This window comes from Stenotrophomonas sp. BIGb0135, assembly GCF_024810105.1.
In the GTDB taxonomy this organism is placed as follows: Bacteria; Pseudomonadota; Gammaproteobacteria; order Xanthomonadales; family Xanthomonadaceae; genus Stenotrophomonas; species Stenotrophomonas maltophilia_AB.
Map to the genome: position 1 here is coordinate 55533 of NZ_JANUDX010000009.1, position 56465 is coordinate 111997.

The 56465-nt window shown below is 67.6% G+C and carries 50 protein-coding genes, 1 tRNA gene and 2 pseudogenes (2 of these 53 cut by a window edge); 29 read left to right on the forward strand and 24 right to left on the reverse strand.

What is annotated here, in order from left to right:
* On the forward strand, positions 1-144 hold the 3' portion of the coding sequence (locus M2421_RS16415) for a hypothetical protein (RefSeq protein WP_259208726.1). The gene continues 297 nt to the left of window position 1, outside the view; the window shows 144 of its 441 coding nt (coding positions 298-441); its start codon lies beyond the left edge, outside the window; the stop codon is at positions 142-144.
* 48 nt (positions 145-192) lie between these two features.
* On the forward strand, positions 193-978 hold the full coding sequence (locus M2421_RS16420; RefSeq protein WP_259208727.1) for a hypothetical protein: 786 nt from the start codon (positions 193-195) through the stop codon (positions 976-978).
* 18 nt (positions 979-996) lie between these two features.
* Here M2421_RS16420 and M2421_RS16425 read toward each other — a convergent pair whose 3' ends face one another.
* Genes M2421_RS16425 through M2421_RS16450 form a run of 6 tightly spaced genes read right to left on the reverse strand, consistent with a single transcriptional unit; the run spans position 997 to position 8230 of the window.
* Positions 997-2802: a sugar porter family MFS transporter gene (locus tag M2421_RS16425; protein ID WP_259208728.1), complete on the reverse strand. Its 1806-nt coding sequence runs from the start codon at positions 2800-2802 to the stop codon at positions 997-999.
* A 53-nt stretch (positions 2803-2855) separates the two neighbouring features.
* Positions 2856-3971: an N-acetylglucosamine-6-phosphate deacetylase gene (locus M2421_RS16430; protein ID WP_259208731.1), complete on the reverse strand. Its 1116-nt coding sequence runs from the start codon at positions 3969-3971 to the stop codon at positions 2856-2858.
* Complete coding sequence (locus M2421_RS16435; RefSeq protein ID WP_259208732.1) at positions 3968-4744, reverse strand: DeoR family transcriptional regulator; 777 nt, start codon at positions 4742-4744, stop codon at positions 3968-3970. The genes M2421_RS16430 and M2421_RS16435 overlap by 4 nt, the downstream gene beginning before the upstream one ends.
* 33 nt (positions 4745-4777) lie before the next feature.
* A complete protein-coding gene (locus M2421_RS16440; protein WP_259208735.1) occupies positions 4778-6106 on the reverse strand; it encodes a D-tagatose-bisphosphate aldolase, class II, non-catalytic subunit in 1329 nt (442 codons plus the stop codon).
* 26 nt (positions 6107-6132) lie between these two features.
* The gene (locus M2421_RS16445) at positions 6133-7059 is read right to left on the reverse strand and encodes an ROK family protein (RefSeq protein WP_259208974.1); all 927 of its coding nucleotides are present in this window, start codon (positions 7057-7059) and stop codon (positions 6133-6135) included.
* 13 nt (positions 7060-7072) lie between these two features.
* The gene (locus M2421_RS16450; protein WP_259208738.1) at positions 7073-8230 is read right to left on the reverse strand and encodes an SIS domain-containing protein; all 1158 of its coding nucleotides are present in this window, start codon (positions 8228-8230) and stop codon (positions 7073-7075) included.
* 323 nt (positions 8231-8553) lie between these two features.
* On the opposite strand from M2421_RS16450, the gene M2421_RS16455 reads away from it, so the two are divergent.
* From M2421_RS16455 to M2421_RS16475, 5 genes and pseudogenes are all read left to right on the forward strand, one after another.
* Entirely contained in the window at positions 8554-11913 is a 3360-nt protein-coding gene (locus M2421_RS16455; protein WP_259208742.1) for a TIM-barrel domain-containing protein, read from the forward strand.
* A 133-nt stretch (positions 11914-12046) separates the two neighbouring features.
* Positions 12047-15019 (forward strand): TonB-dependent receptor, encoded by a 2973-nt coding sequence (locus M2421_RS16460; RefSeq protein WP_259208753.1) that lies wholly within the window; start codon positions 12047-12049, stop codon positions 15017-15019.
* 53 nt (positions 15020-15072) lie between these two features.
* A complete protein-coding gene (locus M2421_RS16465) occupies positions 15073-16428 on the forward strand; it encodes a Gfo/Idh/MocA family oxidoreductase (RefSeq protein WP_259208755.1) in 1356 nt (451 codons plus the stop codon).
* Positions 16429-16625: 197 nt separating this feature from the next.
* A pseudogene (locus M2421_RS16470) lies at positions 16626-16772 on the forward strand (gfo/Idh/MocA family oxidoreductase); the annotation flags it as partial.
* Positions 16773-17001: 229 nt separating this feature from the next.
* Positions 17002-17148 (forward strand): annotated as a pseudogene (locus M2421_RS16475) (gfo/Idh/MocA family oxidoreductase); the annotation flags it as partial.
* 291 nt (positions 17149-17439) lie between these two features.
* Here M2421_RS16475 and M2421_RS16480 read toward each other — a convergent pair.
* A complete protein-coding gene (locus tag M2421_RS16480) occupies positions 17440-17886 on the reverse strand; it encodes a hypothetical protein (RefSeq protein WP_259208757.1) in 447 nt (148 codons plus the stop codon).
* A 73-nt stretch (positions 17887-17959) separates the two neighbouring features.
* On the opposite strand from M2421_RS16480, the gene M2421_RS16485 reads away from it, so the two are divergent.
* Positions 17960-18499, forward strand: a complete 540-nt coding sequence (locus tag M2421_RS16485; RefSeq protein WP_259208758.1) for a hypothetical protein — start codon at positions 17960-17962, stop codon at positions 18497-18499.
* Between the two features lie 378 nt (positions 18500-18877).
* Here M2421_RS16485 and M2421_RS16490 read toward each other — a convergent pair.
* Positions 18878-18954 (reverse strand) — tRNA-Arg (locus M2421_RS16490).
* Positions 18955-19109: 155 nt separating this feature from the next.
* On the opposite strand from M2421_RS16490, the gene ubiA reads away from it, so the two are divergent.
* From ubiA to M2421_RS16525, 7 genes are all read left to right on the forward strand, one after another.
* Complete coding sequence (gene ubiA / locus M2421_RS16495; RefSeq protein ID WP_259208760.1) at positions 19110-20003, forward strand: 4-hydroxybenzoate octaprenyltransferase; 894 nt, start codon at positions 19110-19112, stop codon at positions 20001-20003.
* A 316-nt stretch (positions 20004-20319) separates the two neighbouring features.
* The gene (locus M2421_RS16500) at positions 20320-21744 is read left to right on the forward strand and encodes a TIGR00366 family protein (RefSeq protein ID WP_259208762.1); all 1425 of its coding nucleotides are present in this window, start codon (positions 20320-20322) and stop codon (positions 21742-21744) included.
* Positions 21745-21884: 140 nt separating this feature from the next.
* Complete coding sequence (locus tag M2421_RS16505) at positions 21885-22535, forward strand: hypothetical protein (protein ID WP_259208763.1); 651 nt, start codon at positions 21885-21887, stop codon at positions 22533-22535.
* Entirely contained in the window at positions 22532-23284 is a 753-nt protein-coding gene (locus tag M2421_RS16510; RefSeq protein WP_259208766.1) for a ubiquinol-cytochrome C chaperone family protein, read from the forward strand. The genes M2421_RS16505 and M2421_RS16510 overlap by 4 nt, the downstream gene beginning before the upstream one ends.
* A 39-nt stretch (positions 23285-23323) precedes the next feature.
* A complete protein-coding gene (locus M2421_RS16515; protein ID WP_259208768.1) occupies positions 23324-24562 on the forward strand; it encodes a hypothetical protein in 1239 nt (412 codons plus the stop codon).
* Positions 24552-26150: a hypothetical protein gene (locus M2421_RS16520; protein ID WP_259208769.1), complete on the forward strand. Its 1599-nt coding sequence runs from the start codon at positions 24552-24554 to the stop codon at positions 26148-26150. The genes M2421_RS16515 and M2421_RS16520 overlap by 11 nt, the downstream gene beginning before the upstream one ends.
* Complete coding sequence (locus tag M2421_RS16525) at positions 26147-26755, forward strand: hypothetical protein (protein ID WP_259208772.1); 609 nt, start codon at positions 26147-26149, stop codon at positions 26753-26755. Before M2421_RS16520 ends, M2421_RS16525 begins: the two co-directional genes overlap by 4 nt.
* 3 nt (positions 26756-26758) lie before the next feature.
* On the opposite strand, the gene M2421_RS16530 is transcribed toward M2421_RS16525, so the two are convergent.
* The 3 genes from M2421_RS16530 to M2421_RS16540 form a co-directional block, all read right to left on the reverse strand.
* Positions 26759-29788 carry a type I restriction endonuclease gene (locus M2421_RS16530; protein WP_310440191.1) on the reverse strand — a complete coding sequence of 1010 codons (3030 nt, stop codon included), beginning with the start codon at positions 29786-29788 and terminating at the stop codon, positions 26759-26761.
* A 68-nt stretch (positions 29789-29856) separates the two neighbouring features.
* Positions 29857-31380 carry an SAM-dependent methyltransferase gene (locus tag M2421_RS16535; RefSeq protein ID WP_259208775.1) on the reverse strand — a complete coding sequence of 508 codons (1524 nt, stop codon included), beginning with the start codon at positions 31378-31380 and terminating at the stop codon, positions 29857-29859.
* Positions 31377-31973 (reverse strand): restriction endonuclease subunit S, encoded by a 597-nt coding sequence (locus M2421_RS16540; RefSeq protein WP_259208778.1) that lies wholly within the window; start codon positions 31971-31973, stop codon positions 31377-31379. The genes M2421_RS16535 and M2421_RS16540 overlap by 4 nt, the downstream gene beginning before the upstream one ends.
* A gap of 631 nt (positions 31974-32604) precedes the next feature.
* Between M2421_RS16540 and M2421_RS16545 the strand changes: the two genes are divergently transcribed.
* Entirely contained in the window at positions 32605-33411 is an 807-nt protein-coding gene (locus M2421_RS16545; protein ID WP_259208779.1) for a type I restriction enzyme HsdR N-terminal domain-containing protein, read from the forward strand.
* Between the two features lie 452 nt (positions 33412-33863).
* On the opposite strand, the gene M2421_RS16550 is transcribed toward M2421_RS16545, so the two are convergent.
* The gene (locus tag M2421_RS16550; protein ID WP_259208782.1) at positions 33864-34325 is read right to left on the reverse strand and encodes a hypothetical protein; all 462 of its coding nucleotides are present in this window, start codon (positions 34323-34325) and stop codon (positions 33864-33866) included.
* A 277-nt stretch (positions 34326-34602) separates the two neighbouring features.
* Here M2421_RS16550 and M2421_RS16555 point away from each other — a divergent pair, with 277 nt between their 5' ends.
* Positions 34603-35541, forward strand: coding sequence for an alpha/beta hydrolase (locus tag M2421_RS16555; RefSeq protein WP_259208784.1), 939 nt, complete (start codon positions 34603-34605; stop codon positions 35539-35541).
* Between the two features lie 120 nt (positions 35542-35661).
* The gene (locus M2421_RS16560) at positions 35662-36267 is read left to right on the forward strand and encodes a DUF4304 domain-containing protein (RefSeq protein ID WP_259208786.1); all 606 of its coding nucleotides are present in this window, start codon (positions 35662-35664) and stop codon (positions 36265-36267) included.
* Positions 36268-36371: 104 nt separating this feature from the next.
* Here the strand turns inward: M2421_RS16560 and M2421_RS16565 are convergent, their stop codons facing one another.
* The gene (locus M2421_RS16565; protein WP_259208788.1) at positions 36372-36824 is read right to left on the reverse strand and encodes a multidrug/biocide efflux PACE transporter; all 453 of its coding nucleotides are present in this window, start codon (positions 36822-36824) and stop codon (positions 36372-36374) included.
* Positions 36825-36991: 167 nt separating this feature from the next.
* Between M2421_RS16565 and M2421_RS16570 the strand changes: the two genes are divergently transcribed.
* Complete coding sequence (locus tag M2421_RS16570; protein ID WP_259208792.1) at positions 36992-37876, forward strand: LysR family transcriptional regulator; 885 nt, start codon at positions 36992-36994, stop codon at positions 37874-37876.
* A 29-nt stretch (positions 37877-37905) separates the two neighbouring features.
* On the opposite strand, the gene M2421_RS16575 is transcribed toward M2421_RS16570, so the two are convergent.
* Positions 37906-38397 (reverse strand): GNAT family N-acetyltransferase, encoded by a 492-nt coding sequence (locus tag M2421_RS16575; protein WP_259208793.1) that lies wholly within the window; start codon positions 38395-38397, stop codon positions 37906-37908.
* Between the two features lie 301 nt (positions 38398-38698).
* On the opposite strand from M2421_RS16575, the gene M2421_RS16580 reads away from it, so the two are divergent.
* A complete protein-coding gene (locus M2421_RS16580; protein WP_259208795.1) occupies positions 38699-38842 on the forward strand; it encodes a hypothetical protein in 144 nt (47 codons plus the stop codon).
* 151 nt (positions 38843-38993) lie between these two features.
* A complete protein-coding gene (locus tag M2421_RS16585; protein ID WP_259208798.1) occupies positions 38994-40262 on the forward strand; it encodes a TPM domain-containing protein in 1269 nt (422 codons plus the stop codon).
* Positions 40263-40269: 7 nt separating this feature from the next.
* Here M2421_RS16585 and M2421_RS16590 read toward each other — a convergent pair whose 3' ends face one another.
* Positions 40270-40941 (reverse strand): VOC family protein, encoded by a 672-nt coding sequence (locus M2421_RS16590; protein WP_259208799.1) that lies wholly within the window; start codon positions 40939-40941, stop codon positions 40270-40272.
* A 167-nt stretch (positions 40942-41108) separates the two neighbouring features.
* Between M2421_RS16590 and M2421_RS16595 the strand changes: the two genes are divergently transcribed.
* On the forward strand, positions 41109-41624 hold the full coding sequence (locus M2421_RS16595) for a hypothetical protein (protein WP_259208802.1): 516 nt from the start codon (positions 41109-41111) through the stop codon (positions 41622-41624).
* A gap of 297 nt (positions 41625-41921) precedes the next feature.
* Positions 41922-42851, forward strand: coding sequence for a hypothetical protein (locus M2421_RS16600; protein ID WP_259208804.1), 930 nt, complete (start codon positions 41922-41924; stop codon positions 42849-42851).
* A 59-nt stretch (positions 42852-42910) separates the two neighbouring features.
* Here the strand turns inward: M2421_RS16600 and M2421_RS16605 are convergent, their stop codons facing one another.
* Complete coding sequence (locus tag M2421_RS16605) at positions 42911-44413, reverse strand: YifB family Mg chelatase-like AAA ATPase (protein ID WP_259208805.1); 1503 nt, start codon at positions 44411-44413, stop codon at positions 42911-42913.
* A gap of 149 nt (positions 44414-44562) precedes the next feature.
* Here M2421_RS16605 and yidA point away from each other — a divergent pair, with 149 nt between their 5' ends.
* Entirely contained in the window at positions 44563-45405 is an 843-nt protein-coding gene (gene yidA, locus M2421_RS16610) for a sugar-phosphatase (protein ID WP_259208806.1), read from the forward strand.
* Here the strand turns inward: yidA and M2421_RS16615 are convergent.
* Positions 45388-45804 carry a hypothetical protein gene (locus M2421_RS16615; protein WP_259208808.1) on the reverse strand — a complete coding sequence of 139 codons (417 nt, stop codon included), beginning with the start codon at positions 45802-45804 and terminating at the stop codon, positions 45388-45390. The genes yidA and M2421_RS16615 overlap by 18 nt on opposite strands.
* A 50-nt stretch (positions 45805-45854) precedes the next feature.
* Complete coding sequence (locus M2421_RS16620) at positions 45855-46115, reverse strand: accessory factor UbiK family protein (RefSeq protein ID WP_259208810.1); 261 nt, start codon at positions 46113-46115, stop codon at positions 45855-45857.
* 125 nt (positions 46116-46240) lie between these two features.
* On the opposite strand from M2421_RS16620, the gene M2421_RS16625 reads away from it, so the two are divergent.
* The gene (locus M2421_RS16625) at positions 46241-46579 is read left to right on the forward strand and encodes a P-II family nitrogen regulator (protein ID WP_259208813.1); all 339 of its coding nucleotides are present in this window, start codon (positions 46241-46243) and stop codon (positions 46577-46579) included.
* Between the two features lie 19 nt (positions 46580-46598).
* On the opposite strand, the gene M2421_RS16630 is transcribed toward M2421_RS16625, so the two are convergent.
* Positions 46599-47252 carry an RIO1 family regulatory kinase/ATPase gene (locus M2421_RS16630; protein WP_259208815.1) on the reverse strand — a complete coding sequence of 218 codons (654 nt, stop codon included), beginning with the start codon at positions 47250-47252 and terminating at the stop codon, positions 46599-46601.
* 509 nt (positions 47253-47761) lie between these two features.
* Between M2421_RS16630 and M2421_RS16635 the strand changes: the two genes are divergently transcribed.
* Positions 47762-48667, forward strand: a complete 906-nt coding sequence (locus M2421_RS16635; RefSeq protein ID WP_259208817.1) for an aspartyl/asparaginyl beta-hydroxylase domain-containing protein — start codon at positions 47762-47764, stop codon at positions 48665-48667.
* 681 nt (positions 48668-49348) lie between these two features.
* Here M2421_RS16635 and speE read toward each other — a convergent pair.
* Complete coding sequence (gene speE / locus M2421_RS16640) at positions 49349-50203, reverse strand: polyamine aminopropyltransferase (RefSeq protein ID WP_259208819.1); 855 nt, start codon at positions 50201-50203, stop codon at positions 49349-49351.
* 190 nt (positions 50204-50393) lie between these two features.
* Between speE and speA the strand changes: the two genes are divergently transcribed.
* Together speA and M2421_RS16650 are read left to right on the forward strand one after the other, a co-directional pair.
* Positions 50394-52283 (forward strand): arginine decarboxylase, encoded by a 1890-nt coding sequence (gene speA, locus M2421_RS16645; protein WP_259208821.1) that lies wholly within the window; start codon positions 50394-50396, stop codon positions 52281-52283.
* 184 nt (positions 52284-52467) lie between these two features.
* Positions 52468-52791: a DUF6122 family protein gene (locus tag M2421_RS16650; RefSeq protein ID WP_259208822.1), complete on the forward strand. Its 324-nt coding sequence runs from the start codon at positions 52468-52470 to the stop codon at positions 52789-52791.
* Positions 52792-53286: 495 nt separating this feature from the next.
* On the opposite strand, the gene M2421_RS16655 is transcribed toward M2421_RS16650, so the two are convergent.
* From M2421_RS16655 to M2421_RS16665, 3 genes are read right to left on the reverse strand one after another with little or no spacing between them, the layout of a single operon-like run.
* Entirely contained in the window at positions 53287-54612 is a 1326-nt protein-coding gene (locus tag M2421_RS16655) for a HAMP domain-containing sensor histidine kinase (protein WP_259208824.1), read from the reverse strand.
* Positions 54609-55271, reverse strand: a complete 663-nt coding sequence (locus tag M2421_RS16660) for a response regulator transcription factor (protein WP_259208826.1) — start codon at positions 55269-55271, stop codon at positions 54609-54611. Before M2421_RS16660 ends, M2421_RS16655 begins: the two co-directional genes overlap by 4 nt.
* Complete coding sequence (locus M2421_RS16665; protein ID WP_259208828.1) at positions 55271-55573, reverse strand: PepSY domain-containing protein; 303 nt, start codon at positions 55571-55573, stop codon at positions 55271-55273. The genes M2421_RS16660 and M2421_RS16665 overlap by 1 nt, the downstream gene beginning before the upstream one ends.
* A gap of 139 nt (positions 55574-55712) precedes the next feature.
* Here M2421_RS16665 and M2421_RS16670 point away from each other — a divergent pair, with 139 nt between their 5' ends.
* The gene (locus M2421_RS16670; protein WP_259208831.1) at positions 55713-56147 is read left to right on the forward strand and encodes a PepSY domain-containing protein; all 435 of its coding nucleotides are present in this window, start codon (positions 55713-55715) and stop codon (positions 56145-56147) included.
* Positions 56148-56221: 74 nt separating this feature from the next.
* Here M2421_RS16670 and M2421_RS16675 read toward each other — a convergent pair whose 3' ends face one another.
* Positions 56222-56465 carry the 3' end of a hypothetical protein gene (locus tag M2421_RS16675; RefSeq protein WP_259208833.1) on the reverse strand. It continues 263 nt past the right edge of the window, so only the last 244 of its 507 coding nucleotides appear in the window; the start codon falls outside the window, past its right edge; its stop codon occupies positions 56222-56224.

Sequence of the window (56465 nt, forward strand, 5' to 3'; positions counted from 1 at the left end):
CGCGTGGCCTTCAGCATCGGTGACAAGGTGCTCTCGGTGGCCACCATCAGCGGGCCGTTCGGCAAGGCGATGCAGGTGGCAGGAGTGGGTGACCAGGCCGAGGCTGCGCGCATCTTCACCGAAATCACCGGCAAGCAACCCTGAGCCCTTCCGGCATGCGGGGCCAACCACGAGGACAGGAGTCTGTGCGGCATGACCCAGGGATGGATGACGGGGTTGATGATGCTGGGCCTGGCGCTGGCAGGCACCAGCGGTGCACGCGAACGCTGCACCTGGCCGGAGGCGATGCCGATACGCCCACTGGTATTGGTGGGCGAACTGCACGGCACCGTGGAAACGCCGGCACTGGTCGGCGAGCTGGCCTGCGCCGCGGACGCCACGCCGGTGACGGTGGCGCTGGAGATGGACCCGACCGAGCAGGCGCGGATCGATGCGTACCTGGCGTCGGCGGGTACGGCGACGGACCGCAGCGCATTGCTGGCAGGACGGTTCTGGACCCGCGCGATGCAGGACGGGCGCTCCAGCGTGGCGATGGCGGCGCTGATCGAGCGCCTGCGCAGTCTGCGTAGCGAGGGCCGTGCCATCCAGGTGGTGGCGGTGGACACCCTGCGCCATGCGGATCGCGATGCGGAGATGGCCGCCAACATCCGGCGCGAGACACGGCGTGAGGGCGCGCGCGTGATTGCCCTGTTGGGCAACCGCCATGCGAGCGGGCACAAGGGCGTCCAGGATGATCCCGGGTACGTGCCGGCCGGCTACCTGCTGGCGGACCTGCAACCGCTCAGCGTGCGGGTGGACGCACCGCGTGGCAGCGCGTGGGTGTGTGCACCGACCTGTGGCGTGCTGGCGTTCGGCGCGCGTTCCAGCGCCGCGGCACCGGTGGCCGCGGGCTACGCACCCATCGCCACGCGCCCCGGTTACGACGGCGTCTACATGCTCCCGGCCTTGACCGCCTCGCCACCGGTGCAGACGCCCTGAGCGCCACGTGCCGCCGGCTCAGCGGAAGTTGGCCTCGATCTGCTCCAGCGACTTGCCCTTGGTCTCCGGCAGCCAGAACGCGGCGATCAGGAAGTACAGCAAGGTGCAGCCGGCCCAGAAGAAGAACATGCTGGCATAGCCGTGGTGGCCGACGGTGGGCAGGAAGATCGCCGCGATCACGGTGGAGACGAACTGGTTGATCAGCAGTGCGATGCTCATCCCGTTGGAGCGGATCCGGGTGGGCATCAGTTCGGACAGCGCCAGCCACACGCACACGCCCGGGCCCACGGCGAAGAACGCCACGAACAGCAGGATGCAGCCGGCCACCAGCCAGCCATGGGTGGGCGAGGGCACCGGGCCGATCATCGCGCGTTCGATCACCAGCGGCGCCTGCGCGGCGTGGGCGGGATCGGGGAAGGGGTTGAGGTGCAATCGGCGGAAGAACGCGCCGATCACGCTGTCGGCCGACACCGCGTCCTCGCGGCGGATCTCCAGCGTCGCGTCGATGGGGTTGTCGCTGCGCAGCGCGCGCACGTTGCTGAAGCCGCCATACGCGTAGGATACCGTGAGCTGCTGCGCGGCCTCGCCGGCGTTGCGGTCCAGCCGCTGCCACTGCGCCGCATCCAGCGGCAACGACAGCGTGCTGCCGGCCACCTGCTGCTGCAGCTGCGCGTGCACGTCCAGGCGGCCGTGCTCGCTTTTGACGAACAGCAGCGCGGCCGCCAGAAGCGCCACGGTAATGCCGCCGCTGCCCAGCATCAGCAGGAACTTGCGGCCCTTGCGGTCCACCAGCACCAGTGCCACCACCGTCATCACCGCGTTGAGCAGCTTGATCGCCACGTCCGCGCCATTGGCGACCGAGCCGGGCAGCCCGGCCTGGTTGAGGATGTTGACCGCATAGGCCAGCACCGAGTTGATGCCGGTGGCCTGGGTGAAGGCCAGCACCAGGCAGGCCAGGACGAACGGCCACACGTAGCGGCGGCTCAACAGCGGGTCGCGCTTGCCGCCGGCATGGGACGGCACGTCATCGGGCGCCTGCATGCGCTGCAGGGTCGGCTCCACCTCGCTGGCGGCGACGGTGCGCTGCAGGGCGGCGCGGGCGGTGTCGATGCGACCACGCCGTACCAGCCAGCGTGGCGATTCACTGATCAACATCACCCCGGCGGTGAACACCAGGCCGGGAAGCAGGCAGCTCCAGAAGATCGTGCGCCACGCATGGTCCTTGACCGCGAACAACAGGCGCTGCTGGTCGGCGGCCGGCAGGTGGCGCACCGCCTCGGTGGCGGCATCCACCGCATGCGCGTGGTACAGCCCGATCAGCGCGGCCAGCACCAGGCCGATGGTGAGCAGCAGCTGGAACATCGCCGCGCCCCGGCCCCGGCGCTCGGGGCTGAGCACTTCGGCCAGGTACAGCGGCACCACCACGCCGATCAGGCCGCCGCTGATGCCCTGCAGCAGCCGCCCCATCAGCAGCGCGGCGTAGCCGTTGGACAGCGCCATCACCGGGATGCTGGCGGTGAACAGCACCCCGGCCAGCAGCATCGCGCCCCGCCGACCGATCAGGTCGGCGACCATGCCGGCGAACAACGAGGACAGCACGCTGCCCAGCAGCACTGCCGCCACCACGAAGCCGAGCTGCTGGCTGGTGAGGTGCCAGCTGGCGGTGGCCGTGGCCTCCAGGTAGGGCAGGGCGCCGGCGATGATGCCGATGTCGATGCCGTAGAGCAGGCCGCCCATGCCGCCGATGAACAACAGATAGCGCACCGGCCAGCGCGGGGCGTCGGCGTGGGCATGCATGGGCGTAGCGGCGGAAACCTGATTCATCGAGCCGGTCCTGTCTGCAACTGCATGCGCCGCATCGGCGCGGGATTCAACGCTTAATCGAGCGCGATGTCGTCGCCTTCCACCACCACGCCGCGCACGCGCAGCTCGGCATCCAGCACCACCAGGTCGGCCCAGGCATCCACGGCGATGCGGCCGCGGTCGTCGATGCCGAGGTAGTCGGCGGGGTAGCGCGACAACCGGTTGGAGGCATCGGCCACGTCCAGGCCCAGCGACACCAGGTTGCGCAGCGCCTGGTCCATGGTCAGCGCGCTGCCGGCCAGCGAGCCGGTGGCCAGGCGCACGCAGCCCAGGCACTTGTGCACGCGCTGCACGCCGAGCGCGTACTCGCCATCGGGCATGCCGGTGGCGGCGGTGGCATCGGTGACGCAGTAGAGCTTCGGAATCGCACGCAGCGCGGTGCGGATCGCACCGGCATGCACGTGCTGCAGGTCGGGAATCAGCTCGGCGTACTCGGCGTGGGCCAGGGCAGCGGTGGCGATGCCGGGGTGGTAGTGGTCCACGCCGGTCATGCCGTTGAACAGGTGGGTGAAGCCAGCCGCACCGGCCTGCAGCGCAGCCACGCCGTCCGCGTAGCTGCCGGCGCTGTGGCCGAGCTGTACGCGGATGCCGAGGGCACTCAGCGCGGGAATCAGCGCCTGGTGCTGGCCGATTTCCGGGGCGAGGGTCAGCACCTTGATCGGGGCGATGGCATGCAGTCGACGCACGTCCTCCATGGTGGCTTCCACCACCAGCGGCGGTTGCGCGCCCAGCCGCTCGATGCTGATGAACGGTCCTTCCAGGTGCACGCCCAGCACCCGCGCCATGCCGGGGCCGCGCGTGCCGATCGCGCCGGCCAGGCCCTGCAGCGCGCGCACGATGTCGTCCTCGTGCGCGGTCATCGTGGTGCCCAGCAGCGCGGTGGTGCCATGCCGGGCATGGGTGCGCGCCACGGTCGCGGCCGCATCGCCGCCCTGCATGATGTCCACTCCGGCGCCGCCATGCACGTGCAGGTCGATGAAGCCCGGCAGGATCAGCGGGACCTCATGGTCCTCGCGCGGGTCATCGTGCGCGGTGTCGATGGCGGTGATGCGCCGGTCGAAGTGGATGTCGCCGCGCACCCAACCGGTAGCGGTGAGAAGGCGGCCATGCAGGGAGCGGGTCCGGGTCATGGTGGGGTCTCGGCGATGATCACTTCGATGCCCAGCCGCTGCAGCCCTTCCAGGTACTCGGCATCGATGCTGGCGTCGGTGATGACCGTATGCACCTGCTCCAGCCGGGCGATGCGGTGCAGGCTGACCCGGCCGAACTTGGAGGCATCGGTCAGTACCACGATCCGGCGCGCGCGCTCGACCATGCGGTGGTTGAGGCTGGCTTCGGCCTCGTGGTGGGTGGTCAGGCCGAACTGCAGGTCCAGGCCGTCCACGCCCAGGAACAGGGTGTCGAAGCTGTAGGTGTTGAGGCTGGCCTCGGCCTGGCTGCCCTGCAACGACAGCGACTGCTTGCGCAGCAGCCCGCCGGTGAGCAGGAGCTCCACGCCGGGCGCGTTGGCCAGCTCCCAGGCGATGTTCAGGCCGTTGGTCATCACCGTCACCTCGCGATGCCGGCGCAGGTGGCGCGCCAGGGTCATCGTGGTCGAGCCGGAGTCGATGATGATGTTGTCGCCGGGCTTGACCAGGCTGGCCGCATACGCGCCGATGCTGTCCTTGATCGGCAGGTTCAGCGCGTCTTTCTCGTGGATGTCCTGTTCCTGCGGCGGGGTGCGCACCAGCGTGGCGCCGCCATGGGTCCGCGTGGCCATGCCCTGCGACTCGATGTGGGTCAGGTCGGCACGGATGGTCACCGCCGAGACGCCAAAGCGTTCGACCAGTTCGCTGACCTGCACGTTGCCGTGGTCCACCAGTAGTTGCAGGATCTGCTGGCGGCGCTGCCGTGTATTGCGCATAGGAGCGATTCCGTTCGGAAGGAAAGTCAAAGCTTACCGTTCCGAAAGCTCCGTGGGCCGGTAAGTTTCGATATCGGCACGTGCACGGTTGAGATTGCAGGCACGGGCGTACTCGCCCAGGCGCTCGGCCACCTTGTGCTGGATAAGCGCCAGCGGCTCTGCGGCGAGTTGGCCGGCCTCGATTGCCCGCTGCTGGTGGGGCAGGAACTGGCTGAGCAGGATCTGCGGCGGCACGTGCGTGCGCAGGTTGGCCACCAGGGTGTCCAGCGCGGCCTGCACCGCCGGTTCGCCCCAGTAGTAGCGGCTGCGGTCGCTCAGCGAATACGCGCGCAGCAGGCGCAGTTCGTGGGCGTCGCCGTGGTAGTAGCTTTGCCAGTTGGCCGGTTTTTGCACCATGCAGCGGTCCAGCACCTCGATCACGTTCGAGCATTGCGCGGCCGGCAGCAGCGCGGCTTCGATCATGGCCAGGGCGAACACGGCTTCGCGGAAGGCGTAGGTCGCCGCAGGGCCGACCTTGAGGATGGCGAAGTGGTCGCGGACCAGCGCGTGCAGGCCGGCTTCGGTCTGGTAATCGGTGGAGTGTGCTTCGAACACGATGCGCGGCTGCTGCTCGACGAAGGCCGAGAGGTCCGCGGCGGCGGCGGGGTCGTAGTAATGCACGCTGCTGTGGTCGAAATCCACGCCGGGCTGCACCACCATCGCGATCACGCGTTCCCAGGCCGGCAGCAGGTCCGGCGCGGAGAAGGCCTCGCGGTGGATCGCCAGCGTGGTGGCTGCGGCCGCCGGGGTGGTCACCTGCAGGCCACCGGCCAGCGAGGCCTCGCCACCGGGAATCGGCACTTCGGTGCCGATCACGTACACCGGCGGCGGCAGCCCGTTGGCAGCGGCGGTACGCTCGGCGATACGGGCCAGTTCGGCCGAGCGCGCGGCCACGACGGCATCGGGAAGCGGGGTGGGATCGTCGGCGCAGGACATGCTGCAATCCAGGTGGATCTTGTGGAAGCCGGCGGCCACGTAGGCCTCGATCAGCACGCGCGCATTGGCCATCGCCACCTCGGCCGGGCCCTTCTGCCACGCGTTGGGGCCCAGGTGGTCGCCCCCCAGCACCAGCCGCTCGACCGGGAAACCGGCATCGCGCGCCAGTTGCAGCACGTAGTCGCGGTACTGCGGCGGGGTCATGCCGGTGTAGCCGCCAAACTGGTCCACCTGGTTGGAGGTGGCCTCGATCAGCAGCAGCGTGTCGTAGCGCAGGGCCACCTGCATCGCCGCCAGCAGCACCTGTTCGTTGCTGCAGCACACGCTGTACAGGCCGACGGGCTGGCCTTGGCGATGGGCGGCGATCAGCGATTGGATGGCGGACATGGATGGCACTCCGTAACAGCGGGGAATCAGCGGGAAGGGTGGTGCTGGCGGGCCAGCAGCGCCGCGCCGCGTGCGCCGCCGGCGTCGCCGAAGGCAGGCGGCAGGATCGGCGGCACGCGCACGCCCTGGAACAGGTAGGGGGCGATCGCGGCGGGCAGGTCGCGGTAGAGCTGTTCCAGCTTGGACAGTCCGCCGCCCAGCACGATCACGTGCGGGTCCACGGCCAGGATCAGGTTGGCGAAGCTGTAGCCCAGCAAGTCGCGATGGATGGCCAGCGCCTGCTCGGCGAGCGCATCGCCGGCCTGGGCCAGGGCCACCACCGCGCCAGCATCGAGCGCATCGCCGCCGCGGCCTTCGTGGATCAGCGCCAGGCCGTTGCCGGAGACGTAGCGCTCCAGGCAACCGCGCAGGCCGCATGCGCAGCCCAGCACCGGCAGCGCGTGGCGCTGCAGCAGCGTGGCCGGGATGCTCCAGTGGCCCCACTCGCCGGCAATGCCGTTGGCACCGGCCACCAGCTGCCCGTCCACGCAGAAGCCGCCGCCGGCACCGGTGCCGAGGATGGCGCCGAACATGCTCGGGTAGCCCGCGCCGGCACCGCCCTGGGCTTCGCTCAGGGCGAAACACTGCAGGTCGTTGCCGAACGCCAGCGGGCGTTGCAACCGGGCCTGCAGGTCCTCCCCGACCAGACGGCCGGTCAGGCTGGGCACGTTCGCGCTGAGCTGGCGGCCGCTGCGGCGGTCACGCACCCCGGGCAGGCCGATGCCGATCGCATGGCCGCTCGAACCGAGCGCGGCATCGGCATCGCGCACCAGTCCGTCGATCGCCTCCAGGAACGCATCGTAGTCCTGGGTGGGCGTGGTCACCCGCTGGCGATGCTGCTCGACCAGGGTGGCGTCGTAGGCCACCAGCTCGATCTTGGTCCCACCGATATCGATGCCGTACCAGCACTGCATGGGAAGGCCCTGCTCAGCCATGGGGATGGATGGTGACGCCCTGCACGACCCGGTTGACGGTGCCGTCGGGGAAGGGGTTGTCCGGGGTCATGCCGAGCGCGGCCGAGCGTTGCAGCGCGTAGCACTGCGGCATCAGCAGCCACAGCGGCGCCAGCCACGGATCGGCCAGGTCAGGGGCCGCGCTGACGAAGTCGCCGTCGCCGCGGTCATCACCGTCCGGGCCGACCGAAATCACCCGGGCGGCGATCCCGTCCCCGCGCAGTTCGTCCAGCAGGTCCTGCTCGTAACGGCGCGACAGCGGCTGTGCGCTGCGCAGCATCACCACCAGCGTATCGTTGTCGAGCGTGGACTTGGGCCCGTGGCGGAAGCCAAGCGGCGTGTTGGCCAGCGCCAGCACGCGCCCGCCGGTGAGCTCGAGCACCTTCAGCGCGGCCTCGCGGGCCAGCGCCTCCAGCGGGCCGCTGCCCAGGTAGATCACCCGCGAATAGGCGGCCTGGGCCAACGCCCCCACTGCCGCGTCCCATGCCTGCAGGGCACGGTCGGCATGCGCGGCCAGGTCGTGCAGGCGCTGCACGCGCTGCGGCCACGGCGCGGTGTCGAACACGCTCAACGCCGCCAGCAGCATGCTGCTCAGGCTGCTGGTCATGGCGAAGGCACGGTCGCAGCTGGCCGGCGGCATCAGCAGCGACAGGGTGTCGCTGCGGCCCTGGCCACGCCGGGCCAGTTCGCCGTCGGCGTTGCAGGTGATGTCCAGGAAGCGCGCGTGGTCCACCTGCGCACGCACCAGGTCCACCGCGGCCACGCTTTCCGGACTGGAGCCGCTGCGGCCGAACGACACCAGCAGGGTCGGGCGGTCGCGCTGCAGGTACAGCGCGGGGTGGGTCAGCAGGCTGGTGGTGTGGATGGCGCGCACCTCGGCCGGCCACTGCGCATTGATCTGGTCGGCCACCATCTCGGCGATGAACCCCGAGCTGCCGGCACCGGTGAAGATCACCCGCTGGCCGGGCTGGCGCAGCGCCTCGCCGAGGAAGGCGTCGATGCGCGCCTGGGCAGCGTCCAGCCCCTGCGCCAGCGCGGTCCACATGCGCGGCTGCTGGGCGATTTCTTCGGCGGTATAGGCGCCGCCGAGGCGCTGCCACGTGGGCAAATCAGGGAGCAGAGAAGCGTCCATTCGCAATTCCTGTTGGGCGACCGCACCTTCTTCGTTTTCTTTCGAAATGTCAAATATCGAAAGATAAAGAAAAGCTGGATCGATCACAGTTTTTGCTCTCGGTCGTTTGCTTTGATCCGCGGTCGCCGCAGTGCAGCAAGGTTTCACGGCGTGCCAAAGCGCGCATTCAGCCGCCATATAGAAAGTGCTGCGTCAGCACATCTTTCGTTTATAAGAAAATATCCTTCCTTTTTCTTTGCAATTTATTGACATCTTTCGAGACCGTGCCCTAGAGTCGGCCGCACTGGTTTCAGATACCCGCCAACCGCGGGCTTGGGGGCAAGGTGGAATCCCGGTTTCGACGCACTGGTCTGACGATCGCACTGCTGTCCGCGCTGGCCTTGGCCGCGCCCGCCGTCGCCGAGCCGGTGGGCAACCTGCGCAGCATCAGCGCCGCCCCCGGCAAGGATGGCCGCCCCGGTTGGGAGCTCCGCACCGACAGCGGCGCACGTCTGCGCGTGGACCTGCTGCGCGCCGACCTGCTGCGCGTGCAGGCCGGCCGCAAGGGCACGCTCACCCCCGCCGGCGACAAGGCCGCGCCGATCGTGCTGCCGCAGCCGGCGGCCACGGTCGCCTTCCAACTGGAAGAAGATGCCAGGGAAGTGCGCATCCGCACCGATGCGCTGGTCCTGCATATCCAGCGCCAACCGCTGCGTCTGGCACTGGACCGCCGCCAGGACGGCGCCGATGTCGCGCTGTGGCGCGAACTGCAGCCGCTGGACCTGGACACGCAGCAAAGCCTGCAGGTGCTGTCCAGCGATAGCGACGAGCACTTCTTCGGCGGTGGCCAGCAGAACGGCCGCTTCGCGTTCAAGGGCCGCGAACTGGAGGTGTCATACTCCGGTGGCTGGGAAGAGGGCGACCGCCCCAACCCGGCGCCGATGCTGCTCAGCTCGCGCGGCTGGGGCATGCTGCGCAACACCTGGAGCGATGGCACCTACGACCTGCGCCAGGCCGACCAGGCCACCCTGCTGCATCGCGAAGACCGCTTCGATGCGTACTACTTCGTCGGCCCGGACCTGCACGCCTTGCTGGACCGCTACACCGCCCTGACCGGGCGCGCCGGCCTGCTGCCGCGCTGGGCGTTCTCCTACGGTGATGCCGACTGCTACAACGACGGCGACAACATCAAGAAGCCCGGCAGCGTGCCCGAGGGCTGGAGCGATGGCCCCACCGGCACCACCCCGGACGTGGTCGACAGCGTGGCCAGGCAATACCGCGCGCATGACATGCCCGGCGGCTGGATCCTGCCCAACGACGGCTACGGCTGCGGTTACAGGACGCTGCCCGAGACCGTGCAGGGCTTGGCGAAATACGGCTTCAAGACCGGGCTGTGGACCGAGAACGGCGTGGACAAGATCGCCTGGGAAGTGGGCACCGCCGGCAGCCGCGTGCAGAAGCTGGACGTGGCCTGGACGGGCAAGGGTTACCAGTTCGCGATGGACGCCAACCAGTCCGCGTTCAACGGCATCCTGCACAACGCCGACTCGCGCCCGTTCCTGTGGACGGTGATGGGCTGGGCCGGCATCCAGCGCTACGCGGTGGCCTGGACCGGCGACCAGAGCAGCAGCTGGGATTACATCCGCTGGCACATTCCCACCCTGGTCGGCTCGGGGCTGTCGGGCATGGCCTATGCCAGCGGCGACGTGGATGCGATCTTCGGCGGCAGCGCCGAGACCTTCACCCGCGACCTGCAATGGAAGAGCTTCACCCCGGTGCTGATGGGCATGTCCGGCTGGTCGGCCAACGCGCGCAAGCACCCTTGGTGGTTCGACGAGCCCTACCGCAGCGTCAATCGCGACTACCTCAAGCTGAAGATGCGCATGACCCCGTACATGTACGGGCTGGCGCACGAGGCGGCCACCACCGGCGCGCCGCTGCTGCGCGCGCTGATGTGGGACTACCCGCAGGACCCGCAGGCCTACACCGAAGCGCACAAGTACCAGTTCCTCCTCGGCCGCGACCTGCTGATCGCGCCGGTGTACCGCAGCCAGGCCGCCAGCCGCGGGTGGCGCCGCGACATCCACCTGCCGCAGGGGCGCTGGATCGACTATTGGGATGGCCGCCAGCTGCAGGCCGGGGCGACCGGGCGTGACCTCGACCGCGCCGTGGACCTGGCCACGATCCCGGTGTTCGTGCGCGCCGGCGCCATCATCCCGATGTACCCGGACATGCTCTACGACGGCGAGAAGCCGTTGGATGAAGTGACCTTCGATCTCTACCCGCAAGGCGAGTCGCACTACACCCTGTACGAGGACGACGGCGCCACCCGCCGCTACGAGAAGGGCGAATCCAGCACGCAGCAGATCCACGTGCAGGCACCGGCGCAGGGCAGTGGCCCGGTGCAGGTGCGCATCGATGCGGTGCAGGGCCAGTACGCCGGCCAGCTCGCACAGCGTCGCTATGCGCTGCGCGTGCTCAGCCGCCAGCGCCCGAGCGCGGTGACGCTCGGCGAACGCACGCTGCCGATGCTCGCCGACAAGGCGGCCTGGCAGGCGGCCAGCGAAGGCTGGTACTTCGACGCCGGCGAACGCCGCGGCACCGTGCACGTGCGCAGCGCAGCCACCGACATCCGCCAGCCGCTCAGCGTCACCCTGGCCGTGCCGGTGGCTGCCGCAGCCGCCGACGATGCCTACCCGGCCGCACCGGAACTCGGTCGCGCGCTGCCGTCGGACAGCCTGCTGGTGGTCAACCGCCCGGCCCAGGAGCAGGGCTACGAACTGGAAAAAGCCTTCGATGACGACCCGGCCACCTGGTTCCGCACCGTGCGCAACCAGGCGGTCAAGACCGGCGCCCACGAGTGGGTGATCGGCTTCGGCGAGCGCAAGCTCATCGACGGCATTGAACTGGCCCCGCGCAACGACGCGCACTGGAAGAACGGCCAGATCCGCGACTACGAAATCTACCTGGCCGACAGCAACGGCGAGTGGGGCGAACCGGTCAAGCGCGGCCGCCTCACCCTCCAGCAGGGCATGCAGCAGATCGACTTCCCCGCCCACGCCGGCCGCCTGCTGCGCTTCCGCGTGCTCAGCACGCAGAACCCCGAGGGCGATGGTGCCAGCGCCGCCGACCCGATGGTCAGCGCCGCCCAAGGCAGCGTGGCGCGCGCGGTGGATGCGCTGCAGCCGCGCGACGTCGGCCCGATCGTGCTGTCCAGCTTCCACGTGCTGGAACACCAGCCGCCTGAAAAGCCGGCGCAGCAGCTGTACCTGTCCGCATTGCCGCTACCGGCCTCGTTGCAGGCCCGCGTGGCCAGCGACCACGCCTTCGGCGGCCAGGCGGAGCTGCGCATGAACGGCCTGCATTTCCGTCGCGGCCTCGGCGTCAACGCCAGCAGCCGCATCGACCTGCAGTTGGGCGGCAACTGGCACCTGCTGCGCGCGGACCTCGGTATCGACGACCAGTGTCGCGCCGCGGGCGGCATGCAGTTCCAGGTCTGGGGCGACGACCGCCTGCTGTACGACAGCGGCCTGGTCAAGGCCCCGGGCGTGGTCAAGCCGGAACTGGACGTGCGCGGCCTGCGGCGCCTCAGCCTGCGCACCCTCGGCGCGCAGGGCGACCGCCCCGCGCAGGTCTGCGGCAACTGGGCCAACGCCGCGCTGATCGGACAGGAGGGCGATACCGCCAGCATCGTGTCCCCGTAACCGCACCACCGCTTCCAGAAAAACAGCTCTCCGTTTCCCGTCTGCGGCCTTTGGGCCGCGGCACGGGGGACGTTTGCCCGAAAACACCCATCCACCGCCAGCCCCACGCTGCGGATCGAACAAGGAGACAAAGATGTTGACCGAACGCCATCGCCATCGCCGCATCACCGCTACCCCCTTGTCCATCGCACTCGGCCTGGCCGTTGCCGTGGTCGGCAGTGCCAGCGCGCAGGACGCTACCCCCGATGCCAAGGCCACCGAGCTGTCGCGCATCGAAGTAACCGGCTCCAACATCCGCCGCACCGACGTGGAAACCGCCTCGCCGGTGCAGGTGATCAGCAAGCAGGACATCGAAAACATGGGCGCGCGCACCCTGCTGCAGGTGCTCGACAACCTGCCCGCGGCACGGCCGGGCCAGCAGGATTCGCGTTCGCTGTTCACCGGCTCCGACGGCGCCTCGCAGGCCAACCTGCGCGGCCTCGGCGCACAGGGCACGCTGGTGCTGCTCAATGGCCGCCGCCTGTCGTACTACGGCGCGCCCGCCGGCTTCCAGACCCAGTTCGTCAACATCGACGCGATCCCGGCCGCGGCCATCGAACGCATGGAAGTGCTCACCGACGGCGCCTCGGCGGTGTACGGCACCGACGCGGTGGCCGGCGTGATCAACGTGATCACCAAGCGTTCCTACCAGGGCGCCGAGATCAGCCTCACCACCGACAAATCCTCGCGGATCAGCTCCTACGGCGAGCACCAGGGCAGCATCACCGCCGGTTTCGGCGACCTGGATGAAGACCACTACAACGTCTACGCCTCGGTCAACCTGTACCGGCGCGATGCGATTCCGCTGAGCGATTTCTACGACAAGCGCCCCAGCCAGTACTACGTCAACAACCCCAACTACCTGCCCAACCTGCGCCTGGGCACCGGCAGCAAGCCGGGTGAGTTCAACCCCGGCAGCTACTTCGCCTTCGACCCGGTCACCGGTCGCCGCGTGCAGGAGGCCGCACCGGGCTGCAACAACGTGCTCACCACGGAAGCGGCCGGCCCGCGCTGTATCTGGGAGACGTGGATGAACAACGAGATCGATGCCGGCGCCAAATCCGAGCGCAACACCGCCTACGTCAACGCGCATTTCCTGATCGGCGACAGCACCGAAGCCTTCGCCGAGGCCACGTATACCGACATCGATCTCACCGCCAACGGCGGCACCCCGCGTGCCTACGGCACCACCACCGGCAACCCGACCAGCTGGTTCTCGCGCAACACCGGCACCACGGTCAACCAGTTCCTGTACCCGTACCTGGGCCCCAACAACGCGTACAACCACGCCTCGCCCGAACTGCGCGCCCTGATGGGTGGGGTGGTCGGCCTGCAGTACCTGCTGCAGGACGTGGGCGCCAACCACTTCGGCCAGCGCAACACCGACCAGAGCTACCGCGTGGTGGCCGGCCTGCGCGGTGACGTGGGCGACTGGAATTGGGAAACCGCCTTCGCCACCGCCGGCAGCCACTCGGTCACCTACCAGACCACCAACGTCAACCTGGCCGGCTTCGAGAAGGCCTTCGGGCCGTACACCATCGACCCGGGCACCGGGCGGGTGATCATCTCCGACCATCCGGCGTACACGTTCGGCGAGCTCAGCGAAGCCAACGCCGCGCTGATCCGCGAAGCCTTCCCGACCTTCGACATCCAGTCCTGGACGCGCCTGCACACCCTGGACGGCAAGATCGAAGGCCCGCTGTTCAACCTGCCCGCCGGTGAAGTACGCGCGGCGTTCGGCTTCAACGCCAGCCGCGAAACGTTCTACACCCCGGGCAATCCGGACGCGGCCAACGGCCTGATCACCCAGCAGGGTGGGTCGTGGTTCGACGGCAAGCGCAACACGTATGCGCTGTTCGCCGAGACCGTCGCCCCGATCACCGAAAAGCTGGAACTGGACGCGGCGCTGCGCGTGGACAAGTACCCCGACTTCAGCGCCAACCTGGCCCCGAAGATTGGCCTGAAGTACCAGATGTTCGACCAGCTGATGCTGCGCGGCACCTATTCCACCGGCTTCCGTGCGCCCAGCCTGGCCGAGTCCGGCAACGGCGGCGTGTTCGCCCAGCTCGGTGGCTACCGCGACGACGTGCGCTGCAACGAGACCAACGCGATTGCCAACCTGCTGCTGAAATCCGGCCGTGGCGGCGATGTGGACCTGGGCAAGACCCTGCTCAACAGCGACTGCAGCCGCACCGTGGCGCGCATGACCCAGCCCAACCCGGACCTGAAGCCGGAAAAGGCCAAGATCACCACGCTGGGCTTCGTCTACGAGCCCACCCAATGGCTGTCGGTGTCGGCCGATTACTGGTTCATCTACCGCAGCAACGAGATCGTCGCCCCGGACTTCACCCGCGATGAAGACATCATCGCCTCCACCCGCTCGCCGATCACCGACAGCGACCGCGCCAACCTGGCCGCATTGGCGGCGATGTGCGCCGACCCGGCCAGCGGCGTCGCCTGCCCGGGCACGCTGCCCGGCTACAGCGTGGGCAACGTGGCCAGCGTGGTGGGCCAGTACAAGAACCGCGGCAAGACCCTGATCGACGGCTTCGACATCGACGCGCGCAGCCGCTTCACGCTGGGCGACTGGGGCAACCTCAACATCGGCCTGGCCGCCACCATCGCCAACCGCAACCGCTCCTACACCGATGCGGAAAGTGGCTGGTACTACGGCGACCTGGTCGGCTACTACAACAACCCGCGCCTGCGTGCCACGCTCAATGCCGACTGGAACTACAAGCAGGTCACCACCAGCTTCTTCATCAACTACGTAGGCGGCACCAAGTGGGCGCTGCAGCAGATCGACGAGCAGGACAACAACCCGCAGACCTGCACCGCCGGCTACCTGCCGCTGGAGCAGAGCAAGTGCGACGGCGCCCCCTCGTGGTGGACGGCCAACCTCAGCGTGGGCTGGCGCCCGGATGAGCACTGGAACGTCGGCTTCACCATCAAGAACCTGTTCGACCGCCTGCCGTTCTACGATCCGAACAGCTTCCTGGGCGATTCCAGCGATTACGCCACCATCTACGGTCGTGGGTACAGTCTGACCGTCGGTTACAAGTTCTGATGCCTATCCCGCGCCGGTCCCGGCTGGCGCGATCTTCAAACGAGGTACTGTCCATGAAACGTAGGGAATTCATCGCCGCCAGCGCGGCCGTTGCCGCCAGCAGCCTGCTGCCGCAGACGCCGGCCTGGGCGCGCGGGCGCAAGGTACGGCTGGGCCTGATCGGCACCGGCATGCGCGGCCAGGTGCTGCTGACCGAACTGGTGCGCCGCGACGACGTCGAGGTGGTGGCGCTGTGCGACATCGAACCGATCATGCTGGGCCGCGCCCTGGAAAAAGTGGCCAAGGCCGGCAAGCCGGCGCCGAAGACCTACGGCCAGGACCGCGACGTCAATGCCTGGAAGCGCCTGCTGGAGCAGCGCGGCCTGGATGGCGTGGTCATTGCCACGCCGTGGGAGTACCACGCGCCGATGGCGATCGCCGCCATGCAGGCCAAGGTCGCGGTCGGCTGTGAAGTCGTCGCCGGCATCACCCTGCAGGACCACTGGGATGTGCTCAAGACCCAGCTGAGCACCGGCACCCCTTACATGCTGCTGGAAAACGTCTGCTACCGCCGCGATGTGATGGCCGCGTTGCAGATGGTGCGCCAGGGCCTGTTCGGCGAGCTGGTGCACCTGCAGGCCGGCTACCAGCACGACCTGCGCGGGGTGAAGTTCAACTCCGGCGACCCCAACCAGCCTTACGACAGCGGCGTGGAGTTCGGCCCCAAGGGCTGGTCCGAAGCGCGCTGGCGCACCGAGCACTCGGTCAAGCGCAACGGCGAGCTGTACCCCAGTCACGGCATCGGCCCCTGCGCCATGTACACCGGCATCAACCGCGGCAACCGTTTCACCCACATCAACGCGTTCGCCAGCAAGGCGCGTGGCCTGCACGACTACACCGTGGCCAAGAGCGGGGGCACCACGCACCCCAGCACCAAGGTGGCGTTCAAGCTGGGCGACGTGGTGACCACCACGCTGGCCTGCGAGAACGGCGAGACCATCCTGCTGCAGCACGACACCTCGCTGCCGCGCCCGTATTCGATGGGCTTCCGCGTGCAGGGCACCAAGGGCCTGTGGATGGACGTCAACCAGTCCATCCACATCGAAGGCCGTAGCCCGCCGCACAAGTGGGAAGACTTCAAGGCCTATCAGGACCAGTACGAGCACCCGCTGTGGAAGCAGCACGCCGACACCGCCGCCAGCGCCGGCCACGGCGGCATGGACTGGTTCGTCATCCATGCCTTCGTCGAGGCCCTGAAGGCGCGCGCGCCCATGCCGATCGACATCTACGACGCCATTACGTGGAGCGCGATCACCCCGTTGTCGGAGCAATCCATCGCCAACCGCTTCCAGACCTTGGAATTCCCGGACTTCACCGCCGGGCTATGGAAGCAGCGCAAGCCGATTTTCGCGTTCGACGGGGCGTACTGAGGACGAACGCACCGGCCACGGCCGGTGCTTGCGGGGGCGGGTCACCACCCTTGGTCGTGACTGCCCCCCCCAATCCTCGTAGAGCCGACCGTTGGTCGGCTGCGCCTGGCACTGCAGCCGACCAATGTCGGCTCTGGCTTGGACTGCAGCCGACCAACGGTCGGCTCTGGCTCGGACTGCAGCCGACCAACGGTCGGCTCTACGGCGCCATTACGTGGAGCGCGATCACCCCGTTGTCGGAGCAATCCATCGCCAACCGCTTCCAGACCTTGGAATTCCCGGACTTCACCGCCGGGCTGTGGAAGCAGCGCAAGCCGATTTTTGCGTTCGACGGGACGTACTGAGGACGAACGCACCGGCCACGGCCGGTGCTTGCAGGGCAGGCCACCACCCTTGGTCGTGACTGCCACCCCGATCCTCGTAGAGCCGACCGTTGGTCGGCTGCGCCTGGCACTGCAGCCGACCAACTGTCGGCTCTGGCTCGGACTGCAGCCGACCAACGCTCGGCTCTGGCTCGCACTGCAGCCGACCAGCCGTGGGCTCTGGCTCGCACTGCAGCCGACCAACGGTCGGCTCTACGGCGCCATTACGTGGAGCGCGATCACCCCGTTGTCGGAGCAATCCATCGCCAACAGCTTCCAGACCTTGGAATTCCCGGACTTCACCGCGGGGCTGTGGAAGCAGCGCAAGCCGATGTTCGCGTTCGACGGGACGTACTGAGGACGAACGCACCGGCCACGGCCGGTGCTTGCGGGGGCGGGTCACCACCCTTGGTCGTGCCTGCCACCCCGATCCTCGTAGAGCCGACCGTTGGTCGGCTGCGCCTGGCACTGCAGCCGACCAACCGTCGGCTCTGGCTCGGATTGCAGCCGACCAACCGTCGGCTCTGGCTCGGATTGCAGCCGACCAACGCTCGGCTCTGGCTCGCACTGCAGCCGGCCAACGGTCGGCTCTGGCTCGCACTGCAGCCGACCAACGGTCGGCTCTACGGGGTGCCGCTCCACGCCTGGGCTACCGCTGCGCGTTCCACCACCAGAACCACAGTGCCTCCATGCCATGGCCCAGGCTGTAATCGCCCTGCCCGGCAGCGATATCCAGCACGCCTTGGCGCAGGCCGGCGAGGGCGGACACGCCCAATCGCAGTACCTGCCGCTCGCCGTCCGGCTGCCACTGCCATGCACCGCTGTCCTCATCGAGGATCAGCTGCATCGTCTGCGGCGCGACCCAGCGCGCATCGCGGTTGTTCGGCACCGCCAGCTGCGCGGGGCCGGGCGCGGACAGCCGCAGCGTCCGGCTCGCCCCGGCTCCCTCGGTGTGCAACGCGTCCAGCCGTGTCAGCAGCGACGCGCACCCCTCTGCATCGGCGGTCAGCTGCCAACCCGGGAAATTGCGCGCGTTGTCGCGATAGCGCCAGAGCGACACCGTGCCGTGCTGCTGCCATGCGTGTGAAGGCTTCATGCCCCAAGTCTGCGACCGCCCCTGTGGCCCTGCAAGCGGAGGGAGTATCGAACCGACCAGTGAATCGGCGATGATGGCCGTGACCTACGTTCGCAACGGACTGCGCCACATGTCATTCAAATCGATTCGTCATCTGAACCCGCTGGGTTTCATCATCCTGCTCGCCTTGGCCATTGCGGTGGTAGCGATGGTGGCAACGCAACGTAACGAGGGGCTGGCGCCACGCGCCGCCTTGGCAGAGGCCAGCGGGCGCGTGCAATCGGTGCGCGTGAATGATGAAGGGATCGACTTCAGCCTCGAGGGCAGCGACGTTGCCTTCCGCTACCCGCTCAACGCCGATGACCGCATGGAGCGCGTGCATCGCGCCCTGCGCAGCGCCGGCACTCGCACGGTCACGGTGTTGTACCTGCCCGCCGGCGGCAGCGATCAGCAGCTCCACCGGCCGGTCAACCAGCTTGCCGTTGGCGACCTGATGGTGCGCTCGTACGCCCAGGTCAAGGAATCGTGGGACAGGAGACGGATCGCGGGCCGATGGGTGGCCGGTGCAATGCTGGTGAGCGCGCTGGGATTGGCCTGGGTCGGCCTGTTCGGCCTCTACCCGCGTCAGCGCTGAAGCCCCCCGGCCGGCACGTCGCCGGCCCTTGCGGAAGTGGTGGGCATTCGAGCCTCGACCGTTGGCGTCGAGTGTCGCGTCTCCATCGCCTGCGTCTCTGTGCGGCGGCACCACCGTTGCGCCTGCTTAAGCCTTTCAACCCGCGACGCAGCTCTGCGAGGCGGCCACCAATGAAGCGTGCAGCATCGGTATCAGCGGAATACAGGCCCAGACCGAAGGTGTGCCGTGCTGGCAAGGCGATGCCCATGGCGCGGGTCCACTCAATGCCAACAAGGCAGGGAGGTCGGCGGATTGATCCTGTGGCACCGGGATCGCAATGACTGCGACGCAGGCGAGATTTCCGGCAGAAAAGGCGGCTGAATACCGCGAAGGCAAGGATGGTGCGCCCGGAGGGATTCGAACCCCCGACCAATGGCTTCGGAAGCCACTACTCTATCCGGCTGAGCTACGAGCGCGTTGTCCTGCAATCCCGGGTGCCTGTGTGGGCCACCACTTCGCCTTGGCGGCGCGGGGACGAGCATTCTAGCCGCAAACGCGGCGCAGGTCTGCCCCCCTTCCAATTCCCCGCCAGGGCAACGCCGGTCGCCGGCCGGGGCGGTATCCTTTGCAGATGGCTTACGAACGTTTTGAAGTCCCCGCCGGCGGTGCACCATCGCGCTGGGGCCAGTACTGGAAACTCATGCGCGCCGATCGCCCGATCGGCACCCTGCTGCTGCTGTGGCCCACCTGGTGGGCGTTGTGGCTGGCCGCCGGCGGCCTGCCGTCGCTGTGGATCCTGTTCGTGTTCAGCGCCGGGGTCTGGCTGACGCGTTCGGCCGGCTGCGTCATCAACGACTACGCCGACCGCTGGCTGGACCCGCACGTCAAGCGCACCAAGGACCGCCCCCTGGCCAGCGGCCGGGTCAAGGGCCGCGAGGCGCTGGTGCTGTTTGCGGTGCTGATGCTGGTCGCCTTCGCGCTGGTGCTCACCCTGAACGCGTTGACCATCGGCATGAGCTTCATCGGCATCTTCCTGGCCGCCAGTTACCCCTACCTCAAGCGCTACACCCATCTGCCCCAGGTCTACCTGGGCATGGCCTTCGGCTGGGGCATCCCGATGGCCTTCGCCGCCGTGCAGGGCGAGGTGCCGGTGATCGGCTGGCTGCTGTATGGCGCCAACATCCTGTGGTCCACCGCGTACGACACCTGGTACGCCATGGTCGACCGCGACGATGACCTCAAGATGGGCTCGCATTCCACCGCCATCCTGTTCGGCGACCTGGACTTGGTCATCCAGGGCATCCTGTACGCCCTGTTCCTGGGCACCATGGGCCTGGTCGGCATGCGCGCCGGGCTGGGCAGCGCGTACTGGCTGTCGCTCGGCGTGGCCGCGCTGCTGATCGTCTACGAGTTCATGATCTGCCAGAAGCGCGAGCGCGACGCCTGCTTCAAGGCCTTCCTGCACAACAACTGGGTGGGGGCCACGCTGTTCGCCGGCATCGCCGCCGCCCTGGCGTTCCATTGAAGGCAGGCCGCGGCCAACCGCTCATGACCCGGTAGTGCCGAGCCACGCTCGGCAGCCCGTAACCCGGCAGGATCATGACCCGGTAGTGCCGAGCCACGCTCGGCAGCCCGTAACCCGGCAGGGTCATGACCCGCTAGTGCCGAGCCACACTCGGCAGCTCATAACCCATCAGGATCATGACCCGGTAGTGCCGGCCGCTGGGCGCCTCCTGCCCAAGCGCCGCGCACCCAATACTGGCCCCTAAGACCAATAGGCGACTGACAGCACGCCCGCCAACCCACAGAATCCCCCCATTGATCGCTCCGGGAGAGAGCCAATGGCCACGTCGACAACGATTCGGGACGGCTTCATGGCACGCGCGGCGCTGCGCTCGGCCGCCTGGGCAGAAAAATGGTTCCCCGATGCCTACGTGTTCGCCGTCCTTGGCGTCATCATCGTGGCCGGCGCTGCCATGGGCTTCGGCGCCACCCCACAGGCCACCGCCAGCGCCTTCGGCGAGGGCTTCTGGAGCCTGATCCCCTTCACCATGCAGATGGCCTTCGTGGTCATCGGGGGCTATGCCCTGGCTACCGCCCCGATCGTGGCGCGCTTCATCGACCAGCTCGCGCGGGTGCCGCGCACCGGCCGCGGCGCCGTGGTCTACGTGGGGCTGGTCAGCATGCTGGCCTCGTTGCTCAGCTGGGGCTTCTCGCTGGTGTTCGGCGGCCTGCTGGTGCGCGCGCTGGCCCGCCGCGAAGACCTCAAGATGGACTACCGTGCCGCCGGCGCCTCGGCCTATCTCGGCCTGGGCGCGGTCTGGGCCATGGGCCTGAGCTCGTCGGCCGCGCAGTTGCAGGCCAACCCGGCCAGCATGCCGCCGGGGCTGACGGAGATCACCGGCGTGCTGCCCTTCACCGAAACCATCTTCCTGTGGCAGTCCATCGCGCTGACCGCCGCGCTCATCCTGGTCTCGCTGCTCATCGCCTGGCTCACCGCGCCGGGACCGGCCACGGCGCGCACCGCCCGCGACTTCGACGGCGCCGCCCAGGCCGAGCCGCCGCCGCTGCAGCCGCGCACGCGCCCGGGCGAATGGCTGGAATACAGCCCGCTGCTCACCGTGCTGCTCTCGCTGCTGGCCTTCGGCTGGCTGTTCGGCGAGTTCGCCAGCAAGCCGCTGGTCAGCGCCATCGCCAACCTCAACACCTACAACTTCCTGTTCATTTCGCTGGGCCTGCTGCTGCACTGGCGCCCGCGCAGCTTCCTCAACGCGGTGGCCAAGGCGGTGCCCAGCACCACCGGCGTGCTCATCCAGTTCCCGCTGTACGGCGGCATCGCCATGATCCTCACCCATGCGGTGGGCAGCGGCGACGAAACCCTGGCGCACCGCCTGTCCAGCCTGTTCGTCCACATCGCCACTACCGATACCTTTGCCCTGGTCATGGGCGTCTACTCGGCGGTGCTCGGCTTCTTCGTGCCCTCCGGCGGCGGCAAGTGGATCATCGAGGCGCCGTATGTGATGCAGGCCGCCAACGAGCTCAAGGCGCACCTGGGCTGGGCCGTACAGGTGTACAACGCGGCTGAAGCCCTGCCCAACCTGATCAACCCGTTCTGGATGCTGCCACTGCTGGGCGTGCTCGGGCTGAAGGCGCGCGACATCGTCGGCTTCACCTTCATCCAGCTGCTGGTGCACATCCCGCTGGTGCTGGGGCTGCTGTGGCTGCTGGGCATGACCCTCACCTATGTGCCGCCGGTGATGCCGTAAGCGGCGGCAACATCGGGAGAAGGCCTCTGGATGCATAATGCTGGCGAAAAATGGATCGCCAGCACTCCAGACGTGCCTTTATCCGGCGTTCCCCGCCTGAGTAGAATTCTCGCACCCAAGTCAGGATGCGCGGTGCACCGATGGTTGAGGAAAGGAACTCCACTGCTGCCCTGGGGCAGCAATTGTCGCGCAACCTGGTGTCTGTGCTGCGCGTGGCGGGGAGCCAGCGGGTGGATGGCCGCGCCGGTCGCATGGCCACCGTAGCGGTACAGAAGCAGAGCGGCATCGCACGCAGTACCCTGCGTGCCCTCACCACGCCCAGCCGTGGCCACGAGCCCAATCCAGACCTGCGCACGTTGGCGCGCCTGTCCGATGCCCTTGGCATCCCGGCGGCGTTTCTGCTGATGCGGCCTGATGACTGGACGATGCTTTACAGCGCTTTCAATGGCCTTTCCATGCCACTGAACGCCGTCCAGAAGGTCGCCTCGCGACAAAAGGAAAAGAAGAGCGCCGGGGATCTGGCCGAGCTGGTCCTGCGCGAGTGTGGCGTGCATCCCGAAGCGGCCCCCATTGATGTTCCGGTCGATGCCGCCGAGCTGGATCGCCTGCAGCGGCGCAACGAGCGCCGCCGCCGCAACTGCCAAACCATCTCGGCGCTAATGCTGCAAGGCCGACGCCCAAGCGATATTCCGCTCGACACCGTCGCCTTGGCCGCAGCAATCGCCAACCAGTCCACCCCTGTCGATCCGGACCAGCGCCAAGTCGACGTGCACGTCAAGAAGGCTTCATGAGTACCATCAATCTTATTGAGGACACCGATCTCATCAACGTGATCGGACGCGGGGAGTTCGACGATCTGTGCGTGCTCATCGACCACATCACCGACCGTGGCAAGGGGCGCATTTCGGTCTCCAGCGACGTCTGCCGCCGCCTTATGGCCGCGCGGGATGCCGGCATCGCAGGGCCGGACATCCGCGCACTGATCGTCGAAGAACTGTGTCGTTTCGGCGGCAATTCGCTCATGAACCTGCTTCGCGGCGGGTCGGGCGTGGCCTACAAGGAGATCGTCCGTGACGTCGCCAAGCGGGTGAAGGCGACGGTAAAGGCGAACAGCAGCTGTGCGCAGATGGAAATGTCGATCCTCCTTCGTGTTCTCGAACAGTCGATGGAGAAGATGACCGAAGAGCAGAAGGAACAGCTGTTCGCCGAATTCGGGGCCGGGTATGTCAGGGGAACCGGCCCGGCCACGATGACGGCGCTGATAACGGCCATCCGTGTGTCCGGGTTCGGCGCCTACAAGATGGCAGCAGTGGTTGCCAATGCGGTGGCCAAGGCGATGCTGGGCAGGGGTCTTGCGTTTGGTACCACGGCCGGAATGATGCGCGGCATCAGCGTCTTCGCCGGACCGATCGGCTGGGCCATCACGGCGATCTGGACGGCCTTCGATCTTGCCAGTCCTGCCTATCGCGTAACCGTGCCTTGCGTCATCCAGATTGCCTATATGCGCCAGCGTGCGATGACCAACCTCTCCACTCTTTGAGCGCGCGCACCGCCGCCTGAAAGCCTCCACGAGGACCCGATGGAAAACCCGTTCACTTCCCGCGTCGCCCGCCTTGACACCCTCGCCAAGCGAATGCACGCCGAGCGCCTGGACTGGATCGAGCAGCTCGCCGGCCATCGCAGTTTTGACCCGGAGGCCATGCACATGCAGCTGGGTCGCCTTCGGCGGGAGCGCGATGACGTCCAGTCCAAGCTCCTGCTGGCGACCGACCGCTGCGCCCGTCTTGATCCGGAGCAGGCGCGCCTCGAGGCGCTCGCTAGCGCCGGGCTGAATCCACGCTGGTGGTTCTCCTCCGAGAGGACGATCGCCAAACGGCACTTGGCGGTAGTCAGCCAGCAGGCCAACCAGGCTCGCAGCGAGCGCACCTCGCTCGAGCGCAGCGCTGCCGCGTCGGATCAGCTGGTCAAGGCGCTGGGACAGCGCATCCGCGATTATCATGCCTTCGATCCCCTGCGTGCGGTGGCCACCATCGAAGGGATCCAGGTCGAGCTGGAGGTGAACCGTGCCAAGGCGCGGGCGCTGGGAGAACGCCGTGATGCGTTGGACCGGCGTCTGGGCGACCTGCCCGCGCGCCTGGCCGCGCTTCAGCAGGAGCAGGCCGCGATCCTGCGCGACATCGCCACCGCCAAACGCTACGACGCGGCCCTGTCCAACGCCGATACCGGTCAAGCGCGTGCCATCCTTCACGAAGAGTGCGAAGCGTGCCTCGGCGATTCCAGTCCAGGGCGTTACATCTCCAAGCAACGGGGCGCGCTTGCGCCGCTGGAGCGCGACATTGACAAACTCTCGCGCCGGATCGAGCACATCATTTCAGTGGCCACTGTCGACATCGATCACCTGGTCATCGACGGGAACAACCTGTGCTACGCCCAGAATGATTTCGTCGGGCTGGCGCCGTTGCAGGCGCTGGTGCCCGAACTGCTTGAACGTTACCAGGTGACGTTGGTGTTTGATGCCAGCATCCGTACGCTGCTGAAGACTCGGGACGCCGCTATCCGCGCCACCTTCCCGGGAGGGGCGACCGTGCATGTGGTCGCCAGCCGCGGCAAGGCCGACGAGGTGGTCCTGGAACAGGCATCGGGCAACCCTGGCGCCTATGTGATCAGCAACGACCGCTTTGCGGACTACCCGGACAAGGACGCAGTGAGCGAGCGGCGAGTGCTTCGCCATGAGATCGTAGGCGGCACCCTCAGCATCATGGAACTCGGGGTGCGGACGCGTTACGGACATGGCGACGGAGCCGCGCATGCACGCTGACCGGCCATACCATGCTTATCGGTTGGGCGAGGGCTCGTTTGCCAGTGCACTGACCGCCCGCATACTGCATCGGCACGCCGCAGACGGATGGGATGGGCTAGTGTCGCGCGTGGTGGCCATGGCCGCGCGCGCTGAACAGGGCCGCTCCGACGCATGCCCGGAGCAGTTTCTTGGACAACTATCCGATTACCTGGCTACCGGCGCGCTACTTCCGAACAGCCCACTGCTGGTGAACGCCGGTGAGCAATCGCCCCGCATCTTCGCCTGCTTCGCCGTCGATGTAGCCGATGAAGCGCCCGCGTTTTTGCGGACCATGCGCTTCATCCACGATGGTATGGGTGGCGTAGGCTACACCCTGACGGGCACTGAGCAGGATTTCGCCCAGACCGTGCGCATGATCGACCGGGATACCAGCGCGCACCAGCATGGCCGGCCGCGTCCGGCCAGCAATGCCGTGACCATGCCGATCAGCGGCGATCTGGATACGTTCCTCGGGCTGGCCGGGACGCTCTCGGTGACCAACATGAACGTTGGGCTCTCGGACGCGTTCATGGCGGACCTCGCGTCGGATGCCACTACGCAGCGGAAGATGGTCTCGGTTGCCGAGCACATTCACCGCACCGGCCAGCCGGGGGTCGTATTCACCGACCGTATTACCCGGATTGCACAGGAGCCGCATACCTCTTTCGCCGCCAATGTCTGTGGCGAGGCTCCGCTGGCCGTAGATGAATCGGCCCTGCTTGCGTCAATCAACCTGGTCGCCTTCGTGTCACTGTCCGCCGACCGGCGCCGGGTGTTCGATTGGGTCGGGTTTGCACAGGCGGTTGCGGTCAGCGTGCGCATGCTCGATGGCATGCACGACCTGCAGACGCATGCCAGCGAGCGGATCGCCGCCAATACGAATGCAACGCGGAAGGTAGGTGTCGGCGTCATGGGGTTTGCGCATGCGTTGATGCTCCTCGGCCTGCCCTATGGCCAGACCGGAAGCCTGGCCTTTGCCCGCCAGCTGAGCTGCGCGCTGCACGAGGCCGCCGAACGAGAGTCGTGCCGCCTTGCTGCACGGCTGGGGCCCTACCCAGCCTGGCAGGCCGCACAAGGACGCGCCCGGCGAAATGCAAGTCTGACCGCCATCGCGGGCACCGCGACGATCGCGCTTCTGGTCGGCGTGTCCTGCGGGATCGAGCCGCTCTTCGCCCACATCATCCAGCAGCGGGTGATCGACGCGCAGGTCAACGTGCTCGATCCCGTCGTGGCATTTCTCGTGGAAGAGGCCGGGCTGCACGCCGCCGACGTGGAACAGGCCCTGCAAGGTGGGCAAACGCTGCGCCAAGTGGCGGGGGATGCCTTGGCGGACCTTTGCCCCACTGCCTTGGAGCTACCCGGGCCAGTACATATCGACGTGCAGGCGGCGCTTCAGTCGGGCATCGACTGCGGCATCACCAAGACGATCAACTGCAGGGCGGAGACCTCCGTGGAGGACATCCACGGCTGGTTGGTCCATGCGCATGCGCAGGGGTGCCTTGGGCTCACCATCTACCGCAACCTGACCCTGTCCAACCAGCCGATGCAGGGGCCACCTTCACAATGACGCGTCTGATTACCTTCGATGGCGCCAAGGGCGTCGGCAAGTCCACCCTGATAGGCGCATTGGCTTCGGCATTGCACGAGCGTGGCTGCGCGGTATCGGTGCTGGTCGAGAAGACGCTCATGGCCCAGCACCAGCCCGACATCCTGCAGGATGCCTATGCGAGGCTCAAGTCGGAGCGGAGCGCATCGGCCAACCTGGCACTGGCGACGCTGCACCGCGAGCGTCGCCTCATCATCAGCGCTGGCGCGCTCGCACGGGCCAGTGCAGAGGTGGTCCTGATGGATCGCTGGTATCCGTCCGATGCCGTGTTCCGCGAACGCGTGGATGTCGATGCCTTGATCGAGCAGAACATTTCTTCCGGCGTGATGGTGCCGGACATCGCGGTGGCGGTGGTGTGCGATTCGCGGGTGTCGTGGCAGCGCGCATGTGGGCGGGTGCGGGCGCTGGACAGCAAGGTCATCGACAGCTACTACCAGCACTGCGCGTCCAGTAAACGTTTCGAGCGCGCCGCGCGGGACCATCGCTGGCGGGTGCTGCGGAGCGATCATTACACTCCCGGCGAGCTAGCCGGGCAACTGTTGCCGGAGATCCTCCCAGCACGGTGATGCTCACCCGCTGGCGGTCCCAGGGGGCATGTCGTCAAGCAGACGCTGCAAGGCCATCCGCAGGGCTTCGCACTCCCGCGGCGACAGCACTGTCGCCCAGGCCGGCGCCAGCCGGCGTTGCAGGTCGGCCATCGCCAAGTGTGGGGCCTGCGGTTGGGCCGCCAGGGCCGTGCGCATGGCGCTGGCCAGCTGCGTGGCCAGCGCGTGCTGCAACCGGCGTTGCGCGCTGTCTTTGGGTGCGCCCAGAGTCTGCGCCAAGAGAGCATCGCAGGCCTTGTGCGAAGGCGGGGCATCGCCTGCCGCCGGCGACCCGTCGCGCGTTGGCCGGCGCACGATGTGTTGCGCATGCAGGCGTCGCAACTGTTGCAGGCGTTCAGCCGGTAGCACCGGCCTGGCCAGCAGCATCTGCAGTTGCCGTTGCAGCTGCCTACGCGCGGCGGGCCCGGCGGGACCGGTCTCCAGTTGATGGCGCAGCTGGCTGTGCAATGCATCCGCCGCGCGGCCGGGGTTGCCCTCGGACGTCGCTGCCGGGCCCAGATAGTCCCAGGCCACGTCACGCACTTCGGGCGCACGTTCGCGCGCCCAATGCCGGATACGCACATCCTCGGCCACGCTCAATGGCTGCTCGGCCGCCTCTTCACCCACCGCATCGCGAAGCAGCGAGCAAAAATGCAGGTCATAGCGATATCGCTGCAGTGGAGTATCCGCGTCGCCTTCACCGGGTGGCCCCAGCAGCGCCGCCTGCAGCTGCTGGCCAAAGGCGGTCACGCGCTGGTGCAGGCAGCGTCGGCGCAGGCGATGCTGGTCGCGCTGCTGGCCGTGCGCATCCAGATGCCAGCGCGGGCCCAAGTGGTCGCGGCAAGCGTGGAAATCGCTGCTGCAGCCCGGCGGCAGCAGCGCATGCAGGCGGCGGTGCTGGCGGGAAAGCCCGGCCCGCACCACCCGCAGCGGCTGCGGCGTGGCCGCACCGGGCGCGCCGGCGGACCACGGCGCCGGCACGGCGGGCAGGCACACCAGCCAGGCGCAGTGCTTGTGCGGATGTCGGCGGTTGACAAGCGCCAGCATCCGCGCGGCGGCCACAGCATCCAGCGCGGTATCGAGGTAGACCAGCGCCAGCCGGGCGTCCAGCCAGGGCAGGGCGTGCAGGTCGCTGGCGACCAGCAGCTGGGCGCTGTGCATCGCCCCGCGTTCATGCGCGGGGCCGGAGCCGACGATCGCGCTGTGCACCGCGCCGTCTTGAGAGAAGGCATGATGGTAGCGATGCTGCGACTCGGTATCGGCCACCAGCAGCAACGCGCGCAGGTCGCGCTCGGTATGCGCCAGCGTGTCGCGCAGGTGCTGGGCAACTGGGGCTGCCCAACAGGGCGTTGAGGCCAAGGGCTCGGTCGCGTGATCCGCGCCGCGCCGGGGAGTCTGTGGGCTGGCAGGGGAGGGCATCAGTCTATGGTGGTACACCGGCACCACCAGGCCATCGGCAATGGCCTCGGCATCTGAGCAGGCAAACAGCACCGGCATGTCGGTCTGCGCCGGCGCGGCGGCCATCCCCCCACTGCTCAGCCACAGCCAGCGCGCATGGGGTAGCCGCTCGCAGGCATCGTCCAGCCAGACCGGCGCGCGGCCGCGCAGGTGCGCGTCAGCCAGGACGATCAGGTCATGGCCGGCCTGCGCGGTATCCGCATGGCGCAGCCAGCTTTGCAGCGCGCCGGGCGTGGTCTGCAGCGTGCGGCCGCGCCCATCGGCCATGAATGCCGCCAGCGCCTGCCCCGCCGAGGGCAGTGTGTCGGCCACCTTCTGCGAGGACGCGCCATCCTGAGCCTGCAGGCGAAGCACCCGGCAGTGCCGCAGCACCGAATCGCCCCGGAGTTGCTCGCTCAGCCAGTGCACGGTGAGTGCCATACCGCTGCCGGCCGCCAATTGCAGGCAGCCGTGGCGGCGCCCGCCACCGGTCTCTGTATCTCGGAGGTGCGCGACACCGGCCTGCACCGCAAAGAACTGCGCGGACCGCGCAATGCGCTGCCGGCCATCGGACGCGGTGTGGACAAAGCCACGTAGCAGCGCCAGCAGCCGTGCAGGCTCGGCTACCCCGGCCAGCAATGGCGCGTGCACCGCCCACAGCCGCTGGCCGTGCGGGTCCGGTGTGCCTGGCGTTGGCGTGGATGCGCGCTGGCGCAATTGAAGTGCCCGTTCGGCGTCCCAGCCATGTTCGCGCCAACGCACCCAGCCATCGGCCGGGGTGGCGTGGCCCGCGTAGCGCCCTCCGCGCCGGTCCAGCGCCAGCACCAGCGGCGCGCCGCGGGCGGCGTGGGCGTGCTGCTGCGCGCGGTGCAGGGCAATGGCCACGTCCTCGCGGCCCCATCGACCCTGCCCATCGCGCTCGACGCACAGCAGTCGCAGAACCGGCAAGCCATTGACGTAGCCCTCCAGCACATCCACGCGCGGCGTCGCATCCCGTGGTGGCTGGCCCTGCTCGCGCGCGTTGGCGATGTCCCAGTGGTTGTTCAGGGGCGTGCCCACATCCACCAGCGGCACCGTGGCCTGCACGCTGCGCCCATCAGGCAGTTGCTGCGCCACGCATACCCCATCGCGCAGCCACGCCAGCACCGCCTGATGGGCGGCGAGCCAGCCGCGCCGCTGCGACCCCTGCACCACCATGCCCAGCACCTGCGCGATGCCGTCTGCATCCAGCGGCCAGTGGTCGCCATGTGCGTGGAAACGCACTTGGTGCAGATATTCGCGCAGGCGGCCTTCCAGCACCCCGGCGCCGTTCACACCGCGTAGGGCTACGCGCCGGTTTGGGGCGAGGTAACGCCAGCCCAGCCGTTGCAGCCAGCCCAGGGCGGAACGAGTGACCGGTCCCCGCAGCGGTGGGCGGCTCATGGACGCGCCGCCGGTAGATTGCCAACGCGGGCCGGGGGCGGTGAGGGGCATTTGAAAAGAAGACACGTCATGCCCGCAGTCTGGCGCAGCCATCACACGCCCCGCCGTGTGCACCATTCCGTTTCCTGCACGATGCCTGCACCGCGCGGTGAACATTTTCAATGCCTCGCCACCAGCAGATAGCGTGGGCCAATCAACCCATCACACCCGCCCGCACCCGAGACTCAGCCGGCCTTGGCCGGCCGCTCCGCCACCTGGGCCAGATCGCCTTCCAACGCCTGTTCCAATGCACTCAATCGCGCGCGCAACCGGGCGCGCTGGCTGCGCAGAGCGTCCAGCGTGGGCACCTGCCCTCGGTCATCCGGCTGCACATAGCGCGCAACGCTCAAGTTGCCCGCCTGGCTGGCCAGCATCTGCGGGGAGGCCAGGCATGCCACGCCGGCCACATCGGCGCGCGCACGGCACAGCGCCAGCACCTGCTCGGCGGCGGCGCTGTCCAGCCGCGGGCCGCGGCGGGTGGCCACCGATAACCGCCGCGCATCCACGAACAACACGTTCTCGTCCGTGCGCATCGCGCGCAGCACCAGCAGCGCCGTGGCCACCGGGCTGCCGGCAAACAGCCGGTCCGGCAGGCCCACCACCGCGTCGATCAGGTTGGCCTCCAGCAGGCTACGGCGGATCAGCGCCTCCTCGCCATCGCGGAACAGCACCCCGTGCGGCACCACCACCGCGATGCGGCCAGTGTGCGGGTCCATCGCCTTGAGCATGTGCTGCAACAACGCCAGGTGGCCCCATTGGCGTGGTGGAAAGCCATGCACGTAGCGCTGGTGCACATCGCGCATGCCGCGCTCGGGCGACCACGCCAGCGCAAATGGCGGCCGCGTCAGCTGCACGTGGAAGCGCCGCAACTGGCCGTTCGGGTGCACCAGCGTGTCGTGCAGCAGCGGCGTGCCCGCATGCAGCGCGTGGTTGTCTTCCCCGTGCAACAGCAGGCGCAGGCGCGCACACGCCCAGGCCGTGTCGTCGTCTTCCTGCCCCAGCAGCTGGTGCCGGCGTGCGCCATGGGCGGTGCGTGCCCAGCGACTGGCCGCCAGCAGCAGGCTGCCGCTATGGCAGGCCACGTCGCAGATGGTCTCGTCCTCGCCGGGGTCCATCAGGCCCGCCATCAGCCAACCCAACGCATCGGGCACATGGGCCACCGCCGATGGGCTGCGGCGCGGCTGGCTGCGCTCCAGCAGGCGGTCCACCGCCTGCCCGATGTCGGCGCGGTAAGTACCACGCAGGCTGCGAAAATCCAGCGCCGGCACGCTCAGCCGCCCCAGCAGGCGCGACAGCGCGACGTCGCGGCGATCGGCATCCCGTGGCCAGCCATCGTGCAGGCGCAGCACATCAAACACCTCGGCCAGCGTGGCGTGGTTGGCCTGGGTGAGCCGTTGCAGCGCGGTGATGATGCGGCGCTCGTTGTCCCCGCTGAAGCGCTGCCGATACAGCAGCTCGAAGCGTGCCTCCGGCGGCACCACCAGCAGCTGCGCGCCCGGCGCGGTGGGCGGCCAGTCCAGCGGCGCGCCGTAGGCGCCGTCCGGGTCCTGCGCGGCGGCGTCGGTATCGCTGGCAATCTTGAGCAGCAGCAGCGCCAACAGCAGGTAGGTGGCGGCGCCGGCATCGGCCGCATCGGCGAGGGTCTCGCGGGCGGCGTTCAGTGCGGCATTCGTGGCATGCGCGCCGGGCAGGGCGGCCATCCGGTTCATGCGCCGCCTCCCTGCAACATCTGCTCGGCCACCACGGCGATCTCCTGTTGGCGAATCTGGATCAAGCCTTCCAGGCAGCGCCGCTCGGCCTGCGCCGCCGTGGCAATGCTCACGATGCGGCGTTGCTGGACCACGGGCGGCACATGCACCGGCAACTGTGCCACCGCCGTTTTGCGCAGGCTCTGCTGGCGCGAGCCCGCCGCCTGCTGGCGCAGGTAGGCCTGGGCGGCGCGCTGGCTCAACTGCCATGCCAGAAAGGCGGGCAGCAGGTCCGGCGTGGATACCCGCAGCACGTAGAGGTGCGGGCTGCACACGGTGCTCTCCGGCGGGTTGTGCAGCAGCATCGCCAGCGCATGGTTGCCGCGCGCGGCGATCAGCACATCCTGGTCCTGCACCCAATCGGGCGGCTTGCGTGTGCGCAGCGCGGTGCGCAGCAGGTGCTCGCGTTCCTGCAGCCCATCGGCGCCGAGGTTCTTCAACTGGATGACCTGCACCGGGCCCTCCGGCACGGCGGCGATGGCACCGCGGAAGGGATGGCCCTGGCGGATATTGGCCACGTCGCCAAGCAGGGCGATGCGCGTGAGAGTGTTCATGCGTGCACCATGCGTTCGGGTGGGAAGAGGGTCAACCGAACAGGTACGCAGCATTCGCGATGATGCGCAATGGAGCGCGGTGGATGTGCGGAAGTGGGATGAAGCTCGCAGGGGGTCGCAGCTGGTGCGAACGATGGCGTCAACTGGAGTTGGGGGATTGGAGAGGTGGGAGTGATGGCGGGGTGGTGGTTGCGCGGATTGGTGGTAGCTGTGGCGGTGCTGTGAACCGATGCGGCCCTGACATACGCTGTCCAATGGCCGGATGCCAACCAAAGGATGATGGCCGGGATCTCGGTGTTGTCGCAGGTGCTGACGCATGCCGCTCGGGTAGCGGACAGGAAAGGTAACTCGAAGCTCTTGATGGGCATGAGGGTCCTCCTTTCCGGACCGACCGTACTGCGCAGATTCGGTTATTCAAAATCCCGATATTCCTCACTTCTGTCAGGGAGAGGCAGCGCGCTCCCCTACTGGCTGACTTGCCTTAAATCCAGCCGGGGCGCTGGGAAGGCGGAAGCGCGAACAAAACGAGACTTCGTGCCTCGACCAATGGGCCGGTCCGATTTCCTTGGGGCGGTTGCGGGAAGCCCGGCAAGCGGCCAATATGTGGAAACTGCCAAGGAAAGGGGGGGCTATGTTGAAGATTCCGAAGAAGGTGATGGATCGCTGGCCGGCTACGGTGAAATCCCTGGTCGCTGTTGCGATTTCCCACAAGACTAGGGATGTGTCGGAGGCCGACACGGTGACTCTCGTCAAAGACATGCTCGCTGAGGTATTCGGCTATGACAAATACAATGAGTTGACCAGTGAGCAGCAGATTCGTGGCACGTTCTGCGATCTTGCGGTGAAGATCGACGGCAAGATTCGCGTTCTGATCGAGGTGAAAGCTGCTGCGATAGCTCTCAACGAGACACATCTTCGTCAGGCCATCAACTATGGCGCGCACGAGGGCATTGAGTGGATCGTTCTCACGAACGCGTTGGAGTGGCGCCTGTACCGAATAAAGTTCGGACAGCCGATCGAATATGAACTTGTCTCTTCATTCTGCATCGCAGACATCAATCTGAAGAATGAGGAGGATCAGCGTCGTCTCTTCCTTCTTTGCAGAGAGGGTATTACCTCCGATGCCATGGGTCTCTACCATCAGCACATATCCGTACTCAACAAGTTCACCGTGGCACAGGTCATTTTGGGAGAGTCGGTTGTATCCGTGGTACGCCGTGAGCTGCGTCGCTTGTTCCCTGAGCTGAAGATTGAGTCGGAGGCGATCGTTGAGTTGCTCAATAACGAGATACTCAAGCGGGAGGTGCTTGATGGGGAGAAGGTCAAGGATGCCCAGCAGCGCATACGAAAGGCGCTGTCCAAGAGTGCGAAGGTGCTAGCTAAGAAGGACGCCGAAAGCGCTCGCGTGCAACTCTCAGATGGAGCACCTGTCGCTTGACGGCGCGCCGAAGAGAGCGGATGGGCTCGGTACTGCGGACACAGCTTTGGTTGAATCCAAGGCCGAAAGTGGACCCAATGGCGCGAGCCCAGGTTCTGGCCTAGTTTGGGAGCATGAACGTCCTCCTGGCTGTAGAAGACAGGTTTCTCAATCTCGGGCCGCGGCTTGGCGCTGGCGCATGATCTCCCATTGCCCCACCCGAGGGCCTCGACGACATGCATGGTCATGCTAGAGCGGCCTGACGGCGGGAATCTCCCTACAGCCGCGCGGTTCAGCGTGGAGCACCTCCGACCGGTTGGCTACCGATTGATCGTCTACCTTCCCGGACTGGAGAGGGACGACGTTCCAGTGGGTAGTCGGATTCCAGAGGTTCGAACGGCAATACCGCTTCTGGCCAGAGGTGCGGGCGCAGCTCTGGCCTCGGCGGCATGCTCGCCTGCTGACCGGATCATTCAAAGAGGGGCCGCGAGACAGGCCGCCATCCACGGCTGCGCTTCCAACGCCGCACGTTCGGCCGGCAGCACGGGCGCTGCCTGGTAGACGCCCAGGCAGGCACCGTCTGTCGCGGCCAGATCGCTGAGCTTGCCGTCACAGAGCCGCAAGGGCGCGTCAACGTTCTGCCAGCCATCCGCGCATTCGGTATCGGTCTCTGAACCCGGGCGGCCACAGACCTGGGTACGCCGCGCCTTCGTTTCAGACGTCGCATGCGCAACCAGCCTGCCTTCAAAGGTCTGGCCGGAGGCGAGATACGACCAGGTCCCGCAGATGCGCTCACCGCGTTGGATCAGAAGGTAGCGGCTGCACTCAGCAGGCGAAGTCGCGCCGTCACAGGACGACCAGGCGCCGGCGAACGGACCGCTGGCGGATGCAGGTGGTGCGTTGAGTGCAGCAGACGGCGCGCTCGTAACTGCCATCGAAGTCGCCTTTGCGGGGTCGCCGGTTTGTCCAGCGCCCGCCGCGGAGACTGCTGTGATCCCCAGTGAAACGACTAAAGCAACCGTGCGCATCCGCCATCTCCGTCCCATGGTCGATAGAAACTACACACGCAACCCTCTGCCCACAACTCACCGGCGGCGCGCAACCTTTGCATTCTGCCTGTATCGAGGTGTCTGCCCGGTTGTCGACCCGGCAGCGCCGTCCTAGACTCCGGCAATGGCCTGTCGAGGGCCGCCCTGACAGGAGTCAGCCTGGATGCGCACCGTTTGTTCTGCGGCACTGGCGGCATTTTGTCTCCTGGCTCTCCCCGCGCGGGTTGCTGCGACGGAGACGGCCTATTCGGAGGAAGTTCCGCTATGGCCAGAAGATGCGCAGGTTGTGCGGATCGGAATCCAGGAACTGGCTGGCGAGGAGTGGGCGCTCACCCATCCGTCATTGCTGGTCTATCGCCCGCGGGCAACCTCGGTGCGGGCCGCGATCCTTGTTTTCCCGGGAGGCGGCTACAAGGCACTGGGGATTGGACCTAAGAGCACACTGGGTCGTTATGGAGCCGATGTCTGTCGATGGCTGACCGACACGGGAATCACCTGCATCCTGGTGAAGTACCGCGTTCCCAATACTGGCTGCAACTGGAACAGTGAAACGCGACGGCACGAAAGTCCCAGCGTACCCATGGCCTTGCAGGATGCGCAGCGGGCAGTGTCGATGGTCCGGTTTGATGCGGCCAGGTACGGGATCGATCCGGACAAGATCGGCGTGATGGGATTCTCGGCCGGTGGCAATCTTGCCGTATTGTCCAGCACGTCGTTCGGCGCGCGCGCCTATGAGCCGATGGATGCGATAGACCGCGTCAGTAGTCGTCCCGATTTTGCCATCCCCGTCTATCCGGGGCACTTGACGATGGAGCACAAGAACACGACGCCCAGGTCCGTGGCGGCGCAGCAGCTGAACACCGATATCGTGGTCTCCAGGGAGGTTCCTCCGACGCTGCTGATACACGCCAAAGACGACCCGGTGGACCCGGCCTACTACTCCGAGGTGTACGCGCGGGAGCTTCGGAAGGTGGGTGCCCTCGTTGAACTCCATCTCTACGAAACGGGAGGACATGCCTTTGGGGTTCGCAGGCAGGGCACGGATGCCGACCGGTGGACGGACGACGCCATGCGGTGGTTGCGAGAGATCAACGTCCTCTGAACCACTCTTCCCGTCGTCAGCTGATCTGTTGAGGCGGGCCCACGTCAACCATGTGCATTTTGCCACCGTAGCCGCCGCCACGTTGAATAAACTCGGGGTTACTATCGTTGAATGACGCCAATGATGAAGTTCGCCGAACTGAAAAAGGCCGAAGACGCCGCAATGGGTGAGTCGCTGAAGGGATCAGGATTCCGGCGAATCGCGGCGGGGACCTGGAGCCGCCGACGTGGTGATGAGCTGAACCTCATCCAGTTGCAGCCACACAGCGTAGAGCAGTCATTCTGCGTGAACCTTGGCGTTCACTACACGTTCTTGCCGAAGGCCGGGACAGAAGCGCCACTGGATAGGGATCAGATCGACATACACGATTGTGAGGTGAAGTTGCGCCTGACGGATGCGTCTGGCACACGTGATCAATGGTGGCCGATGTCCAGCTCAGGCGTCGATGCGGTCGCTGGCGTGGTGATGGGGCGCGGCATGCAGTTGTTTCATGCGTATCGTCTAGATGGGCCGATCGCCGCGATGGATGGAAAAGACATTGAGCGTGGGGAGCCCGGTCTTCTCGGGTCTCTGACCAAGGTTCGAGCATGTCTTCTCCTTGCCCGACTGCACGAACACGCCGGGAATCATGATCGTTGCGTGGAAACGGCAACAATTGGATTGAAGCTCGCTGGACTGGCGGTTGGGCCGAAGAAAGCGCTCAGGGACATCCTGAAGCGCTCGTAGCATATGGCCTGTGTTTCGGCAGAGTGCTTCTTCACGTCCAATCTCCTTGTCCTTGAGGATTGGACGCCACAGCGCTGCTCACTCTTGGGTGACGTTGCCCAACCTCACCCCGCCTCGCTTACCCGCCCGGCCTGCGCCCGCCGCACCAAGCGCTCCCGCACCTTGTCATACACCAGGTTGTACACGTACGTGTAAGGCAGGAAGAACGCGATCAGCCCCATCTCCAGCAGGAACGCCTCCCAGTAGGAAATGGACAGCCACCACGCGGCCAGCAGCACCACCACCAGCACCAGCCCGCCTTCAAAGCCCACCGCGTGCCCGATACGCACCGGCACGGTGCGCTTGAACCCGAATTTCTTTTCCACGCGCTCGAACATCGCGTTGTAGAGCATGTTCCACAGCATGGCGCAGGTGGCCAGGGCGATGGTGAGCACGCCCGTGTCGAACAGCGACTTGCCCAGCACGTAGGACATCACCGGCGCGCACAGGCACAGGGCGATGCCTTCAAACAGCACGGCATGGACGACGCGGTCCCAAAGGGTCTTTTCAGCTTTCATGAGGCAACACCTGATGTTCGCCGCCGGCAGGGCCTGGCGGAGAGGGGAGCGGATCGAGGGGGAGGGGAAAGGGGGCGGCGATCAACGCTCGTAGCGCGCCCGGCGGCCATGATATAAGTTTCAAAAATGGAGAAAAACCTCCAATATCGTAGGCGGCCGTTTCAAATATGAAACACTTTCCGTGGGACAACCTGATGGTGCTGCTGGCCGTGGTCCGCGGCGGCACCCTGCGCGAAGCCGCCAAGGCGGCGCGGATGAGCACGGCCACGCTGTCGCGCCGGCTGGATGCGCTCGATGAGCGGCTGGGCGGCAAAGTGGTGGAGCGCACGTCCACCGGCTGCATTCCTACCGAGCTGGGGCAGCGGGTCTTCGCGCTGGCCGAGCAGATGGAAGAGGCCGCCGACGAGATCGCGCGCGAGGCCGATACGCCCAAGGAGCTGGTGGGCACGGTGCGGATCAACGCCGACGAATGGGCCAGCTTCCTGCTGATCACCCTGCTGCCCGGGCTCAACCGCCTGCATCCCGGCCTGGGCGTGGAGGTGCTCACTTCGCGCGAGCCGTACAGCCTGGCCCGCCGCGAGGCCGACGCGCTGCTGCGCTACGGCCCACCCGACACCGCCGACCTGCGCGGCGACCGGGTGGGACGCGTGGAGTACGCGCTGTACGCCAACCAGGCCTACGCGGCGCGGCGGCATACGGCCATCGCCAACCAGGCGTGGCACGAACTGGAGTTCGTGGGGTTGGACGAGCCACGCGTGGAGTTCGAGGTGGAGCGCTGGCTGCGCACGCTGCCCGGCGCCAACCGCCCGTGGCTGCGCTGCAACTACTCGGTGGGCGTGCTGGATGGCGTGACCGCCGGTGGCGGGCTGGGCGTGATCGAGCGCACCGTCGCCGAACACGTGGGCGGGCTGGTGCGCGTGCGCGATGCACCGGCACTGACCCAGGACGTGTGGCTGTGGACGCACCGCTCGCTGTACGACACGCCGCGCTTCCAGGCGGTGCGCGACTTCCTCAAGCATGCCTGGCTCAATGCGCTGGCCGCGCGCGGGTAACCGGCCGCCCGGCACGCCGCCGGCGACGGCTATGGCGCGCTGATGAGGAACAGGCGGAAGTCTGAATCGTCGGGCGCCGCCGGCACCTCGATGGTCAGGCCCATGCTGGGCAGGTGCCTGCTCCAGAACGCGTGGGCGGCCGTGTCATTGCGGAACGTAGCCAACAACCAGCGACCGCTGCCCGGGGTTACGAGCTGGGCGACAACGGCGCGTGCGATGCCCATGCCGCGATGCTTGGGCAGCACGAACAGGTCGGCCAATTCGGGGATGCGCTCGCCCTGGAACTCCACCTCGTCCACCAGCACGAACCCGCACAGCACGCCATCGAGCCACAGCAGCCGGGCCCATGTGGGTTGCGCGCGGAGGTTGGCATCCACGTCGGCGCGCGCGCAGTCGAAGGTGCCATCGGCGGCGATCTCTTCGCCACTCCATGCGGAGGCTTCGAAGTAATAGAACTGCAACAGCTGGAACAACACATCGGTGTCTGCCACCGACGCTGCGGCGAGCGTGAGTCCTCGCATGGACATCCTTTTCCGTGCACGGCGACGGTGGCGGCGATGATAGAGCGCATCCACGACGCTGCACAGCCAGCAATTCAGGCACCTGACCTGGCAAGGCGGGCCATGCGGAATGTAGCCATTACCCATCGGCATATGCGCTGGGCTTGGGCGCGAAAGCCCGGTATTGCAGGCACGTGCCGGCATGCACGCGTGGTGCCGCGCCGGCCTTGACGAATTTCTGAGTACTCTCCCACGCGCGCTTAACCTGCCCGTGCACAGCATGGCCCCACCCCGGCACTCCGCTGGCGGCCCGGAGACCCCCATGACCCAGCAGCGCAAGCAGGATTCCCAGCACCAACGCGGCCAGCAGCAGGAACGCGGGCGCGATCAGCAGCAGCAACAGCAGCAGGAACAACCGCAGCGCAACCAGAACCAGCAGCAGGGGTGGCAGGACGAGGAAGAGTGAGGCCGCTCGAGCAGGCCGCATCCGGGAGCCCCGCATGACGCGGGGCTTCTTCGTTTCAGCCGGTGGCGCGGGGTTGGCGTAGCATCGGCCACAGACGCAACGGACCGCAGCGAGCGAGGCAAGGATGACCCGGACAGGCCGATGGCTGTGCATGCTTTTCCTGCTGCCTGCGATGGCGTGGGCAGCAGCGACGCCGATCCCGCCGCTGCACGACCCGGTGGTGGATACCGTGCCGGTCCTCTCCACCGAGCAAGCCGCGCAACTCCGTGCCCAGGCACTGGACCTGCAGGCCCGGCACGGCGCCCAGCTTCAGATCCTGGTGGTGGACAGCACCGGCGATGACGGCATCGAGGCCTACGCCCAGCGCGTGTTCGACCAGTGGCAGATTGGCCGCAAGGATGTGGATGACGGCGTGCTGCTGGTGCTCGCGATGGGCGACCGGCGCGTGCGTATCCAGACCGGTTATGGGCTGGAAGGTGCCATTCCCGATGCCTACGCCCAGCGCATCATCGACCAGGCCATGGTCCCGCAGCTGCGCCAGGGCAAGCCCGGCCAGGCGCTGATCGACGGCAGTGGCCTGCTGGTCGGCCTCATCGACGGTGAGCCGCTGCCGCCCGTGGATGACGAGCCCGGCGTGGTGCGGATGCCGCAGGACTGGCGGCGCGGTGACAGCATCGTCGGGTTGGCGCTGCTGGCCGGGTTCCTGTTGGGTACCTGGGCGCGCCGTGCACCGCAGCGCGGCGTGGTCAGCCGCTGGTGGCACCGCCCGGTGCAGATGCTGGCGGTGGTGGGCGTGGCCGCGGCTGCCTGCGCGGTGTTCACCCCAGGCGCGACCGCGGCCCTGGCCATCGCCATGGGCACGCTGGTGCCGATCGCCACGCTGTTGGGCTGGCTGTGGCTGGACAGTCGCAGGGCGCGCTGGGTGTTGTCGTTCCTGTTGGCTGCCGCCGTGGTGGCCAGCGCGGTGAGCGTGTGGAAGGGCAAGCCGGTGCCGAGCCTGGCGCTGCACCTGCTGTTGGTGACCGTGCTGGCCATCGCGGTGGGGTTGATCTGGCTGTGGGTGGCGGCGCTGCGCAACAGCTGGCGGACCGGCCGGCTCGGTTTCTTCGTGCGGCTGGTGTTTCTCTGCGGGCTGTCGGCGGTCTACGCCTGGCTGGTCCACCGCACTCACGCGCAGTACGGCCACGACCCCGGGACGGTGATGCTGATCGCCGGCGGCTTCTTCCTCTACATCGCCTGGGCGCTGGTGATGGGATTGCACCAACGTCCGCAAACGCGCCGCGCGCGCAAGGGCGAGCGGCGCCGGCGGCGCGACGACCACGACTCGGGCAGCGGGTCCTCCAGCAGCTCCTCCAGTTCGTCCAGCTGGTCCGGTGGCGGGGGACGCAGCGGCGGCGGTGGCGCGTCCGGCAGTTGGTAGCGCCGGCTCAGCCGGACCGCGCGTGCCAGCCCAGCGCGGCGTCCTCCACGACCGCACCGGCATGCACATCCCCAAGCCGCACGCGCAGGCCTTGGGCGTTGGGCAGCGAGCGCTGCTCCGGGAACCAGCGGCGACTGGCATCGACCACGATCAGCAGCCCTTCGTCGTCGCCGAGCGGCGCGAAGTGCGGCGTGGGCGGCGACAGCGCGGCCACGCCAAAAGCGGCCTCCAGCCGGGACTGCGTGGCGGCCACCGACACCGCGGGAATGCCCACCTCGCTGATGCAGGTCATCTCGCTGCCGTGGAAGCTGCCGCTGCGCCCGGAGGCGGGCAGGCGACGGCGCGCGATCAACTCCAGGATGAGGCCATCGGGCCCGGTGAAATAGATCGACTCCGCCTCCCAGCGGCCCTCGAAACTGAAGTGCTCGCGCCCCTCGGCATCGCGCTGGCGCTCGGCGCGCGCGTCCAGCCAGCGCGTCGCCTCGCTGAAACGATCGTGCGGCACGTTGAAGGCCAGGTGCACGCCGCCCACCGGCAGCGCGTCGGTGGGCGCCAGTTGCAGCGTGCTCCAGCCGATCTGCACGTGGTCATCGGCCACCGGCAGTTGCAGGACGTCGCCGAAGTACGCCACGGCAACGGCCGGATCGGAAGCGGGCAGGAGCAGGTGTTCGATGCGCATGGGTGCATGGTGCAGTGGTGGGATCGGGGCGTCCAGCGGCGCGATGGGCCGTTCACCCGCCTCAACGGCGTGTGCACGCCGCGCAGCTTGGCTATGCTGTGCCCGCTAGCGTGCCGCCCGGTATGCCATGACGCGATCAGGAGGATCCGTTGAACACTTGTTCCCGCTTGCCGCTGTCTGCCCTTGCACTCGGCCTGGCATTGACCGGCTGCCAGCCTTCAACGCAGCCGGCGCCCACCGCAACGCCCGATAGTCCAACGCGTCCTGCCGCGAGTCCTGCAGCTGCCGCCGCTGCGTCCGTCGCCACGGCCGATCCCGCCGCCGCCGTCTCGCCGACCTGCCCGCATCCGGAGTTCGATACCTTCCTGAGTCACTTCAGTCGTGAGATCACGCTGCAGGAGACGTCCGTCGCTGATCCCCTGGTGAGCGAGAGCGTGGATATGGCGGCCGAACCTGAGCCACGCATGGTCACCGAGAAAATCGCGTTGCGCGACGTGACCTGGCCGGTGATGCCCAACACGACCACGCTGCACAAGGTGGGGCGCGACTTGAAGGTGACCGCTGAGGCCGATGGCAGCATGGCCGTACAGATCCTCACCCCCGATACCAGTGACCAGCAGACCTACTACTTCGCCCAGAAGCCGTGCTGGCAGTTGGTGCGGAAGGTGGATGAGGCGATCTGAGGGCGCGTTGATGGACGCGATGCCCCATCACCGCGCAGGGGTGGGGTTGGGTCCGTGCGTGGATCGGATCTCGCCGCGGCTGGACCGGGCCGCGTGTGCGATGTGGAACGTGGGCTCGATTGGCGTGCGTGGAGCAGGCCCGTCAGACCCGCTTCAAGAGACTGGCATCGACGCGATCCGACGTGAGATGCAAGGGAAAGCCTGCGCTGTTGCCATCACATGAGAGTGGATAAATGAATGTCCTGTTCGCAGGGACACTGTATGCGCCACGCGGTACCCGCCCTTGAAAGGATGCGCATGAGCAGTGAAGGACACCGGCCCGACGGCCGGCGCGACACCGACCTCTATTTCACCCATGTCATCTCCGGCGCGCCCAACGTCGCGCTGCTGTTGGGCCACCTGTACCTGGAGGGCCACGAACCCAGCATCACCCGGGTGATGGTGGTACGCGATGGCACGTTCTATTTCGTTTACGACCTGCCCGACATCATTTACGGCGCCACGTTGCTGCCGGCGACCGACGAGCGGCCGTTCGCGCTTGCCATGCTGGGCCGGCGTGGCCTGCTGCGGATCAACCCCACCGGGCAGGCACCCTGGGATGAAACGTTGGCGCTGCCCAATGCGTACCTGATGCATCTGCAAGAAATCTCAGGCGAGTTGTACGCGTGTGGCACGCAGCGGCAGGTGCACCATCGCGGTGCCGACGGCTGGCGACGGATGGACGACGGCTGCCACGTGCCATTGGCGGACCAGGTGACCTGCTGCTTCAACGCGATGGATGGATTCGGCGCGGACGACATCTATGCCGCCGGCGACGGTGGCGCACTGTGGCATTGGGATGGCCGGCAATGGCGCCCGTTGGTGTCGCCCACCACCCTGGCGATCCGGGTGGTGCAGTGCATGCCCGATGGCAGCGTGGTGCTGGCGGGCGATGCGGGCACGGTGTTCCGAGGCAATCGGTTGGAAGGCTGGCGCACGCTGACCGCACCGGCATTCGAGCACCTCAGCGTCGAACGTGCGTGCCTGTTCCAGGGCACGCTATATCTGTGCGCGCAGCGGGAGTTGCTGGCGCTGTCGGGCGATCAGGTCACGAGGGTGGACGTGCCCGTGGAAGGCCACCTGGCCTACTACAGCGCCTCTGCCACTGACGGTGCAATGTGGACCGTCGGCGATGACGCGATCCTGCGCTTTGATGGTGCGACATGGGAGCGCTTCATCTGCCCGTGAGCGCTGCGGGGGCGTGCCGCCTGTGTCGGCCCGGCTCTCCGCCGTAGCCAGGCGCGGGATCAGCCGCCCCCACCCCGGTCCAACTGCCGATACCCGATCGCCTCGGCCACATGCGCGGTCGTGATCGCCTCACTGCGGTCCAGATCCGCCACCGTCCGCGCCACGCGCAGGATGCGGTGCATCGACCGGGCCGACAGCTGCAGCCGTTCCACGGCGTCCTCCAGCAGCTGGCGGTCGGCCGGGGCCAGCCGGCAATGCAGGGCCAGGTCTGCAGGACCCAGCTGCGCATTCGGCTTGCCGCTGCGTGCCAACTGCAGGTCGCGTGCAGCCACGACACGGTGGCGTACGACCTCGCTGTCCTCCCCGTAGGGCGTGTCGTCGCGCAGTTCATGGGGATCCAGTCGAGGGACCTCGACGTGCAGGTCGATGCGGTCCAGGAGGGGGCCGGAAACCCGGCCGCGATAGCGCTGCACGCTTTCAAGCGCACAGCGGCAGCGCCCGCTGCGATCACCGGCCCAGCCGCAGGGGCAGGGGTTCATCGCGGCCACCAGCTGGAACCGCGCGGGGAACGCTTCCGTGCGCGAGGCGCGCGCGACCACCACCTGGCCGGATTCCAGAGGCTCGCGCAGCACCTCCAACGCATGCCGGCTCCACTCGGGCAGCTCGTCGAGAAACAGCACGCCATTGTGCGCGAGCGAAATCTCGCCTGGTCGCGGAAATGCGCCGCCGCCCACCAGCGACACGGCGCTGGCGGTGTGGTGCGGCGAGCGGTACGGCCGCTGTCGCCAGCGTGCCGTGTCGATCCCGCTGCCAGTGCAGGAGGCGACCGTGGCGGTCTCCAGGGCTTCCAGGTCGGTGGCGTCGGGCAGGATGCCGGGCAGCCGCGAGGCCAGCAGCGTCTTGCCGCAGCCGGGCGTGCCGATCAACAGCAGATGATGGCCGCCGGCAGCGGCCACTTCCAACGCGCGCCGCGCCTGCGGCTGGCCGCGGACATCGCGCAGGTCGGGCATGGGCAGCGCCGCCACCTCGGCGGGCATCGCCTGCGGCAGCACGCGCTCGCCCAGTCCGGCACACGCCTCCAGCAGGGTGCGGGCGACGCGGACGTCGGCGTGCCCGGCCAGCCCGGCCTCGGCCGCATTCTCCGGCGGCACGATCAGGGTGCGGTTGAGCCGGGCGGCGGCCAACGCCGCCGGCAGCACGCCGTTCACGCCGCGCAGTTCGCCGGTGAGCGCCAGTTCGCCGAGGAATTCATAGCGCGACAACACCTGCGCATCGATCTGCCCGCTGGCGGCGAGGATGCCCAGCGCGATGGCCAGGTCGAAGCGGCCGCCTTCCTTGGGCAGGTCGGCCGGGGCGAGGTTGATGGTGATGCGCCGCTGCGGAAACTCGAACTGCGAGCAGACGATGGCCGCGCGTACACGGTCGCGCGATTCGCGCACGGCGGTCTCCGGCAGGCCCACCATCTGGGTGTGCGGCAGCCCGCCGGAGAGCAGTACTTCGATGCGGACGGCGGGCGCGTTGACGCCGGCGCGGGCACGGCTGTGGACCAGCGCCAGGCTCATGCAGGTTCCCGAGGGGGTCGATGGAGCGCTTGATGATGCTCACTTGCGGCGTGTGGGTCTGTAGGCCAAGTCCTTCAGCTGCGGTCGGAGGTTCCAGTGCCCGCTGCCGCTAGACTGGCTACCCCCACGCGTACGCCCTGTTGAACCTCATGGATATGCACCGCCCCCACGCCCCGGTCGAGCTCATCGCCATCGACATGGATGGCACCCTGCTCAACCCCGCCCACAGACTCACCCCGCGCGTGAAGCAGGCCATCGCCGCCGCCCGCGCGCAGGGCGTGCGGGTGGTGCTGGCCAGCGGCCGGCCGGTGTCCGGGCTGGCGCCGTTCCTGGCCGAGCTGGGGATCGAGGGTGATGCGGAATTCTGCATCGCCTGCAACGGTGCGGTGGTGGAAAACATCGGCACTGGCCAGCGCGTGGTGGAGTACCCGTTGAGCTTCGAGGACTTCCTGTTCTGCGAGCGGGTCGCGCGTGAACTGGGCATCCATTTCCAGGCGCTCGATGGCCGACGCATGTACACGCCCAACCAGGACATCAGCATCTACACGGTGGCCGATTCGCACCTGTCACACGTGCCGTTGTCCTACCGGCGCGTGGAAGACATGGACCCGGCCATGCAGTTCATCAAGCTGATGATGATCGATGAGCCGGACGTGCTGGACGCTGCCATCGCGCGGCTGCCGTCCGCACTGACCGATCGCTTCGCGGTGCTCAAGAGCGCACCGTTCTTCCTGGAGGTGTTCGACCACCGTGCCGGCAAGGGCCCGAGCCTGCGGAAGCTGGCCGAACACCTCGGCGTGGATCGCGCCAACGTGATGGCGCTGGGCGACCAGGAGAACGACCTGACCATGCTGCAGTTCGCCGGCACCAGCGTGGCGATGGGTAATGCAATCGAGGGGGTGAAGCAGACCGCGCGCTTTGAAACCGCGACCAATGCCGAGGATGGCGTGGCGCTGGCGATCGAGCGGTTTGTGCTAGCGGGGAACGTCTGACGGCGCACGGGTGGTAAGCAGCCGCGCGCGTGACCACGGCGAAAACAGGACTGCGGTGAAGACCAGCAGACTGGGCAGGGTGAAGACCACCGCATTGCCTGTGCCCTTCCCGGCACCCAGACCAAGCAATCCCAGCCAATAGACCTCCATGTCGGCAAACGAGACCAGGTTGTAGGCGAGGATGGGAATGCCGGCGACGAACGGAATGGGCAGCACGCCATGGCCTGCTGCCACCAGAGTGGGGGCAAGCAGCGCGGCAAGTGCGGAGAACACAACGCGGTAGATCTTGCGCAGGCCCACATCGTCAGTGCGGATAAGGCGCATCAGGCACAGTGCGATGATCACCGCGGCAATGCTGGCGCCGGCCACCAGCAGCATCTGCGATCCTTGTTCAGACATGCGAATTCCTTTTCGTCACCTAGTGTGCTGGCGCCGCCCGCCACCCTGCTTTAGGGTGCTGGCGTATCGCTTCCACGCGCTTCCAGCTCGGCCACCACCTTCTCCAACGCCTCCAGCTTCTCGCGGGTCTTGAGTAGCACCGCGCGCTGCACGTCGAATTCCTCGCGCGTCACCAGGTCCAGCTTGCCCAGCCCGGCCTGCAGGGCGGTCTTGAAGGTGGCCTGGAGCTCTTCGCGCGACTGGCGCAGGCCCGGCGGGACCATGTCGCTCAGGCGGCGGGCCAGGTCATCCAGGTGGTTGAGGTCGATCATGCTGTGCTCCGCGGGGTATACGCCAAGGATAATCCCCGCGGCCGCTGCCGGCACGGGCCGCGCGCATCGCGTTCACCGGGGGACAGGCGTTATCCTCGCAGCCTGAAACACAGGAGTGCAGACGGATGAAGATGGTCATGGCGGTGGTCAAGCCGTTCAAGCTCGACGACGTGCGCGAAGCGCTGGCCGAGCGCGGCGTCACCGGGATCACGGTGACCGAGGTCAAGGGCTTCGGGCGGCAGAAGGGCCATACCGAGCTGTACCGGGGCGCGGAGTACGTGGTCGACTTCCTGCCCAAGGTGAAGATCGAGGTGGCGGTCACCGACGGCCAGGTCGAGGAAGTGGTGGAGGCCATCGTCAAGGCGGCCGGCACCGGCAAGATCGGCGACGGCAAGGTGTTCGTGTACGACCTGGGCAGCGTGGTGCGCATCCGCACCGGCGAACTGGACGCCGACGCGCTTTGAGCGCGCCGGCCGGCCATGCTCAGGCGTGGCCCTTGAACCAGCGGTAGAAGCGCTTCCAGCCCACGCGCACGGCCGCCACCCAGCGCGGGTCGGCCACCTGGGCAGCCTCCAGGGCGCTGGGGCGCTCGCCGGTGAGGCGCTGGCGCATCTTCAGCAGGTTCTTCATGTCGCTGCGGCGCAATTGGCGCGAGACCGGGTGCACCGGCAGCCAGCGCGGGCTGCGCCAGGCCGAAGTGAAATCCACCAGCACCGGCACGCCGCCGCTGACCATCACGTTGGTGCCGTGCAGGTCGTTATGGGTGATGCCCGCCGCGTGCAGGCGCGAGAGGGCGAACTGCAGCTGTTCGAACACCTCCACCCCCACCGACTGGGCGGCACTGAGGGTCTGCCCGGGGATGAACTCCATGCCCAGGGCCAGGCCGCCGATCGTGCCGAGCAGGGCGGGCGCGTGCTTCCAGCCGCTCAGGCGCTCGAGGATGCGCGCTTCGCGGCGCACCAGCAGGCGCGCGACCGGCGACAGCGGCGTGCCGCGATAACGGGTGTAGTCCTTGACCACCGCCGGCTGGCCGTTGAGGCAGGTGCGGTAGACATCGGGTTCAAGCAGGCGTTCGCCGCGCTTGAGCAGCTCGGCGGGGGCGGTGTCATCGACACACGAGGCAACGATAGTGTTCATAGGGGTCTTTGCGACCCGGCGGTCGGCGCAATGCGTCAGGCGTACCGGTGCTGCTGATGGGTGATTACTAAGATTTCGTTAATTTTAGTACTCGCCGGTACACCAATCCAGAGTTTGTCGGAGAAATGTCGTAGCCGGCCGTGGAACAGTTCGTCATGCCGAATCGGACAATCTCGTCTCAATCGTAGGTATTTCGTTGAAAATCAGCCGTTTGCCAGCGCAGCCCGTGCCGGTGCGGCCGGTGCAGGCCAGGCGTGCGTGCGGCACATCCGCGTCCGCAGGCCCCTCGCCGCGCGGTCCGGGGGCCGGGCACAGCGACGGTGGCCGGATGAACATGACCGGCCCGCCGCTTGACCCCAGCGCGGGGGCTGCGGACCATACGCTGTTGCTTGCGACATTGGCGGCCGCCCCTCCCCGGCACGTCCCCGCCCCCTGCCGCCGTATCGGTGCCGGCTTCCGCCGTGCATCGCCCCCACCCTTTCGGTTCCGGCCCTGCCGGAGGAAGACTGATGATCAAGATCGTGCTGGCAGTGCTGTTCATCGCCTGCGTGCTGTACATCCATTACCGCGGCAAGGTCCGCGCGCGCTGGTCGCGCCAGTTGCTGGACCACTCCAGCTTCATGGCCCCGATCAACGTGGTCATGTACGCGTTCTCCAAGGTGCCGACCACGCCGTTCCTGGACCCGGGCAAGGAATTCCCGCAGCTGGAGCCGCTGCGCCAGAACTGGCAGATGATCCGCGACGAAGCCCTGGCGCTGCGCGATGCGGACAAGATCGCCGCGTCCAGCACGTTCAACGATGCCGGCTTCAATTCGTTCTTCCGCCGCGGCTGGAAGCGCTTCTACCTGAAGTGGTACGGCCCGTCGCACCCGTCGGCCAAGGCGCTGTGCCCGAAGACCACCGCGCTGCTGGAGTCGCTGCCGGACGTGCGCGCGGCGATGTTCGCGCAGCTGCCCTCGGGCAGCGAGCTGCGCCCGCACCGCGATCCGTTCGCCGGTTCGCTGCGCCTGCACCTGGGCCTGGCCACGCCCAACGACGATGGCTGCTACATCGAAGTGGACGGCATCAAGAAGAGCTGGCGCGATGGCGAGTGGATGATGTTCGACGAGACTTACATCCACCACGCCCACAACGAGACCCCCGACGACCGGGTGATCCTGTTCTGCGACATCGCCCGACCGCTGCGCTTCGGCCTGCCGGGCCTGTTCAACCGCGCCGTGGCGTCCACGCTGCTGGCCGGCGGGGCATCGCCGAACCTGCCGGGCGACCGCACCGGCGGCGTCAACAAGGCCTTCGGCAGCGTCTACAAGGTGCGCCTGAAGGCCAAGGCGCTGCGCGAGCGCAGCGTGGTGGCCTACCAGGTGATCAAGTGGGGCCTGGTGCTGGCGGTGATCGCGGGTATCTGGGCGCTCTGAGCGCGTAGGCGCCGACCCGTCGGCTGGCACGAACCCTGAGAAAAGACCCGCACTGTTGCCAGCGCGGGTCTTTTTTTGGCGGCGAGGTAGAGCCGAGCCATGCTCGGCTGCGGCGCTCGCGATACATCCGGCCGAAGGCAGCCGAGCATGGCTCGGCTCTACGCGCGCAGGCGCCGACCCGTCGGCTGGTACGAACCCGGAAAAAGACCCGCACTGTTGCTGGCGCCGGTCTTTTCCTGGCTCCGAGGTAGAGCCGAGCCATGCTCGGCTGAGGCGCTCGTGACACATCAGGCCGAAGGCAGCCGAGCATGGCTCGGCTCTACGCACGGAGGTGCCGACCCGTCGGCTGGTACGAACCCTGAGAAAAGACCTGCACTGTTGCCAGCGCGGGTCTTTTCCTGGCTGCAAGGTAGAGCCGAGCCATGCTCGGCTGAGGCGCTCGCGCTACATCGGGCCGAAGGCAGCCGAGCGTGGCTCGGCTCTACACGCGTAGGAGCCGACCCATCGGGTGGCACGAACCCCAAAAAAAGACCCGCACTGTTGCCAGCGCGGGTCTTTTCCTGGCTGCAAGGTAGAGCCGAGCCATGCTCGGCTGAGGTGCTCGCGCTACATCGGGCCGAAGGCAGCCGAGCATGGCTCGGCTCTACGCTCCTCTCCCATCGACGCGCAGCGATTACCCGATCAGCCCTTCAGGGCCGCCGCCACGAACGGCGGGGTCACCAGCACGCCGGTGTGCAGGGCGGCGGTGTAGTACAGCGTGTCGAACGACTTGGCGGCCGAATCGGCCTGGCGGAAGTCGAAGCTGCTCTCGCCCTTGCGGGCCAGGGTGACGCTCCACCAGCCGGTCGGGTAGCACGGCTGCGGGAACGGCAGGGTCTTGAACGAACCGAAGCCGGCCTTGCCCATCTCGGTGCGCATTTCGTTGATCAGGTCCAGCTGCATCAGCGGCGATTCGGACTGCTGCACCAGGATGCCGTCGTCCTTCAGGGCCTTGAAGCAGCTCTCGTAGAAGGCCTTGTTGAACAGGCCCTCGCCCGGGCCGACCGGATCGGTCGAATCCACGATCACCACGTCCACGCTGCCGGCCGGGCAGTTGGCCATGTAGGCCACGCCGTCGTCGAACATCAGCTCGGCGCGCGGGTCATCGTTGGACTCGCACAGTTCCGGGAAGTGCTTGCGGGCCATCACGGTGACCTGCTCGTCGATGTCGCACTGGGTGACGCTCTCCACGCCCGGGTGCTTGAGCACTTCGCGCAGGGTGCCGCAGTCGCCGCCACCGATGATCACCACGCGCTTGGGCGCGGCGTGGGTGAACAGCACCGGGTGGCTGATCATCTCGTGGTAGAAGAAGTTGTCCTTGCTGGTGAGCATGATGGCGCCATCGATGGTCATCAGGTTGCCCCAATCGGTGGTCGCGAAGATCTCGATCTTCTGGAACGGCGACTGCACTTCGTCCAGCTTGCCCTTCAGGCGGTAGCCAATGGCCGAGCCGGTGCGCTCGAAGTGCTCGATGTACCAGTTGTTGTTGTCAGTCATGGAGAAACAGTCCTGTTCGGGGTGTTGGAGCCGGGCGGGCGGCGGGGGCCGCGTGGCACTAGCCACATCCGGACGGGTTGGCCTGTTCAGGTTGGGGGCCTGAGTACGGGCGCGGGCGCGCATGATAACGGAGCTGTCGCCATATAGGCGTTATCATGCACCCCCTTTTTTACCAACCAGGCCCACTGAAATGACCGATTGGTCCCTCGACCAAGCCCGCAAGACCTACTCGATTCCGCATTGGGCGGATGGCTACTTCGACGTGGATCAGGCAGGACACATGGTGGTGAGACCGACTGGCCAGGACGGCCCGGTGGTGTCCTTGCCGACGATTGTCGACGCCGCACGCGCGGCCGGCGCCAAGCTGCCGCTGCTGGTGCGCTTCCCGGACATCCTGGGCCAGCGCCTGGGCAAGCTGCAGGCCGCGTTCGCGCAGGCGCAGACCGACTGGGACTATCCGGGCGGCTACACGGCCGTGTACCCGATCAAGGTCAACCAGCACCGCGGCGTGGCCGGCACCCTGGCCAGCCACCACGGCGAGGGCTTCGGCCTGGAAGCGGGCAGCAAGCCTGAGCTGATGGCCGTGCTGGCGCTGTCGCGCCCGGGCGGGCTGATCGTCTGCAACGGCTACAAGGACCGCGAGTACATCCGCCTGGCCCTGATCGGCCGCAAGCTGGGCCTGCAGACCTTCATCGTGATCGAGAAGCCCTCCGAGCTGAAGCTGGTGCTGGAGGAATCCAAGGCGCTGGACGTCAAGCCGGGCCTGGGCGTGCGCATGCGCCTGGCCTCGCTGGGCGCGGGCAAGTGGCAGAACAGCGGCGGCGACAAGGCCAAGTTCGGTCTCTCGCCGCGCCAGCTGCTGGACCTGTGGAAGTCGCTGCGCGACACCGAGTACGCCGACTGCCTGAGCCTGCTGCATTTCCACATGGGCTCGCAGATCTCCAACGTGCGCGACATCGCCAACGGCATGCGCGAAGCGACCCGCTACTTCGTGGAGCTCTCGCGCCTGGGCGCGAAGATCACCCACGTGGACGTGGGCGGCGGCCTGGGCGTGGATTACGAAGGCACCCGGTCGCGCAGTTTCTGCTCGATCAACTACGGCCTGAACTCCTACGCCAGCAACATCGTGCAGCCGCTGGCCAATGCCTGCGAAGAGCACGGCCTGACCCCGCCGCGGATCGTGACCGAGTGTGGCCGCGCGATGACCGCGCACCACGCGGTGCTGATCGCCAACGTGTCCGAGGTCGAGGAAGCGCAGGAAGGCCGCGTGCCGGACCAGCACGATGACGAGCCGGCCGCGATCCGCCACCTGCGCGAGATCCACGCCGAGCTGGACGAGCGCCCGGCGGTGGAGCTGTTCCAGGAGGCGCAGCACTTCCATGCCGAAGGCCTGTCCAGCTACGCGCTGGGCCAGATCGACCTGCCGCAGCGTGCGCGCATCGACGACCTGTTCTACGCCATCGCCCATGCCGTGCGTGCGCGCCTGAGCTACGACGAGAAGAGCCATCGCCCGGCGCTGGACGAGTTGAACGAGCGCCTGGTCGACAAGTACTTCGTCAACTTCAGCGTGTTCGAATCGATCCCGGATGCGTGGGCCATCGACCAGGTGTTCCCGATCGTGCCGATCGAGCGCCTGGACGAGCAGCCGCAGCGGCGCGGCATCATCGCCGACATGACCTGCGATTCGGACGGCATGGTCAAGACCTACGTCGAGAACGAGAGCCTGGATACCTCGCTGCCGCTGCATGCGCTGAAGTCCGGTGAGAGCTATCGCATCGGGTTCTTCATGGTGGGGGCCTACCAGGAAATCCTGGGCGACATCCACAACCTGTTTGGCGACACCGACGCGGTGGAAGTGGTGGCCGACGCCGATGGTTACGCGATCACCCAGCAGCGCCGCGGCGATACCACCGATGTGATGCTGGACTACGTGGGCTACAGCCTGGCCGACCTGCGCGCGAGCTACGCCGAGCGCGTGGCCGCCGCCGATCTGTCGCCGGCGCGTACGCAGGAACTGTCCGACGCGCTGGAAGCGGGGCTGACCGGGTACACGTACCTGTCCGACGAGCCGCTGGCGTGAGGGGCGGGCAGGTGACGAAGGCGACGGCGGGTGCCGTTGCCGACGTTGCCTGCCGTGATGCGGGGGGAGCGGGTTGGAAGGGCGCGTATCCCGTGTGGCCTGACGCGGGGCTGGGCGTGGCACATAGGGCGGTGCCGGGCATGGCTCGGCACTACCGGCCGGTTCTTCAGCATCGTCCGTCGGCATGAGCGCGCGGGCGGTGTTCCATCTCGTGTTGCATGCGGCGGTGCCGGCGTTGCTGGCGTGGATGTTCTGGCGCAAGCGGTTCCTGTCGGCCTGGGCGCTGCTGCTGCTGGGCTGGATCATCGACCTGGACCACCTGCTGGCCGATCCGATCTACGCGCCCAACCGCTGCAGCATCGGCTTCCATCCGTTGCATACGGCGCCGGCGATCGCCGTGTATGCCGGGCTGTGCGTGCCGAAGAAGACGCGGTTGTTCGGCATCGGGCTGATCGTGCACATCGTGCTCGATGCGCTGGATTGCTGGTGGATGCACCACGCCCGGTAGAGCCGACCGTTGGTCGGCTGCCGTTGGCTCCCCGTAGAGCCGACCGTTGGTCGGCTGCCGTTGGCGAAAAACCAGACACGCTGTGCGTGCCAGCCGACCAATGGTCGGCTCTACCGGACGTTTGTCATCCTGCCGGCAACGTCAACGTCGCTCGCAGGCGGCGGCAGCCGACCAACGGTCGGCTCTACGGGGTGATTGTCATCCTGCCGGCAACCTCAACGTCGCTCGCAGGCGACGGCAGCCGACCAACGGTCGGCTCTACGGGGCCTTTATCATCCTGCCGGCAACGTCAACGTCGCTCGCAGGCGGCGGCAGCCGACCAACGGTCGGCTCTACGGGGTGATTGTCATCCTGCCGGCAACGTCAACGTCGCTCGCAGGCGGCGGCAGCCGACCAACGGTCGGCTCTACGGGGCCTTTATCATCCTGCCGGCAACGTCAGCGTCGCTCGCAGGCGACGGCAGCCGACCAACGGTCGGCTCTACCGGGGCGTTTGTCATCCTGCCGGCAACGTCAACGTCGCACGCAGTCCCGGTTCGGCATTGGCCAGCACCAACGTGCCGCCATGGCTCTCGGCGATGTCCGCCACGATCGCCAAACCCAATCCGCTGCCGGCCGCGCGCTGGTCCAGGCGCACGCCGCGTTCGAGCACGCGCTGCAGGTCGGCATCCGGCAGGCCGGGGCCATCGTCCTGCACCTCGATGCGCAGGGTGGCGTCGATATGGCGAACACGGATCGACACGCGGTGGGCGGCCCACTTGCCCGCGTTGTCCAGCAGATTGCCGAGCATCTCCTCCAGGTCTTCGCGCGCGCCGGCGAACAGCCCCTGCGCATCCGGGGCCTGGGCGAAGACCAGGCCGCGCTCGTTGTGCACCCGCTGCATGAGCGTGCACAGCGCATCGATCACCGGGGCGACGGCGGTGCGCTGTTGGCTGTCGGCGCCGATGCCGGCGGCCAGGTAGCGCTCGATGCTGGCCTGCATCCGCGCGGTCTCGCTGCGCAGGGTCTGGCGCCAGTCGCTGCCATCGCCGTCGGCCTCGGTGACCAGCACGGTCAGCGGCGTCTTCAGGGCATGCGCGAGGTCTTCGGCGCTGCGTCGGGCGCGCACTACCATGCGCTGGTGGTGATCGAGCAGGTCGTTGAGCTGCGCGGCCAGCGGGGCCACTTCCTTGACCAGGCCCTGCTGCGGGAAGCGCACGTTCTCGCCGTTGCGGACCTGGCCGGCGATGCGGCCAAGTTCGGCCAGCGGGCGCAGGCCGTAGTGCACCTGGGTCACCAGCACCGCGAACCACAAGGCGATCAGCACCGCCAGGGCGAGCGCGGTGCGCTGGCGGAAGGCGCTGACCTGCGCGTCCAGGTCGCTGCGGTCGGTGGCCACCACCACCCGCAAGGGCGTCGGCACCCGCGGCAGGGTGACCTGCTGGGCCAGGGCACGCAGCGGCGCATCCAGTGGGCCGCGCGTGTCATAGCCCTGCGCGGGCCCGGTGTGCAGCGCCGCGGGCAGCTGCAGGGTTTCGTCCCACAGCGAACGCGACTGGCCGAGCGGCCGGCCGTGGGCGTCCTGTACCTGCCAGTAGGCACCGGAGAACACACGCTGGTAGCGCTCGTCGAACAGGTCGCGGCGCAACTGCAGGCGGCCCTGCGCATCGCTCTCGGCCAGGGCGAGCACGGCGATCAGCTCGTTGCCCAGGCGCTGGTCCATCGCGGTGCGCGCCGAGCGCTCGTACATCGCCCCCAGCCACCAGGTGGCCAGCGCCGACACCAGCACCAGGCCCACGCCACCGGCCAGCAGCAGGCGGGTACGCAGCGAACTGGTGTTCATGGCTGGGCCGACAGGCGGAAGCCCTGCCCGCGATGGGTGTGGATGAGCTCGCTGCCGAGCTTGCGGCGGATCCGCCCGATCAGCACGTCCAGCGTGTTGGAGTCCCGGTCGAAGCCGGCGTCGTAGACGTGCTCGCCCAGCCGCGAGCGGCTGATCACCACGTCCGGGTGGTGCATGAAGTAACTCAGGATGCGGTATTCCTGCGGGCTCAGGTGCAGTGGCTCGCCATCCAGTTCCACGCGCGCGGCGTTGACGTCCAGCAGCAGCGGGCCGCACTGCAGGCGCGGGCTGGCGTGGCCGGCGCTGCGCCGGATCAGTGCGCGCAGGCGCAGCAGCAGCTCTTCGGGCTGGAACGGTTTGGTCAGGTAGTCGTCGGCGCCGGCATCGAAGCCGGCCAGCTTGTCGTGCCAGCGGGCGCGCGCGGTGAGCACCAGCACCGGAAAGCCGCGCCCGGCCTGGCGCCAGCGCTCGATCACGCTCAGGCCGTCCAGCCCGGGCAGGCCGAGGTCGACCACCGCCGCGGCGATGTCCTCGATCTGCCCCAACTCTTCGGCAAGGCGGCCTTCGGCGGCGTGCAGCACCAGGTAGCCGGCCTCTTCGAGCAGCTGCTGCAGGCGGCTGGCCAGCAGCGCGTCGTCTTCGGCGAGCAGGATGCGCATCAATCTTCTTCCATCTTCAGCAGGCGGCCGGTGGCTGCATCGTAATCCAGCTCCATCACCACGCCGTTGGGGCCGAGGATTTCGATCTCGTACTTGCCATCCTCCAGCTCCACCTCCACCAGCTTGCCGGGGTAGCGCCGCAACGCGTCGGCCACCACCTGCTGCAGTGGCACCCACCGGCCCTGGCGCACCGCCTGGCGCACGGCCTCCTGCTGCCGGCTGCCACCTTCCTGCGCGTGCACGGGTGCCTGTGGCGCAAGCGCCAGCAGCAGAGGCAGCAGCAGGGTGGGGGCGATGGGCATGCGCGACGGGCTCATGGGGGATGCCAACGGTATACGCCGGTTGCTTAAACAGTGGCTAACAACCGGGCTCATGGTCCGCTTAAGCGCGCTTGCCAGACTGGCGGCGCCGGGAACGACCGGCCCCCTTTGGAGCCCCCTGATGAACAAGCTGATCCTGACCGCCACCCTGGCCACCACGCTGCTGGCCGCCCCCGCCTTCGCCGCTGAACTGGGCGCTGCCCAGGTGCAGGCCAAGCTGCACGCCGCCGGCTACACCCAGGTCCTCGAACTGGAGCGCGACGACGGCCTGTGGGAAGCCGATGTCCGCCGCGCCGACGGCAGCGTCGAAGAAGTGATCATCGATCCGGCCAGCGGCGAGATCTTCGACCCGCGCAGCGACCGCGCCCTGCTGGATGCCGGACAGGTCCTGGCCTTGGCCGAGAAGGCCGGCTTCCGCCAGATCGAGTCGTTCGAGCGCGATGGTGCGACCTGGACGCTGGAAGCCCGCAACGCGCGCAACCAGCGCGTGGACGTGCGCATGAGCGGCCATGACGGCCGGGTGCTGTCGAGCAAGCGCGACGGCTGGTGGGACTGAGCGCGCCCGACCCGGCGCGCGGAAACGACAACGGCCGGTAGACCGGCCGTTGCGGGATGCACCGCGGGTGCGGGTTACCAGCCGCCGCGCGGCGGATAATCCCAATAACCCGGGCCCGGGCCGTAGCCATACCCACCATACCCGCCATACGGACCATAGAAGCCAGGGCCCTTGCCCTCGCTGACCCGGATGTTGAGGTTCATGTTGTGGGTCTTGCCCTCGTCGGTGGTGTAGTTCTTGTTGAGGTTGATCTCGGCGGCGTTGTAGTGCGAGTTGCCGCCTTCCTTGGAATAGCCGATGCCGGTGGTGAGGCTGCCG

Bases quoted from the DNA above. Each gene is read 5' to 3' on its own strand.
- M2421_RS16500 (WP_259208762.1), top strand. From the start codon at position 20,320: ATGGCCACGTCGACAACGATTCGGGACGGCTTCATGGCACGCGCGGCG.
- M2421_RS16540 (WP_259208778.1), bottom strand. From the start codon at position 31,973: ATGAACACTCTCACGCGCATCGCCCTGCTTGGCGACGTGGCCAATATC.
- M2421_RS16445 (WP_259208974.1), bottom strand. From the start codon at position 7,059: ATGCAGTGCTGGTACGGCATCGATATCGGTGGGACCAAGATCGAGCTG.
- M2421_RS16570 (WP_259208792.1), top strand. From the start codon at position 36,992: ATGAAACACTTTCCGTGGGACAACCTGATGGTGCTGCTGGCCGTGGTC.
- M2421_RS16460 (WP_259208753.1), top strand. From the start codon at position 12,047: ATGTTGACCGAACGCCATCGCCATCGCCGCATCACCGCTACCCCCTTG.
- M2421_RS16510 (WP_259208766.1), top strand. From the start codon at position 22,532: ATGAGTACCATCAATCTTATTGAGGACACCGATCTCATCAACGTGATC.
- ubiA (WP_259208760.1), top strand. From the start codon at position 19,110: ATGGCTTACGAACGTTTTGAAGTCCCCGCCGGCGGTGCACCATCGCGC.
- M2421_RS16550 (WP_259208782.1), bottom strand. From the start codon at position 34,325: ATGGCAGTTACGAGCGCGCCGTCTGCTGCACTCAACGCACCACCTGCA.
- M2421_RS16630 (WP_259208815.1), bottom strand. From the start codon at position 47,252: ATGAACACTATCGTTGCCTCGTGTGTCGATGACACCGCCCCCGCCGAG.
- M2421_RS16650 (WP_259208822.1), top strand. From the start codon at position 52,468: ATGAGCGCGCGGGCGGTGTTCCATCTCGTGTTGCATGCGGCGGTGCCG.
- M2421_RS16600 (WP_259208804.1), top strand. From the start codon at position 41,922: ATGAGCAGTGAAGGACACCGGCCCGACGGCCGGCGCGACACCGACCTC.
- M2421_RS16620 (WP_259208810.1), bottom strand. From the start codon at position 46,115: ATGATCGACCTCAACCACCTGGATGACCTGGCCCGCCGCCTGAGCGAC.
- M2421_RS16450 (WP_259208738.1), bottom strand. From the start codon at position 8,230: ATGGACGCTTCTCTGCTCCCTGATTTGCCCACGTGGCAGCGCCTCGGC.
- speE (WP_259208819.1), bottom strand. From the start codon at position 50,203: ATGACTGACAACAACAACTGGTACATCGAGCACTTCGAGCGCACCGGC.
- M2421_RS16420 (WP_259208727.1), top strand. From the start codon at position 193: ATGACCCAGGGATGGATGACGGGGTTGATGATGCTGGGCCTGGCGCTG.
- speA (WP_259208821.1), top strand. From the start codon at position 50,394: ATGACCGATTGGTCCCTCGACCAAGCCCGCAAGACCTACTCGATTCCG.
- M2421_RS16635 (WP_259208817.1), top strand. From the start codon at position 47,762: ATGATCAAGATCGTGCTGGCAGTGCTGTTCATCGCCTGCGTGCTGTAC.
- M2421_RS16525 (WP_259208772.1), top strand. From the start codon at position 26,147: ATGACGCGTCTGATTACCTTCGATGGCGCCAAGGGCGTCGGCAAGTCC.
- M2421_RS16665 (WP_259208828.1), bottom strand. From the start codon at position 55,573: ATGCCCATCGCCCCCACCCTGCTGCTGCCTCTGCTGCTGGCGCTTGCG.
- yidA (WP_259208806.1), top strand. From the start codon at position 44,563: ATGGATATGCACCGCCCCCACGCCCCGGTCGAGCTCATCGCCATCGAC.
- M2421_RS16655 (WP_259208824.1), bottom strand. From the start codon at position 54,612: ATGAACACCAGTTCGCTGCGTACCCGCCTGCTGCTGGCCGGTGGCGTG.
- M2421_RS16515 (WP_259208768.1), top strand. From the start codon at position 23,324: ATGGAAAACCCGTTCACTTCCCGCGTCGCCCGCCTTGACACCCTCGCC.
- M2421_RS16605 (WP_259208805.1), bottom strand. From the start codon at position 44,413: ATGAGCCTGGCGCTGGTCCACAGCCGTGCCCGCGCCGGCGTCAACGCG.
- M2421_RS16465 (WP_259208755.1), top strand. From the start codon at position 15,073: ATGAAACGTAGGGAATTCATCGCCGCCAGCGCGGCCGTTGCCGCCAGC.
- M2421_RS16575 (WP_259208793.1), bottom strand. From the start codon at position 38,397: ATGCGAGGACTCACGCTCGCCGCAGCGTCGGTGGCAGACACCGATGTG.
- M2421_RS16430 (WP_259208731.1), bottom strand. From the start codon at position 3,971: ATGACCCGGACCCGCTCCCTGCATGGCCGCCTTCTCACCGCTACCGGT.
- M2421_RS16565 (WP_259208788.1), bottom strand. From the start codon at position 36,824: ATGAAAGCTGAAAAGACCCTTTGGGACCGCGTCGTCCATGCCGTGCTG.
- M2421_RS16425 (WP_259208728.1), bottom strand. From the start codon at position 2,802: ATGAATCAGGTTTCCGCCGCTACGCCCATGCATGCCCACGCCGACGCC.
- M2421_RS16480 (WP_259208757.1), bottom strand. From the start codon at position 17,886: ATGAAGCCTTCACACGCATGGCAGCAGCACGGCACGGTGTCGCTCTGG.
- M2421_RS16615 (WP_259208808.1), bottom strand. From the start codon at position 45,804: ATGTCTGAACAAGGATCGCAGATGCTGCTGGTGGCCGGCGCCAGCATT.
- M2421_RS16670 (WP_259208831.1), top strand. From the start codon at position 55,713: ATGAACAAGCTGATCCTGACCGCCACCCTGGCCACCACGCTGCTGGCC.
- M2421_RS16435 (WP_259208732.1), bottom strand. From the start codon at position 4,744: ATGCGCAATACACGGCAGCGCCGCCAGCAGATCCTGCAACTACTGGTG.
- M2421_RS16530 (WP_310440191.1), bottom strand. From the start codon at position 29,788: ATGTTCACCGCGCGGTGCAGGCATCGTGCAGGAAACGGAATGGTGCAC.
- M2421_RS16560 (WP_259208786.1), top strand. From the start codon at position 35,662: ATGATGAAGTTCGCCGAACTGAAAAAGGCCGAAGACGCCGCAATGGGT.
- M2421_RS16485 (WP_259208758.1), top strand. From the start codon at position 17,960: ATGGCCGTGACCTACGTTCGCAACGGACTGCGCCACATGTCATTCAAA.
- M2421_RS16520 (WP_259208769.1), top strand. From the start codon at position 24,552: ATGCACGCTGACCGGCCATACCATGCTTATCGGTTGGGCGAGGGCTCG.
- M2421_RS16660 (WP_259208826.1), bottom strand. From the start codon at position 55,271: ATGCGCATCCTGCTCGCCGAAGACGACGCGCTGCTGGCCAGCCGCCTG.
- M2421_RS16440 (WP_259208735.1), bottom strand. From the start codon at position 6,106: ATGTCCGCCATCCAATCGCTGATCGCCGCCCATCGCCAAGGCCAGCCC.
- M2421_RS16545 (WP_259208779.1), top strand. From the start codon at position 32,605: ATGTTGAAGATTCCGAAGAAGGTGATGGATCGCTGGCCGGCTACGGTG.
- M2421_RS16580 (WP_259208795.1), top strand. From the start codon at position 38,699: ATGACCCAGCAGCGCAAGCAGGATTCCCAGCACCAACGCGGCCAGCAG.
- M2421_RS16625 (WP_259208813.1), top strand. From the start codon at position 46,241: ATGAAGATGGTCATGGCGGTGGTCAAGCCGTTCAAGCTCGACGACGTG.
- M2421_RS16535 (WP_259208775.1), bottom strand. From the start codon at position 31,380: ATGAACCGGATGGCCGCCCTGCCCGGCGCGCATGCCACGAATGCCGCA.
- M2421_RS16590 (WP_259208799.1), bottom strand. From the start codon at position 40,941: ATGCGCATCGAACACCTGCTCCTGCCCGCTTCCGATCCGGCCGTTGCC.
- M2421_RS16585 (WP_259208798.1), top strand. From the start codon at position 38,994: ATGCTTTTCCTGCTGCCTGCGATGGCGTGGGCAGCAGCGACGCCGATC.
- M2421_RS16505 (WP_259208763.1), top strand. From the start codon at position 21,885: ATGGTTGAGGAAAGGAACTCCACTGCTGCCCTGGGGCAGCAATTGTCG.
- M2421_RS16555 (WP_259208784.1), top strand. From the start codon at position 34,603: ATGCGCACCGTTTGTTCTGCGGCACTGGCGGCATTTTGTCTCCTGGCT.